This window comes from Marinilabilia salmonicolor JCM 21150 (assembly GCF_000259075.1).
Lineage (GTDB): Bacteria > Bacteroidota > Bacteroidia > Bacteroidales > Marinilabiliaceae > Marinilabilia > Marinilabilia salmonicolor.
The window spans coordinates 1-57,671 of sequence record NZ_AJKI01000001.1 but is presented as its reverse complement, the minus strand read 5'-3'; the positions used below and the strand labels follow the sequence as shown (position 1 = coordinate 57,671).

36 protein-coding genes are annotated in these 57,671 nt (G+C 43.3%); 19 read left to right on the top strand and 17 right to left on the bottom strand.

The annotated features are described in order from the left end of the window. The first annotated feature begins 369 nt into the window (after positions 1-369). Positions 370-1,728 (top strand): NADP-specific glutamate dehydrogenase, encoded by a 1,359-nt coding sequence (gene gdhA / locus W7W_RS0100205; RefSeq protein WP_010661867.1) that lies wholly within the window; start codon positions 370-372, stop codon positions 1,726-1,728. A 425-nt stretch (positions 1,729-2,153) separates the two neighbouring features. On the opposite strand, the gene W7W_RS0100200 is transcribed toward gdhA, so the two are convergent. Continuing rightward, positions 2,154-2,858 (bottom strand): head GIN domain-containing protein, encoded by a 705-nt coding sequence (locus tag W7W_RS0100200; protein ID WP_010661866.1) that lies wholly within the window; start codon positions 2,856-2,858, stop codon positions 2,154-2,156. Positions 2,859-3,014: 156 nt separating this feature from the next. On the opposite strand from W7W_RS0100200, the gene W7W_RS0100195 reads away from it, so the two are divergent. The 3 genes from W7W_RS0100195 to W7W_RS0100180 all read left to right on the top strand — a co-directional run bounded on the left by W7W_RS0100195 (position 3,015) and on the right by W7W_RS0100180 (position 7,952). Further along, a complete protein-coding gene (locus tag W7W_RS0100195; protein WP_010661865.1) occupies positions 3,015-4,223 on the top strand; it encodes a uracil-xanthine permease family protein in 1,209 nt (402 codons plus the stop codon). A 101-nt stretch (positions 4,224-4,324) separates the two neighbouring features. Next, positions 4,325-6,784 (top strand): AMP-binding protein, encoded by a 2,460-nt coding sequence (locus W7W_RS0100190; RefSeq protein WP_234408894.1) that lies wholly within the window; start codon positions 4,325-4,327, stop codon positions 6,782-6,784. A gap of 604 nt (positions 6,785-7,388) precedes the next feature. Then, positions 7,389-7,952: a DJ-1 family glyoxalase III gene (locus tag W7W_RS0100180; RefSeq protein WP_010661863.1), complete on the top strand. Its 564-nt coding sequence runs from the start codon at positions 7,389-7,391 to the stop codon at positions 7,950-7,952. Here the strand turns inward: W7W_RS0100180 and W7W_RS0100175 are convergent. Beyond that, entirely contained in the window at positions 7,949-9,355 is a 1,407-nt protein-coding gene (locus W7W_RS0100175; RefSeq protein WP_010661862.1) for a radical SAM protein, read from the bottom strand. The genes W7W_RS0100180 and W7W_RS0100175 overlap by 4 nt on opposite strands. A gap of 134 nt (positions 9,356-9,489) precedes the next feature. Between W7W_RS0100175 and W7W_RS0100170 the strand changes: the two genes are divergently transcribed. Then, positions 9,490-10,770 (top strand): DASH family cryptochrome, encoded by a 1,281-nt coding sequence (locus tag W7W_RS0100170; RefSeq protein ID WP_029510175.1) that lies wholly within the window; start codon positions 9,490-9,492, stop codon positions 10,768-10,770. Between the two features lie 96 nt (positions 10,771-10,866). Further along, on the top strand, positions 10,867-11,061 hold the full coding sequence (locus W7W_RS0100165; protein WP_010661860.1) for a hypothetical protein: 195 nt from the start codon (positions 10,867-10,869) through the stop codon (positions 11,059-11,061). A gap of 208 nt (positions 11,062-11,269) precedes the next feature. Here W7W_RS0100165 and W7W_RS0100160 read toward each other — a convergent pair whose 3' ends face one another. Continuing rightward, positions 11,270-12,088 (bottom strand): GIN domain-containing protein, encoded by an 819-nt coding sequence (locus W7W_RS0100160; RefSeq protein ID WP_010661859.1) that lies wholly within the window; start codon positions 12,086-12,088, stop codon positions 11,270-11,272. After that, positions 12,075-12,836 carry a YdcF family protein gene (locus W7W_RS0100155; RefSeq protein ID WP_010661858.1) on the bottom strand — a complete coding sequence of 254 codons (762 nt, stop codon included), beginning with the start codon at positions 12,834-12,836 and terminating at the stop codon, positions 12,075-12,077. Before W7W_RS0100155 ends, W7W_RS0100160 begins: the two co-directional genes overlap by 14 nt. A 349-nt stretch (positions 12,837-13,185) precedes the next feature. Here W7W_RS0100155 and W7W_RS0100150 point away from each other — a divergent pair, with 349 nt between their 5' ends. Further along, positions 13,186-13,701, top strand: a complete 516-nt coding sequence (locus tag W7W_RS0100150) for a nitroreductase family protein (RefSeq protein ID WP_010661857.1) — start codon at positions 13,186-13,188, stop codon at positions 13,699-13,701. Here W7W_RS0100150 and W7W_RS0100145 read toward each other — a convergent pair. Further along, a complete protein-coding gene (locus W7W_RS0100145) occupies positions 13,688-14,689 on the bottom strand; it encodes a DUF6588 family protein (RefSeq protein WP_025007105.1) in 1,002 nt (333 codons plus the stop codon). The two genes, W7W_RS0100150 and W7W_RS0100145, sit on opposite strands and share 14 nt — an antisense overlap. Before the next feature lie 319 nt (positions 14,690-15,008). Between W7W_RS0100145 and W7W_RS0100140 the strand changes: the two genes are divergently transcribed. The 8 genes from W7W_RS0100140 (at position 15,009) to W7W_RS0100095 (ending at position 27,597) form a co-directional block, all read left to right on the top strand. Then, positions 15,009-17,132: a M3 family metallopeptidase gene (locus W7W_RS0100140; RefSeq protein WP_010661855.1), complete on the top strand. Its 2,124-nt coding sequence runs from the start codon at positions 15,009-15,011 to the stop codon at positions 17,130-17,132. Between the two features lie 131 nt (positions 17,133-17,263). Next, positions 17,264-17,803 (top strand): helix-turn-helix domain-containing protein, encoded by a 540-nt coding sequence (locus W7W_RS0100135; RefSeq protein WP_238532122.1) that lies wholly within the window; start codon positions 17,264-17,266, stop codon positions 17,801-17,803. Positions 17,804-18,789: 986 nt separating this feature from the next. Continuing rightward, positions 18,790-20,958, top strand: a complete 2,169-nt coding sequence (locus tag W7W_RS0100125; RefSeq protein WP_010661853.1) for a starch-binding protein — start codon at positions 18,790-18,792, stop codon at positions 20,956-20,958. 85 nt (positions 20,959-21,043) lie between these two features. Beyond that, positions 21,044-23,620 (top strand): alpha-amylase family glycosyl hydrolase, encoded by a 2,577-nt coding sequence (locus tag W7W_RS21450; RefSeq protein WP_010661852.1) that lies wholly within the window; start codon positions 21,044-21,046, stop codon positions 23,618-23,620. 275 nt (positions 23,621-23,895) lie between these two features. Continuing rightward, entirely contained in the window at positions 23,896-26,331 is a 2,436-nt protein-coding gene (locus W7W_RS0100110) for a heavy metal translocating P-type ATPase (RefSeq protein ID WP_010661851.1), read from the top strand. 77 nt (positions 26,332-26,408) lie between these two features. Continuing rightward, complete coding sequence (locus W7W_RS0100105; protein ID WP_010661850.1) at positions 26,409-26,615, top strand: heavy-metal-associated domain-containing protein; 207 nt, start codon at positions 26,409-26,411, stop codon at positions 26,613-26,615. Between the two features lie 85 nt (positions 26,616-26,700). Continuing rightward, positions 26,701-27,147 (top strand): methionine-R-sulfoxide reductase, encoded by a 447-nt coding sequence (locus W7W_RS0100100; RefSeq protein ID WP_010661849.1) that lies wholly within the window; start codon positions 26,701-26,703, stop codon positions 27,145-27,147. A gap of 30 nt (positions 27,148-27,177) precedes the next feature. After that, positions 27,178-27,597: a Dabb family protein gene (locus W7W_RS0100095; protein ID WP_010661848.1), complete on the top strand. Its 420-nt coding sequence runs from the start codon at positions 27,178-27,180 to the stop codon at positions 27,595-27,597. 299 nt (positions 27,598-27,896) lie between these two features. Here W7W_RS0100095 and W7W_RS0100090 read toward each other — a convergent pair whose 3' ends face one another. From W7W_RS0100090 to purB, 4 genes are all read right to left on the bottom strand, one after another. Further along, complete coding sequence (locus W7W_RS0100090) at positions 27,897-29,408, bottom strand: right-handed parallel beta-helix repeat-containing protein (protein ID WP_010661847.1); 1,512 nt, start codon at positions 29,406-29,408, stop codon at positions 27,897-27,899. Positions 29,409-29,498: 90 nt separating this feature from the next. Continuing rightward, positions 29,499-30,113 (bottom strand): hypothetical protein, encoded by a 615-nt coding sequence (locus W7W_RS0100085; protein WP_010661846.1) that lies wholly within the window; start codon positions 30,111-30,113, stop codon positions 29,499-29,501. A gap of 75 nt (positions 30,114-30,188) precedes the next feature. Further along, positions 30,189-32,009, bottom strand: coding sequence for an ABC transporter ATP-binding protein (locus W7W_RS0100080; protein WP_010661845.1), 1,821 nt, complete (start codon positions 32,007-32,009; stop codon positions 30,189-30,191). Positions 32,010-32,182: 173 nt separating this feature from the next. Beyond that, the gene (gene purB, locus W7W_RS0100075) at positions 32,183-33,538 is read right to left on the bottom strand and encodes an adenylosuccinate lyase (protein ID WP_010661844.1); all 1,356 of its coding nucleotides are present in this window, start codon (positions 33,536-33,538) and stop codon (positions 32,183-32,185) included. Between the two features lie 513 nt (positions 33,539-34,051). Between purB and W7W_RS0100070 the strand changes: the two genes are divergently transcribed. Both W7W_RS0100070 and W7W_RS0100065 read left to right on the top strand, forming a co-directional pair. Next, positions 34,052-34,606 (top strand): helix-turn-helix domain-containing protein, encoded by a 555-nt coding sequence (locus tag W7W_RS0100070; RefSeq protein ID WP_010661843.1) that lies wholly within the window; start codon positions 34,052-34,054, stop codon positions 34,604-34,606. A 423-nt stretch (positions 34,607-35,029) separates the two neighbouring features. Continuing rightward, complete coding sequence (locus W7W_RS0100065; RefSeq protein WP_010661842.1) at positions 35,030-36,685, top strand: AMP-binding protein; 1,656 nt, start codon at positions 35,030-35,032, stop codon at positions 36,683-36,685. 681 nt (positions 36,686-37,366) lie between these two features. Here W7W_RS0100065 and W7W_RS0100055 read toward each other — a convergent pair. From W7W_RS0100055 to W7W_RS0100025, 7 genes are all read right to left on the bottom strand, one after another. After that, positions 37,367-38,092, bottom strand: a complete 726-nt coding sequence (locus W7W_RS0100055; RefSeq protein WP_010661840.1) for a hypothetical protein — start codon at positions 38,090-38,092, stop codon at positions 37,367-37,369. Positions 38,093-38,103: 11 nt separating this feature from the next. Further along, the gene (locus tag W7W_RS0100050) at positions 38,104-42,819 is read right to left on the bottom strand and encodes an efflux RND transporter permease subunit (RefSeq protein ID WP_010661839.1); all 4,716 of its coding nucleotides are present in this window, start codon (positions 42,817-42,819) and stop codon (positions 38,104-38,106) included. Then, positions 42,816-45,890, bottom strand: a complete 3,075-nt coding sequence (locus W7W_RS0100045; RefSeq protein WP_029510165.1) for an efflux RND transporter permease subunit — start codon at positions 45,888-45,890, stop codon at positions 42,816-42,818. The genes W7W_RS0100050 and W7W_RS0100045 overlap by 4 nt, the downstream gene beginning before the upstream one ends. Positions 45,891-45,983: 93 nt before the next feature. Next, entirely contained in the window at positions 45,984-47,042 is a 1,059-nt protein-coding gene (locus W7W_RS0100040; RefSeq protein ID WP_010661837.1) for an efflux RND transporter periplasmic adaptor subunit, read from the bottom strand. Positions 47,043-47,345: 303 nt separating this feature from the next. Further along, positions 47,346-48,833: a TolC family protein gene (locus W7W_RS0100035; protein WP_010661836.1), complete on the bottom strand. Its 1,488-nt coding sequence runs from the start codon at positions 48,831-48,833 to the stop codon at positions 47,346-47,348. Between the two features lie 416 nt (positions 48,834-49,249). Continuing rightward, positions 49,250-52,657, bottom strand: a complete 3,408-nt coding sequence (locus W7W_RS0100030; RefSeq protein ID WP_010661835.1) for a golvesin C-terminal-like domain-containing protein — start codon at positions 52,655-52,657, stop codon at positions 49,250-49,252. A gap of 3 nt (positions 52,658-52,660) precedes the next feature. Further along, entirely contained in the window at positions 52,661-53,536 is an 876-nt protein-coding gene (locus W7W_RS0100025; RefSeq protein WP_010661834.1) for an ABC transporter ATP-binding protein, read from the bottom strand. A gap of 443 nt (positions 53,537-53,979) precedes the next feature. Here W7W_RS0100025 and W7W_RS0100020 point away from each other — a divergent pair, with 443 nt between their 5' ends. Beyond that, on the top strand, positions 53,980-56,205 hold the full coding sequence (locus tag W7W_RS0100020; RefSeq protein WP_238532121.1) for a PAS domain-containing protein: 2,226 nt from the start codon (positions 53,980-53,982) through the stop codon (positions 56,203-56,205). Between the two features lie 5 nt (positions 56,206-56,210). Then, on the top strand, positions 56,211-56,927 hold the full coding sequence (locus W7W_RS0100015) for a 16S rRNA (uracil(1498)-N(3))-methyltransferase (protein WP_010661832.1): 717 nt from the start codon (positions 56,211-56,213) through the stop codon (positions 56,925-56,927). On the opposite strand, the gene W7W_RS0100010 is transcribed toward W7W_RS0100015, so the two are convergent. Beyond that, on the bottom strand, positions 56,918-57,316 hold the full coding sequence (locus W7W_RS0100010; RefSeq protein ID WP_010661831.1) for an RrF2 family transcriptional regulator: 399 nt from the start codon (positions 57,314-57,316) through the stop codon (positions 56,918-56,920). The two genes, W7W_RS0100015 and W7W_RS0100010, sit on opposite strands and share 10 nt — an antisense overlap. Positions 57,317-57,671: the final 355 nt, after the last annotated feature.

The following is a 57,671-nucleotide window of genomic DNA, read 5'->3' as shown; positions in this document are numbered from 1 at the left end:
AAACAATAATTGGAATCTGATTTCAGATTCACCCCCGAAAATCCCGGAACAAAAACACTAACTCTTCTTGAAATCCTCCCTGGCAAGTGTAAGTAACGAAATTTCATCCGGAAAAACTCTACCAAATAAACGACAAAAATATGGTTCATCATAATAATACACCTCACACCACAATTATTTGACCACTTGCCGTTGGTTGTATTAAATTTGACAGAGGGAATTAAAAAAAATGCACTTTTGTCTCATAAAAAGAGCAAAAACTCAACAAATTATCAATAAAAACACATTTTTACTTTATTTTATTAAGTAAAAGCACATTTTTTATTACATTTGCACATCCAAAAAGTCAAAACCTCTAACATATTTTTTATGAATGATTCAAAAGTACTAAAGTACGTTGAGGATTTTATGGCCAATGTCAAAGCCAAAAATCCAAATGAACCCGAATTTCATCAGGCCGTTCAGGAAGTAGTGGAAAGCCTTGCGCCTTTTATTCTTGAAAATCCTGTTTTGATGAAAAACAAGGTTTTGGAAAGAATGACCGAACCTGAAAGAATAATCAGCTTCCGTGTACCCTGGGTAGATGATCAGGGCGAGATCCAGATAAACAAAGGGTACCGTGTTCAAATGAACAGTGCCATCGGACCTTACAAAGGAGGACTCCGTTTTCACGCCTCAGTTAACCAGAGCATATTAAAGTTCCTTGCCTTTGAGCAGGTGCTTAAGAACAGTCTTACTTCACTACCCATGGGCGGTGGAAAAGGAGGATCAGACTTCAATCCTAAAGGAAAATCAGACAATGAAGTGATGCGTTTCTGTCAGTCTTTTGTAACTGAATTAGAGCGCCATATTGGTCCAAACACCGACGTGCCTGCAGGAGATATTGGAGTAGGTGGTCGTGAAATCGGATTCATTTTCGGTCAGTATAAACGTTTGGCAAATGCTTTCCAGGGAACCTTCACAGGGAAAGGTGCTGAATGGGGTGGAAGTCCGCTTCGTCCTGAAGCTACAGGATACGGTGCTGTATATTTTGCGCAGGAGATGATGGCAACCAAAGGTGAGAGTTTCAAAGGAAAAACCGTTGCTGTAAGTGGATCAGGAAACGTTGCCCAGTATGCAGTAGAGAAAGTTCTTGAGCTGGGAGGAAAACCCGTTACCTTATCTGATTCAAGCGGATACATCTATGACCCCAAAGGTATTGATGCAGAGAAACTGGAATACGTAAAACTGCTTAAGAATGCAATTCGCGGACGTATTAAAGAATATGCAGAAAAATATCCAGAAGCTGAATATCATGAAGGTGAAAGACCCTGGAGTGTTAAGTGTGACGTGGCCATTCCTTCTGCAACTCAAAACGAACTGAACGGAGACGATGCTCATACCCTCATCGAAAACGGATGCATCTGCGTGTCAGAGGGAGCCAACATGCCTTCGACTCCGGAAGCAGTTGATCTTTTCCATGAGAAAAAGATTCTTTTCGGTCCCGGAAAAGCGGCTAATGCAGGTGGAGTATCCGTATCAGGACTCGAAATGTCTCAAAATTCGATGCGCATTTCCTGGACACCTGAAGAGGTTGATGAAAAACTGAAAACCATCATGAAAAACATTCATGAAGCATGTGTGAAGCATGGTAAGGAAGAAGGTGGATTTGTCAATTATGTAAAAGGAGCTAATGTCAGCGGATTCATCAAAGTTGCTAATGCCATGCTGGCCCAGGGAGTTGTTTAATACAACACCAGTTTCTAAGCCAAGAACAATAAATTGAATACGCACAGGAGCTTTGCTGTGGAACGCGTTCCTTTACCTATACCATACATACCCTTTGTCTTTAGATCGAACGCACCCGGTAAATGCTCTTCTATAAAAAATCCGCAGGATGAATTTCCGGCGGATTTTTTTTGTCATTAGACCAATAAGCACTTACAATAAGATATGGCTTAGTTTATAGTAGCGTGAGGATGTTTAAGGATTGCTTCGGGCTGAGCCCTCGCAATGACAGATCTTTGTAATAAACAAAAAATCAGATAATTAATAGTTGGCCCCCATTCGGGAACCTGATTCATTTGTTATGCCAACCCCGGGATACCCACCCGGGGTTATTCAAATTGGCCCCTTCCAGGGACCTCCCATACATCAAACGGGTCTGAACCGGTTCAATGTTTTCTCACATCTCCTCCACCCGATTCGCTTATCTTCACTTCTTTTCCGGAGCCATAATAATCCACATCAGCACCACCGCTGGCAGAAGCTTCAATCTCGTCAGTCACATATACCTCAATATCGGCACCTCCTGAAGCGGAGGCAAAAACTTTTTTCGCTTGCAATTCTTTGGCATTAATATCAGCACCACCACTGGACTCTGCATGGAGTACTTCAGTCTGGCCTTCAATGCTAAGGTCGGCTCCACCACTTGAATGTAAAATCACAGAAACTGCCCTGACACTCACTTCGGCATCAGCACCACCTGAACAATTAATCTCAATACGATCAGCACTCAACTCCCCTACTGATTTTAAATCAGCTCCTCCTGAGGAGGACAATTTTGTTACTTCGGGCATTGTTACATAAACATTTACCTCCCCGTTCCAAAACCAGCTAAAGAAATTCGTCTTTAGATAAACATTGAGACGGTTACCCTTCAGTTCGGTAACAAGATTATCAATAGCATCCTCATCTCCTTCCACAATAATTTCATAATCGTCACCCTGTTTCAGAAACAAGTCCACCCCGGAGGAGACACTCACTTCATCAAAAGCACCAGAGACCCGGCGCTCTTCTCTTTCCTGGCCTGCTACGGTATTAAATCCTCCTGCAAAAACAATGGCAAGCAATGACCAAATCAAAAATATTTTCTTCATAACGGCTATTTTAATGGTTACAGAAATATAAAGTCTGACGCCTCAATTGGCAGATAAGTTACAACCTTTTAAGAAAAGTTTTTAACAATTTATAGAAGTGTTTACATCAAGAGTTTATATTTTCGTGACCGATTTTAAACCATCAAAAAAAATATAATGAATTCAAATCGCCCGCTTTCCTTTCCAAGAAAAACCATTCTTGGCATCCAGTTTTTGTTTGTAGCCTTCGGGGCCACTGTCCTGGTTCCGCTGTTAGTCGGCATTAGCCCATCCATCGCTTTATTTACCGCAGGGATCGGAACCCTCATTTTCCATTTTATTACCAAAGGAAAAGTGCCTGTATTCCTTGGCAGTAGTTTTGCGTTTGTGGCTCCGATAGTAGAAGCTACCAGATTGTTTGGGTTCCCGGGAACACTTTCGGGCATCATCGCCGTTGGATTGGTTTACGGCATCATGTCTGCCATTGTAAAATGGCGGGGACCAGCTCTGATTGACAAAGTGTTCCCTTCAGTAGTGGTAGGGCCTGTAATCGTTGTCATTGGTCTGTCTCTTGCTTCCACCGGAGTAGATATGGCCTCTCAAAACTGGCTGTTGGCACTCATAGCACTGCTTACTGCCATTGTTGTAGTAGTTTTCGCCAATGGCATGATAAAGCTAATTCCTATATTTCTGGGAATCGTCGCCGGATATGTGGCCTCCATATTTACAGGAGACGTAGATTTCACAAAAATCACCGAAGCTGCCTGGATCTCACTACCAGCATTTCAGGCACCCAGCTTCAGCTGGTCAGCCATTATATACATGATTCCTGTAGCCATTGCCCCATTGATTGAACACATTGGAGACATGTACGCCATCGGCGCCGTTTCCGGAAAAAACTACGTTAAAGACCCTGGATTGCAACGCACGATGCTGGGAGATGGGATTGCCACAGCAGTGGCCGGAAGTATGGGAAGTATTCCCAACACTACTTATTCTGAAGTAACCGGTGCCATTTCCCTCACAAAAGTCACTGATCCGGTTGTGTTAAGAATTTCAGCCATCACCGCCATTGTTTTTTCAGTACTGGGAAAAGTCAGCGGGTTTCTGGAATCTATTCCGGGTGCCGTTCTTGGTGGAATTATGCTGCTGTTATTCGGTATGATTGCCAGTGTGGGTATAAAAACTCTGATAGATTCTAAAACAAATGTCAATAAAACGCGTAATCAGGTCATTATTTCAGTGATTCTGACCGTAGGTATTGGTGGAGCAGTCATTCAGTTTGGCAATTTTTCATTAGCCGGAATCGGACTGGCAGCAGTAACCGGTGTTTTATTGAACCTTATCCTCCCCGACAAGTCCAAACCCGTAAAAATGAAGAAGTAACAAACCGAACCAAATGGCACAATAATTGTTTAATTATAAAGGCATTTGTACAAATAGCCGCAAAATATCTATTTTTGCGGCTTAATTTATTGAATTAAGATATGCTAAAGAATATGGGCGAAAAAACGGCCATCACTTTCGGAAGTGATCAAATTAGTTATGGCCGTTTGATAGGGAACATTGAACAATTTGCAGATAAATACAACATCAGCAAGGGAGCCAGGGTTGCTATTTTCATGGAAAACAGGCCCGAATGGGTTTATGCATTCTATTCTGTCTGGGAAAACGGAGGCATTGCGGTACCTATTGACTACCTGGCCACCCCCGATGAAGTTGCCTTTATTCTAAACGATTGCCGCCCCGAAGTCATTTTCACTTCTACAGGCAGTCTGCCGGTAATCAAGGAAGCTGTTGTTAAAGCCGACATTGAAAATGAAATCATCCTTGCCGATGAAGTCACTCTTCAACCTGATAAGTCATCAGATAATGATGTAGAAATTGTCGATAAAACCCAAACGGCAGTTATCATTTATACTTCAGGAACCACCGGAAGTCCCAAAGGGGTTATGTTATCCTTCGATAATCTGATGGCCAATATCAATGGCGTAGCCCATGATATCAAGATTTTCACTCCCGGTAGCAGAACTCTTATGCTGCTTCCGTTGCATCATATTTTCCCTTTGATGGGAACCATGATTATTCCACTTTATGCCGGAGGGAGCGTTTCTATTAGTCCTTCCATGGCATCCGAAGACATCATAAAAACACTTCAGGACAATAAGATTACCATTCTCATTGGAGTGCCCAGATTATATGCAGCTATCCGTAAAGGCATAAAGGATAAAATCAACGCCAGTGCGGTTGCCAAACTTCTGTTTTCAATTGCAGGAAAGTTAAACAGTCCTTCCTTTTCTAAAACAATTTTCAAGGCAGCTCACCAAAAAATGGGCGGTCACTTGAAATATCTCGTCTCGGGAGGAGCCGCGCTCGATCCGGAGGTTGCCCGCGACTATCAGATACTTGGATTTGAAGTACTGGAAGGATACGGAATGACCGAATCGGCCCCAATGATAACCTTTACCCGTCCCGGACGCGTTCTCATAGGCTCTCCGGGCGAAGCACTTCCGGGAACAATCATTGAGAGCATTGACGGCGAGATTACGATCAAGGGCCGGCAAATTATGCAGGGCTATTACAACAGGCCGGAAGAGACCGGCAAAGTATTAAGGGACGGACGGCTCTATACCGGAGACATTGGATATGTGGACCAGGAAGGTTATTTGTTTATTACAGGCCGGAAAAAGGAGATCATTGTTCTTTCTAACGGAAAAAATGTCAATCCTGCCGAACTGGAAACCAAACTGGAAGATTCTCCATTGGTTCGTGAATGTGGTGTGTTTTTCAAGGACGACATGCTGCAGGCAGTTATTGTTCCTGAAAAAAGTGCAATTGTACAGACAGAAGAACAAAATATTGAAGACATCATCCGCTGGAAGGTGATTGATAATTTCAATCATCAGGTCTCTTCCTACAAAAAGATTATGCGGTTTTACCTCACGGATCAGGATCTCCCCAGAACAAGACTTTCCAAGCTTCAGCGATTTAAGCTGGAAGCGTTCGCATCCGAAGAAGAAAAGAATCAGGATCCCAGGGAATTACCGGATTTTGAAGAGTACAAAATGATTACCGACTATCTATCAAAAGAAAAAGGCAGAGATGTTTTACCACACTACCATTTGGAAATGGATCTGGGATTAGACTCCCTTGACAAAGTCGGATTTGAAACTTATCTCAATCAAACATTCGGTGTTAAGATTGACCCGGTGGAAATGTTGCGTTTCAACAATGTGCTCTTGCTGGCAGAACATGTAAGAGAGGTAAAAACAAAAGTGGATGAACAAAAAATCAACTGGAGAGCCATACTTCGTGAAAAGGTCCCCCTACAACTCCCAAAAACATGGGCCACGGGAAGCATTATGGTTCGTTTGTCAAGATTCTTCTTCCATTCCTATTTCCGCTTTAACGCGCGTGGAATGAAAAATATTCCGGAGGGACCCTGTATCATTGCGCCCAATCATCAGAGTTTTTTCGACGGACTGTTTGTAGCATCATATCTTCGCACAAGACAGATAAAGAAGACCTATTTCTATGCCAAAGAAAAGCATGTAAGAACTCCGTGGTTGAAGTTCCTGGCAAACAGGAACAATATAATCATCATGGATCTCAACAACGATTTAAAAGCGTCCATTCAAAAAATGGCTGAAGTGCTGAAGCGGAACAAGAATCTGATTATTTTCCCTGAAGGAACACGGACCAAAAACGGACAGCTTGGGCAGTTCAAAAAAACCTTTGCCATTTTGAGCAGGGAACTTAACATTCCCGTTGTTCCGGTTTCTATCCGGGGAGCTTATGAAGCTTTGCCAAAGGGTAGTTTCTTCCCAAAACCATTCAAAAAAGTAGATATTGAATTCCTGAAGCCGGTATATCCCGGTGAAGACACCTACGATTCACTGGCCATAAGAGTTAAGGAGCAGATTCAGTACAATTTAAAATCATCCTGAGGGGGGGGAATAGTGAATAGTGAATAGTCAGTAGTTAGTAGTCTGTAGTGGATAAGGTGATGGATGGAACTTATAGAAAATAAAATTGCTCCTGGTGTCCGGTTAAAAAATTAAGATTGCTTCACTACGTTTGCAATGAACGGGACTTTGAAGGAAATCAACCCCTACCACCCCTGCTAAACCCGTTAAGACAGAGTCATTGCGACCGCGAAGAACGAAGCGAAAAACAATCTTCTTTCAAAGTAATAGTTCTTTTTCGGACAAAACCTTTGCGATAATTAGACTCTGTCCATAAACTAAGCAAAATTTGTTTTTTGCTCTGTTTCTGGTCAGAAAGTGCCAATTGCTAGGCTTGCGACCGCGTGCCGCCTAAAGCTTTAGCGCCGTGCCGTCGGCAAGCCTTTGGCGACCGATGGGTGGCGCAAGCCGCCAAAAACGGAGTTTACTAATCGTAAATGAGTATTTTGGCGGCAAGCGTAACGACGCAAGTGGTACTTTATGATCAGAAACTAATTAGGTATTTCAAAAAGGAAAGAATTCCTTTGGCAGGAAGCTATAATATCCTTAACTTTTGAGTGGTCTGGAACTTCAAAAATTCAAGAAAATGACAAAAGCAGCCATATTCATTGCACCGGGATTTGAAGAAATCGAAGCTCTCACTCCTGCTGATGTACTCCACAGAGCCGGAGCAGAAGTGGAATTGATTTCAATTACGGAAGACAAGAGCGTAACGGGCGCCCATGACCTAACCATCGTTTGCGATCGTGTATTCGAAGGCAAACCCATTGAAGCAAAGGACATCATCATCCTGCCGGGCGGAATGCCGGGGGCCCGTAACCTTCAGCATCATGCACGGTTGACTGATTTAATCAAAAAATATTACGAAGAGAAAAAATGGATTGCTGCCATCTGTGCAGCTCCTATGATTCTTGGAGAAATGGGATTGCTTGAAGGACGAAAAGCCACCTGCTTCCCGGGATTTGAGCACCATCTGAAAAAGGCGCACCACTACCCTGCACCGGCCATCACCGACGGTCACATTATTACCGGTCGGGGAATAGGAGCCGCAATGGAATTTTCCATTGAAATAATTGCCAATCTCTTTGGTCCGGAAAAAGCTTCTGAGTTAAGGGATAAAATGGTAGTCCCCCACCTTGGTGGTGATTAATAATATTCGGACAGTCCTTCCTCTATTATCTCAAAATGAGCAATCCGGAAAAGTTGGTCTGAACCATACCACTCTTGCGGACTGGCAGTTGCATGAGCTATTCGTTCCAAAAAATTGCGTAAAGAGGGGGGAATCTCCATATCATTTACTACAAATGCCGTTTCGATCAATATTTTTCGCGTTTCCTGCAGCTTCACCTCTTCGAAATCAGGAATTTCACCGGGCATTTCAGAGATTCTTACGTCGCGATACCCCAGTTCAACCGGTAAGGATCCGGGAATTCGGGATAAATGCTCCAGCTTGAAGTGAAATCGGCCTGATTCATTGTCGAATTTGATGCCCTTATCTACAGAATGAAATTCCTGTTCAAGCACAGCCAACGCCCGGGGATATTTTTTTAAATCAACCGATAAATTACGAATGTGTCCGTTTTCAGTAATATCTTCCCAATCCAAAACCGTTTGGGGAGCAAGTTTGTGTCTGAGCCCCGATTTTTGAAAACGATTTTTATAAACGTAAGAACAATAATTTACGGGCAGCTCCCCCGATTCCTCTCTCAGTTTTTTAAGAACTTTCAAAGCAGCTAATTCACTCTCCGGTAAGGTTGCCCTTGGTCCATGAGCAACTTTATATCCCCGCGACATCAGCTTATCCATATTGTATGGAGTAAGCCTAAGCTGATGTAAATTCAAATAAGATAAACCCTGATCATAAAGTTCTTTAACACTATTAGTGATAAGGTCAACCTCATCAGGAACTGCAGGAATCTCCACTGTAACATTTGGAATGATGCCCAGTGCTTGTTTTACAAACCGCAAATCGTAATGGGTGGCTCCAATGTCGAATCGTAGCTCATTAATCCCCTCATCAGCAAGTGCTTTCAGTTTTCCCTCATCCACCAGAGTGCCATTGGTATATCCCCATATGTATAGTTGATCTCCAAATTCCTTCCTTAGAACCTTCAAAAAGCGAAGCATTTTATCATAAGTCAGAAAAGGCTCCCCTCCACTAAAACTAACACCCTTAAATCCAAACTGTCGCAGATAATCAACATATTGATATGGATCGTCAAAAGTCAGCGTCTGAGTAACAGGGACTCCCAAATCATTTTGAGGAGCCGGGCAATAAAAACATTTACAATTACACTTCCCGTTAATAAACAAACAACTCCACTGTCCTTCAGCACATAATTTACATCCGGGAGAAAGTCGGGAAATATCAGTTTTGGATCCTTTATAGCCAAAAATCATTTGATCTTTCAAGTCATTAAGAAGAACATCACGCTCCATCTCAAGCTCCACAGCATCCAGGTAATTAATCCAGTTGATATCATCGTAAGAAATTCCATATTCCAAACGATTCCGCTCAACCATACGGTTGCGATAACGCAACAGTCCTTCCATTAGCGTATAAGAATTTAAAAAGCCTGCGAATATAGATCTTTTTTTCTTTAGCGTTATTAACGGGTTTCGTTTTTCGTGAACCCTTGCACAACTTTTTTGTTTAAAAAAGCACAATGCATTATAAACAACAAAAAATGTCAAACTCCCCCATAATCTATTGGTTCAGAAATGACCTGAGAATTCACGACAACCCTGCCCTGACTATGGCATTATCTGAAGGAAATCCTGTAATTCCGATATTCATTGCGGACAACATCTGGTTTGAAACATCACATCCGGAGTTGAATTTTCCAAGAACCGGATTATTTAGAAAGCAATTTCTTGCTGAATCACTTGCTGATCTCGATAAAACACTGAAAAAATTTGATCGTACACTTTATATCTTTAAAGGAGATACAGCTAAAATTCTCAAAAAACTTGTAGCGCACACAAAAAGTTCAAAAATTGTTGCACAGCGCGAAATCGCAGACGAAGAGGCAACGATTGAGCAAAGAGTAAGCCGTGACATGCACCTGGAATTACATTGGGGAAGTATGCTTTATCAGCCCGACCAGATTGATTTCCCTGTGGAAAAATCTCCTTTTTATTACACAAGATTTAAGAACAAAGTCCTCAGCCAGGCCTTTACTCCCTCTCCCATGCATTCTCCCGCGAAAAAAGAGCTTCAATTACTATCAAAGATATCCCTGCCTCCGGATTTAACAAAGCTTAATCCGGATGAATGGTTAATATCGAAAAAAGGCACATTTTTTCATGGCGGAGAGACCAATGCGCTTCAAAGAATGGAGGAATATTTCAACTCGGGAGGAGCAGCCCACTATTCAGAGACACGAAATCAGTTTGAAGGAACCAACTTCAGCAGCTTTCTTGCGCCATGGCTGGCCAATGGTTCTTTATCGCCCCGAATATTTTATCAACATTTGCAAAAAGCAAAAAAAGGGCATTCTGAGAACGCAGAAAGCTTCAATACCCTGACAGAACAACTTATCTGGCGGGATAATTTCAGATTTCTCTTTTTACGTTACGGAAATAAATTCTTTTCCACCAACGGACTGAGAAAACCACCTCACAGGATGTACAACGATTATGAAGCCTTTGAGATGTGGAAAACCGGAAAAACAGGTCAACCCATTATCGATGCACTGATGCATGAACTCAATGAAACCGGGTTTATGAGCAACCGGGGCCGAATGTTGGTTAGCTTCTACCTGGCCAAGGAACTGCGAGTCAACTGGCAGTGGGGAGCCGCTTGGTTCGAATCCATGCTCATCGATTATGATGTTTACAGCAATTACGGAAACTGGGCTTATCAAAGTGGAAGGGGAACGGACAGCAGGGTTAACAGGAAATTTAATCTGGAAACACAAACCAAAAAGTTTGATCCACGGGGCTCCTTCATTCAAAAATGGAAATAATCCGGAGTTAATGACATTCTTTTTATATTTGCAAACATTGGTGTCCGGTTGATAGGCAACAGTGATTTGCAAACGTCAAAATAAAAAAATATCTCAATGAGTGGGCAAAAAAATATCATGCAGGAGTGTTTTGTTTGTAAAAAAGATTTGTCACAGAGTCAAAACAAATCTTTCAATACACGTACCAACCTCCCCGTATGTGAAGAATGCAAAGGAACAGAGGAAGAGAAAAAGGCAGAAAAGGAAGCCCTTGATTCACTGGCAGAAGGTTTTATTTGTGGTTGTATATAGTGCTTGCCCGAAAAGTCCAATTTCTGCGTTACGCCCTTTCTGAAAACAGTTATTTACCAAAGCAAACGCCTTGATTTTCAAAAAGACCAAGTCTTGACCTTGAACTTTTCGAATCAAACACTCAGAAAAACCATAGTTTTCTTGCTGGCACTATATAATCTGATTTATGCCCAAATATATCAGGACAGCATGCCAATCAAAAGCCCCTTTAATCACCGGGCAAAACCATTCCGTCGCCTTCAATTTCTTTTTCCAGAAATTCGGGCTGTCCGTAATAATAAATCCTGCCATTGCCCACAATTCTGGTATTTAGCCGTCGGATAACGTTACAAAGAATTAAACCACTACCCAGCAATTCAACTTCAGCATCTGTCATCATCAGTTCCCGTAAGTCTATTTTGCCGGAACCTTCAAGCAATAAATCACCGGAGTCACACAATCCGTAAAATAAAATATTCCCGCTTCCCTGCTGGTGCAAATTTAACTCATTAAAAACTCCGGTTATCTCAATGTTTGTACTTCCATCGGAAAACAACTCAAAGTTGTTACACCTCAGTGTATCGAGCGTGCGCATTTTAGAAACCCCAAAAACAGAAGCACTAAAACGATCCAGCACCAAAGAATCCGTTTTAAGAATTCCCCCTACAGAGACTTCTGCTGTGAGCAAATCTCCAGGATAATAAACCGTTATCAACAATCCCTCTCTGGCCTGAATGGAGAAATTATCGCGCGTACCAATCAAAAGCTGATTGTCAACAACTTCTGTTGTTACATAAGGAATCAAATTGGAATCGGTTTCAACAAGTATTTTATGACGTTCTCCGCTGCGCAGAATCATCTCAAAATCGGAACTTTGAAGGAGCACCTCATTAAAGGGAGAAAGATTTCTTGCTTCGTTTTTCATATTACCATCGCCCACTACATCAATGGTCAACAACTCATCACAAGAAGAATAAAAAATCAGGAGGATGATAAGTCCAATATTGGAAATAACTTGTTTTATCATGGTAACTTCAAATATAACCATTCATTTTATACATAAAAACCCCCGCCCACTCTCTGAAAAGAATCCCCCATAATTCCATTATTCCGGCCGATGGGATCACATAATCTTTCCATTGTAACGGTCGCGTACCTCCAAGAGGATCAGCCGTGAAAGCCTCTACCTGAAACCCCTGCTTCTCAAAACAAGCCCGGGCACGTGGCATATGGAAAGACGAAGTTACCAGAATTATTCTTTTGGATAGCTGCTTCTCTTCAAATAATTTCGCTGAATTCAAGGCATTTTCGTAGGTATTCCTGGATTGGGATTCCGTTAAAATATTTCCGGAAAGCATGCCTGTCTTTTTCAGATATGCTTTCCACATATCGGCTTCAGGCGTTTGTTCATCAAAGAGCGTCCCTAACCCCCCGGAAATAAGCAACGTATCAGCAATTCCGGTCTTAAGCAGATAGAAAGCCTGCCAAAAACGATCAGAACTCTGATTAAACCGTGGCAAACCATTATACTGATTCTCACTCAGCATTCCTCCCAACACCACAACATTCCTGTTGTTTCCTGACAAATGCGATAGAGCAACAGGTTCTGATTCCCATAACCGCACTACTCCCTGAAAAACAGCTCCGTTGGAAAACAACAATAAAATACCAAAGGCCATAATGTGAATAACTCTCCGATTCTCTTTTTTAAAAAAAAGCCCGGCCAACAAAAGAAGTAACACCCAGACGAACGGCGAAAAAAGAACGTTAAGTATTTTGGAAAGAATGAAGAACATGAACACGCTAATTTTAATCAAAAATACAAAAAACAATGAGTGAGAGGGGTATGAAATGTGAAATTCCGTCTAACTGGTGTTTGTCCATAAAGTACCATTTACTGCGTTATGCTTGCCGCCAAAATACTCATTTACCCAAGTAAACTCCGTTTTTGGCGGCTTCGCAAGCCCCCGAAAAAAAATCGGGGCAGGCTTTGCAACTGGCACTTTCTTGACAAACACATGACCAGAAACAAATGTTGCTTAGTCTATGGACGGGCACTAACTTACGTACCCCCGATTAAAACTTACAAAAACTCAACTTTGCCGCCAAAACTTTTGCATATTTGTATAAACAAAAACATCGATCATGGATTTTAAGCCTCTAATGCAAACAAGACATTCCGTTCGAAGTTTCAGGAATGAACTGCTTTCGGAAGAACTGCTCAATGAAGTACTGGAAGCAGGGCGGCTTGCACCAACAGCGGTCAACAAGCAGCCTTTCGTTTTTATTGTGGTCAATGATCCCGAAAAACTTAAAGAGATTCATGAAGCCTATCCACGTGAATGGTTCAGAAAAGCCCCCCAGGTCATTGTCATCTGTGGAGATCATGACGCAGCATGGAAGCGGGGAATCGACGGGAAAGACCATACCGATATCGATGTGGCCATTGCCACTGATCACGTCACGCTGAGGGCAGCAGAACTAGGCCTTGGCACCTGTTGGGTATGCAACTTTGAGCCATCAAAAGTGACAAAAGCACTCAGCCTCCCCGAACACATCGAACCGACAGTCTTGCTGCCGATCGGAAGGCCCGAAGAGGCTGAGATACCTCCAAAAAAGCGAAAACCGCTAACTGATCTGGTCAGATTTAACGGATATTAATACCGACACCGGCTGTCAACACCGAATAGTCGGCAACAGTATAATCAGCATGCAAGGCCAGGAATCCGAGACGTATCCTGAGACCTGCATTAAAATCAATCCCCGAAGTTTTGTATCCCAGTGTGAAGGGATCGGTAAAAGTATCCTGAAGCGATTCCACTGTATATTGACCATTTACAGAAAAATCACTATTGGCAGAGCCATACCCCACACCTGTATAAAGAGCTATCACGGGAAAATTAGCCCCTACCAGGAGACGAGAGGTAAAAGCACCGGAAGAAATATCCAACATACCATCAGTAACCTCTATAGTTGGAGGATTACCAGGTATTTCGGTAGCACTATTAAAACTGGTATAACCGGCCAGCAATGATAATTGCAGAAAGGGGACCCGGTTCACAAAAGGAATGTAGTCTTTTAAACTGTGCTTCACCCCAAACCCGAGAACACTTACTTCACCGGCATCACCAAATTTCATTTTGGGAACCACACGAGCCATCACCTCTGTATTAAATGGCAGTCCAACAGCAGCCTGAAGCATGGGTAACGGCAACTTGTCGTTTCCGGAACCGTTGGGCATTCTAAATGCTGCATATTCTCCTCCCTCGGTATTTGGCTGTAATTCTGGCCTTAATGACTCTTCCATATCACCTGCAACAGTAGGTGCAACACTATTTCCAACAGCTGAAAAATTTTGTAATCCCAGCGCATTCACATCAAATGATTGGGCAGAAGAGGGAGCTACAGAGTTCATCACACTAAATGTGATATCAAAACCACCCAATTTATGCACTTTGGCAGTGTTGTACCATCCGGCATTCAGTGAAGTACCCAGCATTTCGCCATAAGGCTTTAAATATGCTTTGGAAAGAGTACGCGCGTCATCAACGCCCCCCTGAAAGAAATCACGCAAAGGTTCCTGCGCCACAGATGACAGGCTCAAAGAGCCGGCCACCACCAACATAAAAGTTCTCTTCAACATTTTCATAAACATAGATTTTCAAAATTACTTCATATCTGCCAACATTTCCTTTAGTCGGCCCTTTTATGAGTTGCTTCTACGATAATTTCAGGCTTCGGTTTCACGAATACCTGCCTTTCCTTCTTTACTTATCAAAACGACAACCCGTCTAAATTGTTTTTTAAACTGTTACAAAATTTATTTTTAGATTGATAATCTGCTTAAAAAATGACCAACCCCAATCAAACAAGATTTTCGTCATAAATTAGAAACCGCCTAATTATTAAAATTGCGGATTGATAACATGATATCCCACGATTAAGGATTATTACAGAAAATACGCACCATGAAAAGATCAAACATTATTATCTTCGCAGTGTTTACCAGTATTGCGTTTATGAGTATTGCATGTAAAAATAAATCTGATATGACGGATTACAATCCACTATTACAATCATTTAATACACCACATCAAACAGCGCCTTTTGATCAGTTGACGGAAGAGCATTTCATGCCTGCTTTTGAAAAAGCATTAAAGGATGGCAGCGCTGACATTCAGGAAATTATTAATAACCCTGGTGAACCTACCCTTGAAAACACCATTGAAAAGATGGAAAAAGCGGCTGAACTTTTGGGACGCATCAGCAGCATCTTCTTCAATCTCAATTCAGCCGAGACCAACGACAAAATACAAAGCATTGCCCGGGAAGTTTCCCCGATGCTTTCTGATTTCTCCAACGACATCTGGCTCAACGAAAAACTTTTTGAGCGTGTAAAAAAAGTGTATGACACCCATAGTTCTTCATCATCACTGACAGAAGAACAAAAGAAACTTCTGGAAAACACCTTTAAGGGATTTGCCCGCAGAGGTGCCATGCTAAGTGGAAAAGACAAGGAACGTTACCGTGAAATTTCCTCGGAATTATCACGACTCTCCCTCCAGTTTGGAGAAAATGTTCTGGCCGAGACCAATGGTTTTCAGCTTCATATTACTGATGAAAAAGATTTGTCGGGTCTTCCGGATGATGCCATTGAAGCTGCAGGGCACAGGGCAAAAAAGGAGAATAAGGAAGGCTGGGTCTTCACACTTCATATTCCCAGTTATCTTCCATTCATGAAATATGCTGACAACCGTGAACTTCGTGAGAAAATATTCAGAGCTTACACATCCCGTGGAAACAAAAGCAATGAGAACGACAACAACGAAATTATCAAAAAAACGGTAGCATTGAGAATGGAAAGGGCAGCTTTGCTTGGACATAAGAATCATGCCGATTATGTATTAACCGAAAGAATGGCTAAAAATCCGGACAAAGTAGAAAACTTCCTGAATGAATTACTGGAGGCATCTCTTCCTTTTGCCCGGAAAGAGGTAAAAGAAGTTGAAGAATTTGCCAAAAAAGAAGGTTTTGATGATCAACTTCAGCGATGGGATTTTGCATACTACTCTGAAAAACTCAAAACTGCCAGGTTTAATGTGAGTGATGAAATGACCAAGCCATATTTCCAACTGAAAAAAGTCAAACAAGGTATTTTTGACCTCACAAATAAACTCTACGGACTCACCTACAGAGAAAATAAGGAAATTCCTGTTTATCACGAAGAGGTGCAGGCCTATGAAGTCTTTGATGAAGATGGCACATTCCTTTCTGTGCTTTACCTTGATTTTTTTCCCCGCGATGGGAAACAGGGCGGTGCATGGATGACCTCTTACCGTGAACAGTATAAGGAAAACGGAGAAGATGTACGTCCGCACATATCAGTGGTGACGAACTTTACACGCCCCACTTCAACGAAACCATCGTTGTTAACTTACAACGAGGTGACCACATTTCTCCATGAGTTTGGACATGCACTGCATGGAATGTTGAGTGATGTCACCTACGAGAGCATGGCTGGAACATCAGTTTACCGTGATTTTGTGGAACTGCCCTCCCAGATTATGGAAAACTGGGCACAACAAAAAGAGTGGCTTCAGGATGTGGCCAAACACTATGAAACGGGAGAACCAATTCCCGGAGATCTGGTGGATAAAATCATTGCTGCCGGTAATTTCCAGAGTGGCTATGCAACTGTTCGTCAGTTAAGTTTCGGAATGAACGATATGGCCTGGCATACAATTGAAGAGCCTGTCGGGAAAGAAGTAGCCCAATTCGAAAAAGAAGCCATGCAACCCACCGAATTGTTCCCTGAAGTGGAAGGCAGTTGTATGAGCACCGCTTTCGGACATATTTTCGATGGTGGTTATGCCGCAGGATATTACGGATACAAATGGGCTGAAGTACTGGATGCCGATGCCTTTGATTTGTTCCTGCAAAATGGTATATTTGATAAAGCCACAGCTGACAAATTCAGAGAAACAATTCTCTCTAAAGGAGGGACCAAAGATCCGATGGAACTATATATTTCGTTCAGAGGTCATGAACCATCAATCGAACCATTACTGGAACGAAACGGACTAAAACAATGAACAATGAACAATGAACAATTACCAATGAGCAAAAATTGATAACTGATAATTGATCATTGATAATTGATAACTGGTAATTGATAACTGATAACTGATAATTAAATAAGATGACTACCATCCACATCAAAAATATGGTTTGTCCACGCTGTATTATGGCAGTAAGGGATCTACTCACCGAAATGGGACTTACACCCGTTTCTTTAGAACTTGGTGTGGCTGTGATTGAAGAAGATCTTTCAGAAGAAACAATCTCCGCACTCACTGAAAAATTAGAGTCCATTGGCTTTGAGAGAATTGAAGATCGAAATAAACAAATGGTGGATAAGGTGAAAACAATGGTTATTCAGAAAATCCACCACGACAAGCTACATCAGGGATTTAATTGGTCACGGTGGTTTTCAGACAAGGTCCATCACGATTACAAGTTCCTGAGTCACCTATTCTCAGCTCTGGAAGGAATTACCATCGAACAATTCATCATACGCCAGAAAATTGAAAAGGTGAAAGAACTCATTGCCTACAACCAGATGAATTTCTCTGAAATAGCCTATGCTATGGGGTACAGCAGTCCAGCACACATGTCGAATCAGTTCCGAAAAATCACCGGCATGGCTCCCGGCGACTTCAAAAAGCTCAGAAAACCAACCAGAAAGGGAATCGACAACCTGTAAATGGGGAATTTAAGCCGATCAATCGCTTGTTCTAAAGAAATATTCCCCTTTTTACTCTTTGTTACTATTCCTGAAATCATTTTAGAGCATCATATTTTTCCTTTTACCTCCAAATCACTAGCAGTGCATTCGCTAACCCACCCTATTTAGTGCCTGTCCATAAAGTACCACTTGCTGCGTTATACCCGCCGCCAAAATACTCATTTACGCAAGTAAACTGCGCTTTTGGCGGCTTCGAAAGCCTTGCAATTGGCACTTTCTGATCAGACACATGACTAAAAGCAGACTTTACTTAGTTTATGGACAGGCACTATTTAATACAAAAAACAGGTTAGGTACAAACAGACTAAAAGCCTGATAGCAACAACCCCTGGGCAGCCCCCTGGGTTTAAAGTTATCCTCAATCCTCCCTCTCTTTATTAGACGCAATGCTACCAATAAAGAGATGGGGAATTGATTTATTACAATTTCACTGGGGCAATGCCCCTGGCTTCCGCTTCAAGACCTTCGGCCTTTAAAAAACACAACAACATCACTTTATCAAAACAACATTATGGATTCCTTCAAAAGAAAAAGCATCGCTTTTAGGAGGATTGGTTAATTCATAACTTTTAGTAATCGGATGTTTAAATACCAATAAATTCAGGGAACCGAAGAGGAAATTAATTCGACATAGTTAACTATTTTCAAGCGGACATCAATTCCTCCAAACTTAATTCCTTTCCCCCAGCTCCTTTCGTTGACATAGTTTAACTTTTGCAGATTAAAAACCATTTTCCAATGCGCTTTGCGTGGATAAAAAAACTGCAAACGTTCCCGCAAACGTTTGCGGGAACGTTTGCAGTTTTCTAGCCTAGATTTTTGATTATCAATTACTTTTATTTGTTAAAAAGTTTCTATTTTTGTTTTTAAATCCAAGTTTTCAGAACATCGAATTTACCTGATTTCAAAACCTACATTTTTTAACAAAGCAAAAATCTTACATTATGAAGAAATCCTACAACGCAGTTAAATTACTATTAATTTTAATTCTGTTTGCTTTTCTATCCCCCCTTAAATCCCAAGTCCCAACCCAATCGACTGATGTAATGCTACAGGGTTTTGGCTGGGATACCTACTCAGCCAGTAATTGGAGTACCTTAACATCCATGGCTCCGGAAATTGGTCAGAACTTCGACTTGATATGGCTGCCACCAAGTGGCAACGACCTAACCACCAATTCCATGGGATACCTTCCCGTTTTCTATTTCGACCAAAGCAGTTCATTCGGCACCCAGGCTGAACTAAAAACTCTTATCCAGACACTCAACAACAACGGCACCAAAGCCATTGCCGACATCGTTATCAATCACCGAAACGGAGAGACCAACTGGGTGGATTTTCCCGATGAAACCTATGGCGGTACAACTTATTCATGGGGCCTGGAGGCCATTTGTGAAGGAGATGAAGTAAAGGATCAAAACCTGGCTTATGACCACATCCCAACAGGGAACCCGGATACCGGAGAGAATTATGCGGCTGCCCGGGATGTGGACCACACCAATGTTAATGTTCAAAACACCATCAAGGCTTATCTGGATTTTCTGAAAAATGAAATCGGCTACGACGGATGGCGATATGATCTGGTAAAAGGTTATGAAGGCAGCTACACAGAAATGTACAACAATTCAGCTAATGCATATCTTTCGGTAGGTGAATTCTGGGATGGGAACTATGATCTGGTTACCGGTTGGATTGATGCCACCAACGCCACATCAACAGCCTTTGATTTTCCGGCAAAATATGCCATCAACAATGCGTTTAACAACGGTTACAACCTGACCGAGTTAACCTGGTTAAGTGGAACAGAGAACCAGCCGGCAGGACTTATCCACAACGATTACTATAAAAAATATGCAATCACCTTTGTGGACAATCATGACACAGGGCGCACCGACAATGCGTCCAGATTCACCGGGAATGTTTTAGCCGCTTATGCATTTATTCTGTCAAGTCCCGGTATACCTTGTGTATGGATGAATCACTGGAATGACGCCAACTACACTACAAAAATCAATGAACTCATCGAAGCCCGAAAACTGGCAGGAATTCACAGCGAAAGTAACGTAACCGTCAACCAAAGTGCACAGGACATTTATGTGGCCACAGCAACCGGAAACAACGGTTCACTCATTGTTAAAATTGGAACAGCTTCATACGATGCTCCCACAGATTATACACTTCAAACCTCGGGAACGGACTATGCCGTCTGGACAAAAACCGGTACTGAACCTACGCCTGATCCCGAACCGACCCCTACAACAACCATTACTGTTAAATTCTACAACAACAATACAGCATGGAGCAATGTAAATGTACATGCATGGGACGATAACGGTGCGCTCACCGCCTGGCCCGGAGAAAGCATGACTAACGAAGGAAATAGCTGGTACGCATACACCTTCTCCAGTGTAACAGGATACCTGAATGTCATTTTCAACAATGGCACAAAGCAAACCATCGACATTACCAATATTGTTGCAGATGCATGTTTCAGCACATTAACAACCACAGACGGTGATGGAAAACTTCATCATATTGAAGTTAATTGTACAGACGGAACCACCACAGCTCCCATATCTGTTGCTTATCAAGACACTGAATCATGGAATGAAATTTACATCTACAGCTGGGATAACACCGGAGCAGAGTTAACCGGCACCTGGCCCGGAACTGCCATCTCTGAATTCCAGGACAATTGGTATCGTTATGATTTTGATGCTTTGGTAAACCATGTCAATGTCATTTTCAACAATGGAGCCGGCGGCAATCAAACAGGGAACATCGAAGATGTTACATCCACCAGTTGTTACGCCGGGACAACACCGGATTATGTGGAATGTCCCGCTGTCGTAACCTCCGTAACAAAAGCAGAAAAAGCCGGCAACCAACTGGAAATATTTCCCAATCCGGTAAAAAACTTCATTCAGATACTTTCATCTCAGGAAATTGACAAAGTATCAGTTGCTTCGATCAACGGAAATATCACGGATCTATTTGAAGCTGTCAACCAAAACACCAGACTTGATGTCTCCCATCTGTCACCAGGACTCTATTTCATCATCATTCAGGATGTCACAGGAAAAGAGACCATCGGCCGCTTCATCAAACAATAACCTGCTTTTCTCATAACCAATCCGGACAGTCTGCTTTGGCAAACTGTCCGGTGTTTTCACGCATCTTTTAACCAAAACCAACCAAATGAACTCCTTATCTAAGACTTTTATCTTAACCCTTATCCTGACACTTTTTATTCAATCGACATCACTCCTTAGTCAGGATTTCTCCCGCACAGATTTTCGTGATGAAACCATCTACTTTGTCATGACCACACGCTTTTATGACGGAGACCCGGAAAACAATGTACAATGCTGGGATGGCAAAAGCCTGAACCAGGTAGACCCTGCATGGAGGGGGGATTTTAAAGGGCTCATCGACAAACTCGATTACATAAAAGCGTTGGGTTTTACCTCCATCTGGATTACTCCGGTGGTGGAGAATGCCAGCGGCTATGATTATCACGGCTATCATGCTATGAATTTCGACAAAGTGGATCCCCGCTATGAGTCAGACGATGTACTCTTTCAGGATCTCATTGATGAAGTACACAACCGGGACATGAAAATCATCCTGGATGTGGTATTCAACCATACCGGAAATTTCGGTGAGGCATTTCTCTCCCCCATGTTTGAGAAGGATTATACAGCTGATCTGGCCGACCCGGATGCCTGCATGATAAAAATACCGGAAAAACTACCCGAAAACTATGATAGCCTGCCCCCGGGAGAACAATACCAGGCACGTCTGGCACTAATGAAAAACACCGATGGTCAGAATCATGATTCAGACAATCACTATCACCATTTCGGCAATTTCAACTGGGATGACATCACCTCCCAATGGGCACAAATTGCAGGGGACTGCGTAGATTTAAACACCGAAAACCCTATTGTTTACAACTACATAGTCCAGGCGTACTCAAGGTTTATTGAGATGGGTGTGGACGGTTTCCGCATTGATACAGGCCGACATATTTCAAGACTGGTTTTCAATAAGGTATTTAACCCGGCTTTTAAAGCTGCAGCCGAAGCTGTTGGCAACAACAACTTCTTCATGTTTGCCGAAATCTGTACCCGCGACCGCAATTACTGGTATCGTGGCACACCTCCTATGTCAACACCTTTTTATACATGGAAAGACTCAAAAACATACACATGGAGTGATGACCCTTCAGAATACAAAGACGTGCATGTATCCGGCGGAGAATTCCCGTTTACCAATCAGCAATCATGCATTGCCAATTACAATGACAACACCAACACAGGTACACAACCCACCTCAAACAATGCTTTTCTGATCGGGAATGACTATCACAGCCCCGATTACACTATGCACTCCGGACTCAATGTTATTGATTTTCCCATGCACTGGAATTTTGAGAATGCTTACAATGCATTTGGAGTGGCAACGGGAGGAGATCACACCTATAACGATCCTACATTCAACGTGGTCTATGTAGATTCGCACGATTATGCCCCCGATCAGGCACCCGAAAGTGAACGATTTGCCAAACCTCAAGGTGTTTGGGCCGAGAACTTGTCACTCATGTACACTTTTCGCGGAATCCCCTGTCTTTACTACGGTAGCGAAATAGAATTTAAAAAAGGATATCCCATAGACAAAGGCCCTACGATTCCGTTAAAAGAGTCCGGCCGCGCCTATTATGGTGGATATATTTCGGGCAACCTCAATGTAAATGATTTTGCGGATTACACCAACGCTTCAGGCAACGTAGCAGTCACTCTTCAACATCCTCTGGCAAAACACATTCAACGATTGAGCAAAATCAGGATGGCCATTCCAGCCCTGCGAAAAGGGCAGTATTCAACGGCAAACATCAGCAGTTCCGGCATCGCATTTAAAAGAAGATATACAGATGCTTCAACCGACAGTTATGTCCTGGTAGCCATATCGGGCAATGCCACATTCTCTCATATTCTCAACGGAACATATACAGATGTGGTCACAGGAGATGTAAAAAGAGTTTCAAACAACACTTTATCAGTTTTCTTTTCAGGACAGGGAAATATTAGAGCATACGTCTTAGACACCCCACAAACCCAGGCTCCCGGAAAGGTGGGAGAAGATGAAAAGTACCTTTATTCAAGCAGTCCTGTTGAAACCATCCCTGGAACTTATCCAGATGAAACAGAACCTTTACTGGCTTCAACGGAAGATCCAGTGGAACCCACAAAACCGGTTCTTTACGATAATGAACAAGCCATCTTTTTTGAAGCTCCCGACCATTGGGGAAATGATATTAACGCATATATCTATTACGATGATAATGGCAGCGTAGTGATGGTCACCTCTGCATGGCCGGGAGATGAAATAACGCCCCTTGGAAACAACATATACAAATACTCCGTTGAAGGAGCCATCGAAAACTGGAAAGTGCTCTTCAATGACGGAAGTAACCAGGCCCCCTCGAGTGTTGGTTTTGAAGTGGTAAATGGGGGGTATTACACTTCAGCAGGATTAAGTCATACCCTCAGTTCAGTCCCCACAGGTATCCATGATATATCATTAAATGAACTGGTCTTCTTCTCCAACAACGGAATTTTATTTGCAAAAAGTACCATTGAAACAGAACTACCCGTTTATTCTGTTTCCGGGAAAATAATCAGAACCATTCTCATCCGGCCGGGACAAAACGCCTTTTATGGGATTCCCAAAGGAATATACATTGTTAATCACGAGAAGGTATTGATTTACTAAAAAAGAAGTTATTTGAAACATATAAATAACAAGCACAGCAAAGCAATCCATAAGATGAGAATAGCACCCTGCTTTAGCGGGGTGACTCTTGTGCAAAACAAAAAGGTCTATTAGCAGGCTTCATCCGGCTTCCCTGCGTCTATCCCGAGCCAAACCTGTGGTATAATGCCATCAAACACCTTTGAGCTCCTCCTCCCTCCCCCTGTAAGTTTTTTCGAAAATACTGTAAAACCCATACCCCCATCGGACATTACCTTTGTATAAAAAAGAAAAACATGTCCGATAAAAACAAACAATGGATACTCCCCATCACAACTTCAAGCAGTGATGTTCAGGAGACCAATATTGCAAAAGCTTTTAAAGATATTACCACCATCGAAGAGTGGAGTTGGGAGCCCAACAATCAACGGATCGTATTACAGTCCGGAGATGAGAAATCTCCGAAAACCGCCGTGGAGCAATTGGGAAATTTTGGTGTTGACGTACTCATCCAAGAGAAGTCCATACCTGTAGAGGGAATGTCGTGTGCTGCTTGTTCTGCCAGTGTGGAGAGTATGCTCAATGCACAACAGGGGATCCTGGAGGCCAACGTTAATCTTGCACAAAATACGGTAAAAGTCAAATGGATTCCTGAAAACATCGGACTTCCGCAGATGAAAAAAACCATTCAATCTGTTGGTTATGACCTTATCATCGACGAGAAAGAAAGCAGCGAGGAAGCGTTGGAAGAGTCACGCCGCAAGAAGAGTGCTCAGACCCGGAAGCGACTTTTGTGGGCGGGAATTCTGGCCTTTCCGGTTTTTCTGATTGGAATGTTTTTCATGAACATCCCTTACGCCAACTACATTATGTGGGCATTGACAACACCGGTACTTTTTGTTTTTGGTCGTCATTTCTTTGTTAACGCATTCAAGCAGGCCCGCCACGGAGCTGCAAACATGGATACCCTGGTGGCGCTCAGTACCGGAATGGCTTATCTGTTCAGCAGCTTCAACACGCTTTTTCCTGAAGTATGGACTTCACAAGGATTGGCAGCTCACGTCTATTTCGAAGCCGCTGCAGTCATTATTGTATTTATTATGTTAGGCAAGTGGTTGGAAGAACGCGCCAAGGAAGGCACTTCTTCTGCCATACGAAAACTTATGGGACTCCAACCTAAAAAGGTAATCAAACTGTTGGAGGATGGCAGCTGGCAGGAAACAGACATTCATCTGGTTGAAAAGGGTGATATTTTGAGGGTAAAACCCGGAAACAAGATTCCTGTGGATGGAGAAGTATCGGACGGCTCTTCCTTTGTAGATGAAAGTACAGTTACAGGAGAATCTAAGCCGGCAGAGAAAAAAACAGGAGCAAAAGTTTACACCGGCACCATCAATCAGGCAGGGAGCTTCAGCCTGAAAGCAGAAAAAGTAGGTAGTGATACGGTACTGGCTCAAATCATCAAAACCGTACAAGACGCTCAGGCAACTAAAGCACCCGTGCAAAGAATGGTAGATAAAGTAGCCTCTGTTTTCGTGCCGGCAGTTATGGCAACCGCACTACTCACATTTGTTGTATGGATGTTTTTCGGGGGAACAGAATACCTGACCCAGGCTCTACTGGCAATGGTTTCAGTACTGGTTATTGCCTGTCCGTGTGCCCTGGGTCTGGCAACCCCAACAGCAATTATGGTGGGCGTGGGCAAAGGCGCCAACAGAGGCATTCTGATAAAAGATGCTTCAAGTTTGGAAAAAGCACACAAGGCCAACGCAGTGGTCCTCGATAAAACAGGTACCATCACAATTGGAAAACCGGAAGTTACCAATATGGAGATGGTCGATTTAAAAACTGCTAAAAACGAAGTCTATGGAATGATTCATGCCGTTGAGAGTCACTCCGAACATCCACTGGCCGCCGCAGTGATCAAATTCATTGTGCAGGAAGGAGATTTTGCCAAATTCGAGGCAGAAAACTTCCAAAACCACTCAGGTAATGGCGTCAGTGCCGACATAAACGGGAGAAAAGTATTGATTGGCAATGAAGAGCTAATCAATAAAAACAAGGTGGAAGTACCATCTGAGATCTCTGAACAAATCAAAGCATGGCAAAGTGAAGCAAAGACCGTCATTCTTTTAGCGGTGGAAGACAAGGTGGCAGCAATCTTGGCCATTGCGGATAAAATCAAAGATTCTTCCAAAGAGGCCATTCATCGTCTCCAAAAACAAAACATTGAAATTTACATGCTTACCGGAGATAATCAGGAAACTGCCAAAGCAGTGGCAAAAGCGACGGGAATCACAAACTACAAAGCGCAAGTGATGCCCAACGAAAAAGCGGAATTTGTGAAAGAACTTCAGCAAAAAGGCAAAACAGTAGCCATGGTGGGCGATGGAATCAACGATTCGGAAGCGCTGGCTTTAGCAGACCTGTCAATAGCCATGGGCAAAGGGGCTGATGTGGCAATGGATGTGGCAGCTATGACCATCACTTCATCAGATCTGATGAAAATTCCGGAAGCCATGAAGCTGTCTGATAAAACGGTAAAAACCATCAGACAAAACCTGTTCTGGGCATTTTTCTATAATGTGATAGCAATTCCGGTAGCAGCAGGAATTTTATTTCCTGTATCTGGATTTCTGCTAAACCCCATGGTTGCAGGAGCGGCAATGGCATTCAGTTCTGTTTCTGTTGTCAGTAATAGTCTGAGATTGAAGAGAGCCAGGATTGATTGAGGTTGAGACTTAACCTTAACCTTAGCCTCAGCCTTTTTAATAATCTAAATTATATTGAACCATAAAAAACAATCGCTATGCAAACATTAAAATTCAAAACAACCATCAAATGCAACGGCTGCATCAATGCCGTAACCCCTTTTCTGGAAAAATCAAACAATATCAGCAACTGGAGTGTTGATTTAGAAAACCCCGAACGCGTTTTAACAGTGGAGACTGACGGAGATTCTAACGAAGTTAAAAATCTCCTTGATGAAGCAGGATATAACGCGGAGGAAATTTGAGTTTTATGAGTTTTGGGTCTTGTATTCCGCATTCAGGGAATAATTCAGGACCCGGAACTCAGAACCCGAAACCAACAAGCACCACATGAAAACACTGATAACCATACTATTCACCCTACTAACAGGCATTGTTATGGCACAAAACGACAGCACCCGCTTTAATTTTAAGCAACTTACTCCCGAGGAGGAGTATGTCATCATCAATAAAGGAACAGAAAGGCCCTTTACAGGTAAATACTATGAGCATGAGAAAAAAGGAATCTATACCTGCAAAAGATGTGGAGCCCACCTTTACCACAGCAGTTCCAAATTTGATGCCCAATGCGGATGGCCCAGCTTTGACGATGAGATTGAGGGAGCTGTAAAGCGACAGACGGACGCCGACGGAAGAAGAACCGAAATCGTATGCGCACGCTGCGACGCTCACCTGGGCCATGTGTTTTTGGGAGAAGGTTTTACCGCAAAAAACACACGGCATTGCGTCAATAGTATTTCGATGGTGTTTATCCCCGACTCTGCGCTTCAGAAATAGATTTTATCAGTCTCAATATTTACAATTACTATGGTTAACCGACGAACATTTCTGAAAAAGGCAGCCGTCACCATTGGACTGGCCGCCCTTGCATCACATTCACTTAAAGCACAACCATCCATGAAGCCACTCTCCAACATTCTGATTCACCATGTTTATTTCTGGCTGAAAAATCCTGAGGATAAGGAAGTTCGTGAGCAGTTCGAAAAAGCATTGAAGAAACTGGTTACCATTGATGAAATCAGAAATTACCACATTGGAGTTCCTGCCTCCACCGAAGAACGTGAGGTGGTGGACCACAGCTATTCCTACTCATTAATGGTAATTTTTGAAAACAAACGGGCTCAGGACATTTATCAAAAACATCCGACTCACCTTGAGTTTGTTGAGCAAAACGAAAACCTCTGGGCAAAGGTAAAAGTCTATGATTCTGCAGACATCAGCAATTAGTACCTGTCCATAAAGTACCACTTGCTGCGGTATACCTGCCGCCAAAATACTCATTTACGTAAGTATGCTTCGCTTTTGGCGGCTTCGCAAGCCCCCGAAGAAAAATCGGGGAAGGCTTTGCAATTGGCACTTTAATACCGGACACATGACTAAAAACAAACTAAGCGTTTTTCACGTGTTTGAGATAGAAAGTTCAAATTCAAGGCGTATGAAAAATATAAACCGCAAAATACTAATGTATTTGAGGATTTAGATTTTGAGCAACAACGAAGAAGTTGGACTTTATAGACAAACACTAATTAATCAACGACCACTTTGGCAACCTTAAGGGCTTTGCCATCGGGGCGAAAAAGTGTGACCACATAAATACCTCTGTTTAACCCGGCAGCGGAGAATATCATCTGATTCTGAAAAGAAGCCGGTCGTTTATCATCAACCAAAGCACCGGTAATATTGTACAATGCACCGGTAAAATATTGATTGTCGTCGGTCCGAACCACAATTTGTCCTGCATCACGACGATACCAGAGCTTGAAATCCACGTTATCCAGCCGATTCACAATAGAGGTGGGAACAAAAGAACTCTCAAAAGCCCCCATATCAATTCGCCCCTGCTGAACACGAGCGTTTCCGGCAAGATCATAAGCCGGTAACCCCAATCCGGAAACATCTGCCAGTCCTGCATTGATGCAAGGCGACTGATCGGATAGTTGCCAGTCTGCCAGGCTCCCATCAGCCGCAAGTCCCACATCTGATGATGTTGAAACAAAAGAAGGATCACTGTCCACCATTTCTGTCCAGGTATAAGAAGCAGGAAGCCCTGAAACAGAGGACTGGCCGCCTTCAATGAGGCAGTTTTGGAAGACCGGAGTATAGGGTTCATTGTCAAAAACTATTGCCATGGCTTCACCGGAACCATTTTCATTTCCGAAAACAATATTACTTACGAATGACAGACGCTCTGTATAAGCAGAAACACGAATAGCACAACCGGAGGTATTATTTGCAAGGTTATTTACAATAGTATTAGCAACAAAGGAAATATCATTAGATGAACTCTGACTTATCGTTACTGCACTACCAAAATACGATTCATTATTGGCAAAAACAGAACCAGACACAATGAGGCCCCCAGCAAAATCCGCTTGGATTGCGCCACCGGTAGAAGCAGAATTATTGTAAAACTCACAGTTCTCAATGCGAAGTTCATGCCCGTCAGAATTCACTATATGAATGGCACCACCACCATCAAACCCTACTGCCTGATTCGATTTAAACGTACAGTTCTCAAGAATCAGTTGGGAGTAAGCTGAATTAATGGCACCGCCATAAGTAGCTGCCTGATTATTTTCAAAGTGACAATTCACAAACGAAATATCAGAGTGATAAGAAATAGAGACAGCACCTCCCGAATTTGTTGATGCTGTTGATCCATCTGCATTCCCATATTCAAACGTAGTATATTCAAAAGATGAGGAAGGATTATCATCGGTCCCACCATTAAAATAAATCCCTCTCCACCCGGTGTTTGGATTGTCCGCAGTAAAAACAATCTCACTGCCGGAAACTCCATTTGCCTGAATACTGCCGGCTGAAGTAACTGTAATCATGGTCTGATCGGCCACAACAATCCTTGTGCCTGCAGCAATGGTCACTGAAGCGGAAATGGTAACATCGTCGGTCACATTCACCTGTTCCGGTCCCCAGATAGTATTGGTAGTAACAGATCCTGACACATCAAGTGCATACAACTCTTGTGTTAGAAACAGGATAAACAACAAAGAAATTAAGGAGTAGTAGAGTTTTCTCATGGGTCACATCTTTGGACCCTAAATTATATTATTTTTCATTCATAAGCAACTCTCAACCAGAAGAATGTCAAAAACATTCTTAAACCCAGCTTACATTACTTCCAACTCGCCCAGCTTATTCAATTCCGTAAGAATAGTTTTTGGTTTCATATAAACCCGTCGCTTAAACTCACGGTAATTTTCGTCCACGTCTGATTCTTCAAGTACATAAGCACTCCAGTAGTAAAGAAAAAATCCAAAGCCTGCATCTATGACCATCTGGTCGATCTCGTGTTCAAATTTGTGTTTGCCCCGCTTGGAGAGATATTGCCATCCACGTTCTGCAAGGCCTCCAAAACCTCTTGACTGATAATCCCGAACGTGCATCAACTCATGTGCCAGCAGGCCGACGCGTGCTTCATGCGGGACATCCCGGAAGAGTACTCCATGAAAATCATCTCTGTTATTGATACACAAGACATAAGTACGTTTCTCCGGCTTTCTAAAAAAAGAAAAAAAGGACGGACGCATGGCCATGGTAGTTCCAATGCGTTTTTCCTTCACCTTAATATTCACATCCAGTATATCATCCAGACTGTCGGCCAGAAAAACAACCAGCGAATCATACTTTTCGGGAAAATCCCAGCTTTCGGGAGTTTGTCCTTTAACAGGACTATTGGAAAACCAGGCAATCAATAAAAACAATAAAATAATAATTCGTCTCATCTCCTCAAATCAAAATATTCTCTTGATGATACGAAGCAAAAACCCAGGGGTTTCACAAACTCATCTCAAGCAACATCACCTCATCTGCAGATCATTGAGCTTCTGATAAATACCCTTCATGGAAATCAGTTCATCATGGGTCCCTGTCTCCACTATTTCCCCTTCATGAAACACGTAAATACAATCGGCATTACGCACAGTGGAAAGACGGTGAGCAATCACAATCGAGGTACGATTGGCCATCAGGTTTTCCAGGGCCTCCTGCACCAGCTTTTCTGATTCGGTATCAAGGGCAGAGGTAGCCTCATCCAGAATCAGGACCGGCGGATTCTTCAGTACAGCACGGGCAATGCTGATGCGTTGGCGTTGACCTCCGGAGAGACGTCCACCCCGATCACCAACAATGGTCTGATAACCATTGTCAAAAGAAGTAATAAATTCATGAGCATTGGCCACCCGGGCAGCCTCCTCCACCTTTTCGGGTGTGGCATCTTCCACCCCAAAAGCAATATTATTATAGATGGTGTCGTTAAACAGAATAGCATCCTGATTCACATTGCCCATCAGATTGCGCAAATCATGAATTTTCAGGTCACGAATATCCTGACCATCAATCAAGATACTTCCCTCAAGTACATCGTAGAAACGAGGTAACAAATCCACAAAAGTGGACTTCCCACTCCCCGACTGCCCCACCAATGCGATGGTCTTTCCCTTGGGAATGGAAACATTGATATTTTTAAGGACGGGCGCCTCATTGTATGCAAAAGTAACATTGCGGTATTCAATGCCCTGCTTCAACTCACGAATCCCTTTGGCACCACTTTTTTCCCTGATCGCAACATTGGCTCCCATAATTTCATCAATCCTGTCGTAGGCGGCCATCCCCTTCTGAATGCTATACATAGCTTTGGAAAAGTCCTTTGCCGGGTTGATAATCTGATAAAAGATACCCAGATAAGCCAGAAATTCTGCAGCATTAAGGGCATCGGCATCAGTAAGAATGAGTGTTCCACCGAACCATACCACAATAACCACCACAATAGTGCCTAAAAATTCACTCATCGGATGTGCCAAATCCCGGCGACGCATCAGGCGATTCATGATATTCCGGTATTCATCCACCTCACCATCAAAGCGCTGATCCATGCGTTTTTCCGCATTAAACGCCTTAACAATACGAAGTCCGGAAAGGGTTTCTTCGATAATGCCCAGCAACTCACCCATTTTGTTCTGACCTTCTCGAGAAGTCTTTTTAAGACTTTTACCCACACGACCGATAATAAAACCGGCAATTGGTAACACCACAAATACAAAAAGCGTAAGTTTAAGACTGAACAGTAACATTGCGACGAGAAACACCACAATGAGCACCGGATTCTTCAGAAACATATTCAGCGATGACATAATGGAAGCCTCGACCTCCTGCACATCTCCGGTAGAACGGGCTATAATATCCCCCTTTTTCTCTTCGCTGAAGAAAGCCATTGGAAGCTGAAGAATCTTATGATAGATATTGTGTCGCAAATCACGAACTACCCCGTTGCGAATTCCGATACTGGTATAAGCCGCCAGATAGGCAAATCCGGTCTTCAGGAAAGTTCCGGCTACCAAAAACACCCCCACAAAAAGCAACGACCACCCCGGACCGTAAGCGGATTTCAGACTGGTAATGTAGTAGTACAAATTGTGCTTCAGATCATTGAAACTCATCTTCCATTCAACCAAAGCATATACCTCATTGTCCTGCGAAAGAATAATCTCAAGCATTGGTACCATTAATGCCACAGAAAACACCGCAAAGGTGGCTGACAAAATATTAAACAGAAAATTCAGCCCCAAAAGATGCTTGTACGGTGGCAAATACCGTTTCATTACCTCGATAAAATCTCTCATTCCGGGATGTTCTTTTTTTATTTAAAAAGGAGTTGTCTAAAATGCAACTATACTTTTTGCACAGTGTATTTTCGAGCCTTGCTGGTTTTGAATAATGAGATTCATCACTTCGTTCAGAATAACAAAATCAAGAAACCCATGACATTTGGGACGGCTCCCCTTCTGTAAACCAATTAATATAAATCAACTCCGGTGTAATTCTTCGGAGTAAAATGTTTCAACTCTTCTTTTACCTCATCACGCACATCCAACGTATCAATAAATCTGGCAATAGACTCACCATTGATCACATCATTTGTGCGGGTAAGATCTTTAAGTGTTTCATAAGGATTGGCAAACCCTTCTCTGCGCAAGATGGTTTGCATAGCCTCAGCCACAACTGCCCAGTTGTTATCCAGATCTTTATCGATGGCACCCTGGTTGATTAGCAATTTCCCAAGACCTTTTTGCAACGACTGAATGGACAACACAGAATGTGCAAGAGGTACACCAATATTCCGTAATACGGTGCTATCGGTCAGATCGCGCTGCAAACGCGACACAGGCAGTTTGGCCGACAAATGTTCAAACAGAGCATTGGCAATTCCCAGGTTACCTTCCGCATTCTCGAAATCAATAGGATTCACTTTGTGTGGCATCGCACTGGAACCTACTTCTCCCTTTTTGATCTTCTGCTTAAAGTATTCCATCATGATGTAAGTCCAGAAATCACGGGCCAGATCAATCAGAATAACATTGATGCGCTTCAGATTGTCAAATATTGCGGAGAGATTATCGTAGTTGGAAATCTGAGTGGTAAGCTGCTCTCTTTCCAGCTTCAACTTATCACCTACAAACCGGTTTCCAAAGGATACCCAGTCAATTTCAGGGTAGGCTGCTTTATGCGCGTTAAAGTTTCCTGTGGCTCCTCCGAATTTGGCAGGACAAGGAATATCTTTCAACAACTGAAGCTGAATTTTCAGTCGCTCCACAAAGACCCGGATCTCTTTCCCAAGGCGAGTCGGCGATGCCGGTTGCCCGTGCGTTCTGGCCAACATGGTAATCTCCTTCCACTCGTTAGACATTTTTTCCAACTGAGCAATCAACTCCTCCAAAAACGGGTAATAAACTTCGTTTACCGCATCACGCAATGAAGCAGGAACAGCAGTGTTGTTAATATCCTGAGAAGTCAGTCCGAAATGAATAAACTCCTTGGATTTTTCCAGTCCCAAACCATCAAACTGCTCTTTCAGGTAATATTCCACTGCCTTGACATCGTGATTGGTAACCGATTCAATGTCTTTGATCCGCTCAGCATCCTCCAGCTGAAAATTGCGGTAGATATCCCGTAAAGCATCGAATTTACTTTGATCAAAATTCTTTAACTGCTCAATGGGTTCTTCACAAAGCGCAATAAAATATTCCACTTCCACCATCACCCGGTAACGGATAAGGGCATATTCTGAAAAATAAAGGGCAAGTCCGTCCACTTTGGTACGGTAGCGCCCGTCGATGGGCGAAATAGCTGTCAACAGGTGCAGATCTGTCATGGTTCTTCAGGTTTTGATTTTGCAGCCACAAAGGTAGTAGTTTTCGAGGAACAATGGCCATAAGTAATTGCTCAAATGTCTTAAAGAATAAATGAAGTTAAGAATTTTAATCCGGGACGTATTGTTTCAATACCTAAAAAACCAACCATTTTTTGTCATTCCTCCCATGGATTCCTTATTTTTGACTTTTCAGTTAGCCTGATCTATTTAGAGCCTATCCATAAACTAAGTAAAGTTTATTTTTAGTCATGTGTCTGGTCATAAAATGTCTGTTGCAAGGCTTGCGACCGCGTGCCGCCTAAAGCTTTAGCGCCGTGCCGTCGGCAAGCCTTTGGCGACCGATGGGTGGCGCAAGCCGCCAAAAGCGGAGTTTACTTTGGTAAATGAGTATCTTGGCGGCAAGCGTAACGACGCAAATGGTACTTTATGGAAAGACTCTATTGATGAATTTTCGTTCTGAATTAAACAGAACAAAGTTGTCCCGATAAAAAATCAGACATAAAACACAATAAGATGGAAGAACAAATAAAGCAGGTAGCAACCCGCATTAAAGATCTACGGGAAATTCTGAACATCTCAAAAGAGGAAGCAGCTGATAGCTGCGGAATAACTACCGCAGAGTATTCCGAAATTGAATCAGGAAAAGTTGACATCCCTGTTGGAATTATGCATTTGCTGGCCAAAAAATTCAGGGTGGATGTTACCTCATTTCTGAGCGGCTCTGAACCTCGAATGCACTATTACACGCTTACCCGTAAAGGGAAAGGGGTCTCGGTGGAGCGTAGAAAAGTATACAACTACCAGGCGCTGGCTGCAAATTTCATCAACCGGAAAGCCGATCCCTTCATTGTCACCGTAGATCCTAAATCAGACGATGCAGCAATCGAGTTCAACAGTCATCCGGGGCAGGAATTCAATTTAATTCTGAAAGGCAGTCTGAAACTGAACCTGAACAATAAGGAGATGTTGCTCAACGAAGGGGACAGCATTTATTTTGATGCCAGGCTGCCCCACGGCATGAAAGCGACAAACAACGAGCCTTGCGAATTTCTGGCAATCATTTTGTAAATAGTGCCTGTCCATAAAGTACCGTTTACTGCGTTATACCATTCACGGAAACTACTCATTTACTAAGGTAAACTTCGCATTTCCGTGAATGGCAAGCCTTGTAAACGGAACCTTCTGAACAGACACAGTACTTGAAAAATATTTTCCCGAATTTTTTTAGACAGGCTAAATAGAGTCTGTCCATAAACTAAGCGTTTTTCACGTGTTTGAGATAGAACGTTCAAATTGCAAAGCCTGCCCCGATTTTTCTTCGGGGGCGTGTGAAAAACCTAAACCACAGTCCCGAAGTAGCTTTTGTTAGGTTTTTTGAACAAAAAACCAACAAAAAACACAATCGGGATGAGGATTTAGATTTTGAGCAACAACGCAGAAGTTGGACTTTATAGACAAACACTAATTACCGATATTTCATAAAAAACAATCATGCAGTTATTTAAAAAATACCTAGAACAACCTGAATTTAAGTCACTTGCTGACTTTCAAAACAATTTTAAGATAAAGATCCCCGACAATTTCAACTTTGCCTACGATGTGGTGGACGAATACGCGCGACTGGAGCCTGATAAAGTTGCATTGGTTTGGGTAAACGACGAAGGTGCTCATCGCAACTTCACCTATCGTGAGCTGAAAGAAAGATCGGACGAAACAGCCTCCTGGTTTCGGGCTTCCGGAATAGGCCGTGGTGACAAAGTAATGCTGATTCTGAAACGACGCTACGAGTTCTGGTTTGCCACCCTGGCTTTGCACAAAATTGGTGCTACGGCCATACCAGCCACGCACCTGCTCACCGAAAAAGACATTATTTACCGTTGTAATGCAGCAGACATTAAAGCACTGGTGTGCGTAGGAGAAGAAAATGTCATCAATCATGTGGAAAAAGCGCTGCCTGATTGCCCCACGGTTGATAAATTAATCTCGGTGGGTCCTGATTACCCTGAAAACTGGGAAAACTTTCAAAAAGAAGTAGCCACTGCGGCTCCTTTCCAGAAGCCGGATATTCCGTCGCAGAATGACGATCTGTTGTTTCTCTATTTCACATCGGGAACCACCGGCAACCCCAAAATGGTGGCCCACGATTACACTTATCCTCTGGCACACATCATCACAGCCTCTTTCTGGCACAATGTGAAGGAGGACGGACGTCACCTCACTGTGGCAGACACCGGCTGGGCCAAAGCTGTATGGGGAAAACTCTACGGACAGATGATGGCAGGATGCAGCGTTTTTGTTTATGATCACCAAAAATTTACTCCTGCTGATATGCTGGAAGTAATATCCAAATATAAAGTTACCTCCTTTTGTGCACCTCCAACCATCTTCCGTTTCCTGATCAGGGAAGACTTTTCGAATTATGACCTGTCAGCCCTGGAATACTGCACCACAGCAGGAGAAGCACTAAACCCAAAGGTTTTTGACACTTTCCGAGAACTGACTGGCATCAAACTGATGGAGGCTTTTGGCCAGACAGAGACAGCTGTTCAGCTGGCTACTTTCCCCTGGATGGAGCCCAAACCTGGCTCCATGGGCATTCCCACGCCCCAATACAACATCGACCTGCTGAAGCCCGATGGTACATCATGCGAGGACGGAGAGGAAGGGCAGATTGTGATCCGCATCGGGGAGGAGTATCCTATCGGTCTCTTTAAAGGCTATTATCGTGATGAGGAACGCACCCGCGAAGTTTTGCAGGACGGAATTTATTACACCGGAGATATTGCCTGGCGCGATGAAGACGGTTTTTACTGGTTTGTGGGACGAGCCGACGATGTTATCAAAAGTTCAGGTTACCGTATAGGGCCTTTTGAGGTGGAGAGTGTGCTGATGACGCATCCCGCTGTAGTGGAGTGTGCAGTGACCGGGGCTCCCGACGAGATCCGTGGTCAGGTAGTAAAGGCTACCATTGTTCTGGCAAATGGATTTGCTGCCTCCGACGAACTTGCAAAAGATATTCAGGAACATGTGAAGAAAACCACTGCCCCCTATAAATATCCCCGCATCGTTGAATTTGTGAAAGAGCTGCCTAAAACCATCAGTGGCAAAATTCGCAGAGTGGAAATTCGCGGAGAAGAGAAACAATAAATAGTGCCTGTCTATAAAGTCGGGAAAGTTTGTAAAAGGTCATGTGTTTGGTCCGAAAGTGCCAGTTGCAAAGCCTGCCCCAATTTTTTTTTCGGGGGCGTGTGAAAAACCTAAACCACAGTCCCGAAGTAGCTTTTGTAAGGTTTTTTGAACAAAAAACCAACAAAAAGCACAATCGGGATGAGTATTTTGGGGGCAAGCGTAATGCAGCAAGTGGTACTTTATGGACAGACACTAAATAAACCTGAATAGATTTATTTGATTACCTCAACCAGAGAACTATAAAAAAAAGGGATGATTTTCGCCAAAGGTAAAAATCATCCCTTTTTTAATTCAAAATTGCTCTTTCAAAAACGGCTTAAATAACCTGCCATATACATAAGACAGGTAAAATGTAAACAGGCTGAAACCCTGAGAGCAATAGCCCAGGGCAACGCTCTGGGTTTTGAGGTATCCCTCATACCCCCAGTCTCCTAAATACCCCGGATTAGAGTCATTGCTATCAAACTGTCGCCCCGCCGGGGCTGGTCCACCACGAAAAGGAAAAATCGAACAATAACATGTCAACCTCAATCCTTTAGCTCTTGGCTCTTAGTCAAAACTAACTCCTCAACACTTCTGCCTTCTGCCTTCTGCCTTCTGCCTTCTAACTTCTATTCTCTATTCTCTATTCTCTAACATCTATCTCATAAATTTCTCACGTTGCTGAAGGTTCAACAAGCCCCAAAGTACAGAAACCGCCGAAACCACCAATAAAAAGGTACGATTGCGAACGACAGCCAGCTCCCATACCACAGAGCTGGTATCTGAAGGCATATCAAAGGGATTAAAAAATACACTCCAGGTAGTTATTGACAATTCACCAGATATTATTTCCAAAAACCAGGCAATAATCGCAAGAATAATAACCACTACAGCAGCACCATGCCCGTTGCGAATAATTGTAGAGAAAAGAAAGCCAACAGTCCCGAAAAAAGTCACGGGTACCATCAATTGTAGAGACAGCAGCAATATATTGTGACGAAGCAAAATAAAATTGTCCAGAAACGATAGAAACAGAATCACTGACCATACCATCATTAGAATAATTAAAATCCTAACCATCCAAACCTTGAAGCGATAGTTGGGAATACTGAACAATATTTCCAGAATTCTTGCATCTTCATCATTCTGAATGCCGTAAACTGTTGGGAAAAAGATAAGCAACAACGCCGGGAACAACAATTGATGGTAGATTGAAGCGACATCCGGGATGGAAGGTGAAAACAAGCTGATACCGGTAATCAAAAGAAAAAATATAAAACTTCCACCCAGAAAATAGACAAATTTATTCCCGAAAATCACCTTAATATTATACCGGATCAATTCAGTTATGATTGACAGTTGAACTGATTTTTGTTTTTCCATGCTTTTCCTTTTTAGTTCCCTTTATTCAACAACCACAAATAGGAATCCTCTAAAACAGCAGTTACTTCCACTGCCCGCTCATCAGGTTTTTCGGAAGCAAGGCAACGTAACCGTACATTCGTCCCCTGATTCATATGATGAATTACCGTAAATCTACGAGTCATTTCTTCCACTTCATGGGGGGCCACTTCCACCTGCCAGACTTTACCATTAGCTATGGTCACCATATCGCGTGGTTCTCCCCAGTAGCGTAATGCCCCTTTCGACATAACAGCCACCATATTACATGAACTGGAGATGTCTTCGATGATATGAGTAGAAAAAACCACAACCCTTTCACGGCTCAGCTCTACCAGCAGATTACGGAAACGGATGCGCTCACGCGGGTCAAGTCCGGCGGTGGGTTCATCAACCACCAGAATCCTGGGTAAATGCAACAATATCATAGCAATCCCAATTCGCTGTTTCATCCCTCCCGAATAGGCTCCAATTTTACTTTTACGACGCTCCCACATATGCACCGATTCCAAAACATAGCGAACCCTTTCATCGCGAACTTTTTTGTCCACAATATTTTTCAAAATTGCCTGATAGTTCAGAAACTCCAGGGCGGTCATATTCTCATACGTCCCAAATTCCTGAGGAAGATAACCAATGAGGCCTTGTAGTTCTTCTCTGTATTCCGCAGTATCAAAACCATTGATAAATATTTTCCCATAACTCTGATCCAGGATTCCGCAAAGCGTGCGCATAATGGTTGTTTTTCCGGCACCGTTAGGGCCCAAGAGTCCAATCATTCCACTTGACAACTCCAGAGAAACACCTTTTACAGCCTTAAACGGCTCTTTGGATTCTTTTGCAAACGGAAGCAATGTCACCCATTTCACAAAGCGACGCCTGATTCCCTTAAACCACCCGTGAATCATTTCAGGTTTCAATCTTCCTGCTCGGGTTTTTTTACTTACCAGGAGTACGGACCCCACAATTACCCAAAGCACGATGATGGTTACTGCACCTCCTTTATTCTTCCAGTTCTGCAACATCAGAAACAATAAAACCAATGGATAACCAATCCGCCATGTCCACCGGATCATCTTCAAAAACCTGCGCCGATTGATAATATTCGTAGCAGAAAGACCAAGCTTGAACCATCGCTGATGCAAAACTTCAAAATACCCTGCAATCACAAAGTAGTTGATAATCCAGAAAAACAACTGCCAGAAACCATTGTCAAGATAGATTAGCGAAAACCAACTGAGAAAAACCAGTAACGGAATCTGCCAGATAAGTCCGGCGCGCAAATCTGAGGCATCAAGGGGAAACTCCTGCAACCTTTCTCTAAGACTGGCCCGTTGACTCCACTCCCGGCGAAAACGGTTTGGCCGCCCGTAAACCTTCACAATATTTCTGACATTTATGCGGATGGTGGCATCATCTTCAATCAATTTGCTGTTGGCGCGTTTCAGACTATTCTGAGCAAACCAAATAATCCACGGAACTCCGGCTATTGTCAGTACGGTGGTCACCATCTGCCAGAGCACTGACATGTCGCTCCCCCACCAAATCCATACAAACAACATAACCCAAACCACAATTAATGCAACTCTTATAGACTTTTTAAGTGACCGAATCCAGCCTAGAGCCTTTTCAAGACCCAATCCAAATGCAGGAACAAAAACCAGAGTAAGTATTGAACTGAAAACCAAGCCTCCGATTACTGTTATGGCAAAAGGTGCTCCCAATGCACCAACATATTCACCTTCCCCCAAACTCAAAGGCAGCATGGCCACAATAGTCGTTGTAGCGGTAATCAGAATGGGACGTAAACGGGCCATACCCGCCTCCATGTATGACCGGACAACAGACGCCCCAGAACGACGAAGCTGCATCGCATAATCAATGAGTATTATGCCATTGTTGACCACCACTCCCAATAAAATTAAAAACCCGATAAACGTATTAAAATTGAGTAATGAATTGCCTGTAAACAGTAGTGCCAACATAGATCCTACTGCCGCCAGAGGAATGGTAAACAACATCACCACAGGTGCTGAAAAAGACTCAAACACCGAAGCCAGAATCATAAATATCAGCAAAATAGCCATCCCAGCCAGGAAATAATATTCTTTGGTAGATTCATCACGCTGCAGGGTAGCGGTAACCCCCTCCGGAAGTCCTGATGCCAGTAACAACTCCTCAATCTCTTTTAAAGCAGTCTCCTCCAGTTCGCGGGATCCTTCCACCTCCTTTTTGAGATTAAACCGAACCACAATCTGTTTTTCCTGATTTACCCGGTGATACTGCGACTCACTGTTTTGCAGCGCAATACCTGCAAACGACTTCAATTTGGCCTGCTCCCCACCTGACGTCCTTATTTGAGTATCCCCCAGCGTTTTCATATCAGCAGCTTTACTTACTGCCAACGAATCTTCCTGTGCCTGATCAAACGCCAACATGATGTCATACTCCTGATTATCGGCCTTAAAAGTACCTCCTGATTCTGTTTGAGGAGACAAAGTGGTTAGCTGGGCAACCACCTGGGCAGGCTGTACCCCATTAATGCCCATCCAGTAAGGATCCAGATCGAGCATTACTTCCGGACGTTGCCAACTTCCCTCTACCCATACACCATCCAAACTGGTCAGGTTTTCTTTCATCAGATCCACCAGGTCATTGGCTGCAAGCACCATATCATTAAAACTCTCACCCCGGACCATCACCTGTCGTTGTTCATCTGCAAGACCAAGCATAGACAGGGCTCCGCCTCCCATTCCGGCACCACCGCCACCACTTTCTCGTCCGGTATCGAAACTCACCGAAGCTCCGGGCCACTCCCGCCACAACTCATTCTCTACTTTTGATTTGATTTCCTGAAAAGAAAGATTTTGGTATTCCATGGAATCCTTATCCACTTCGACAGTGATCACCGCCCTGTCGGTATATATTTTACTGATAACATTGGCAGGCAGATCCAATAGAACAAGACGTTCTTCCATGGTACGTATCAGTTCATCAGACTTTTCCAAAGTTGAACCTTCATTCATGTTAACATTGACTTCAACGCTGCTCTTTTCTACAGGTTTATTTCCTGCAATACTGTAAGCAAAACTCAGAAAAGCGACCAGAAAGAACACCCCCAGGCCTCCCATTACCAAGAGGGCAGGGTGACGTAACCCCCCTTTCAGGAGCTGAATGTAAATTTGAACAAAATGATTGTGCAACGGCAGCCGGGAGAGTCGCCACGACTGCCCCCCCTGACGTTTCAGAATGGCATTGACAATGGTTGGGATAAGCACAAGGGCCACCAGCAGAGATACCAACAGCGTGGAAACAATAGATACACTTACATGACGGGCCACCTCGCTAAGCACCTGATTGGTTGCAAAAACAAAAGGAAGAAATACCACAATGGTAGTTAAAGTGGCCGCTGTAACCGAACGCCAAATCTGAGTGGTGCCCCTTACTACCATATCCTCAGTTTTTCCTCCACGGGAGGTCATCCGGTAAATATTCTCCATCACCACCACGCCGTTGTCAATCAGCATTCCCATTGCAAGCGCCAGACCTATAAGTGTCAACATATTAATGGTGATATCCGCAGCATAGAAAAAATTAAAGGCTCCGAATACCGACACTGGCATAGCAACCATTACCACCATCACCAGTGGCAAATTTTCAAGGAATATCCATAATATGAATATGGCCAGTAATCCCCCGATAATAGCCAGTTGAATGATTTGGTCGATGTTTTTCTCAATTTCTTCGGCTGAATTTGACTGAATTTCCATGGTTAACCCGCGGGGAGAAAAATCTTCATTGATGGAGGCCAATTCATCTTTCACTTTATCGGACAATTCAATAAGGTTAACCTGTGACTCTCTGACAAGCGAGATGGTTACCACATCCTTTCCGTTTATCCGACTGAAAGAATCAGGTTCACGCAATCCGTAACTGATAACAGCAATATCAGAAAGCAACAGAGGACCTTCCTCACTGATGACTATTTGTCCGATATCGGAAGCGGACAAATATTCTGCACCCGCATTAACAAAAAAACGGGTTCCATGTTGATGCACCTCTCCCACAAATGTTTTGGATTGCTGACCGGACCTTATTTGCTGCCGGATATCACTCATCGTCAATCCGTAACTTTCCAGTTCATCACGATTTACTGTCACAGTGACTGTTTTCTCCCGACCCCCAAATACCTGCACCGAAGCAATTCCGTCCACGGCCATAAACCGATCGTTTACTTCCTGTTCCAGCAAAGTACGAATACGGTCAGAGCCACCCTCTCCCATCACCTGAATCTGCATAAATTCAGTATTAATCTGCTCCATATCCACCCTGACCACTTCGGCCATAAAACCTTCAGGTAAGCGACTTCTCACTGCATCCACCTGTTCCGTAAGCTTCAGATAAGCATAACGCATATCGGCCTGCTGTGCAAAGTAAACAGAGACCATGCCTCCATCTGGCATAACCCGTGATTCAATCTTCTCCACTTTATCCAAACGTCCTGCAGCTCCCTCCAATGGAATAACAGCTTCGCGCTCCACATACTGAAGATCGCGCTCCACAGGTGCCATCACACGAATAAAAAGAACCGGAAGCTCCATGGCCGGAATTAATTCCACCGACAAAGACCGGTAACTAATGACTCCCAGCATGGTAAGCGCCACAAAGAACATGCTTACAAGAACTTTCCTATTGATCAGTTGCTTCATAAGGCACTCTTTTGTTTGCGTCCGCTTCTGTCGAACAGTTCATAAACACAGGGAATAACCACCAAAGTCAGCAAGGTGGAGGTAAATAATCCAGCAATAACAGCAATGGCCAGTGGTGAACGCAAAGAAGCACTGCGTCCTATCGACAATGCCAACGGGAAAAGAGCAAGCATCGTGGTAAGCGAAGTCATCAGAATGGGACGTAAACGATCACGCGCCGCTTTCAACACAGCTTCCCGCAACTGGCCACCCTGACTTTTGTATTGATTAATGGCATCCACCAGAATAATGGAATCGTTGACCGCAATTCCCCCCAGCATCACAACGCCAATAAAAGCCATGATGTTAAAGGTGATTCCAAGCAACCAGAAAGTCAGAATTGTTCCCACCCCGGCCAGTGGAATAGTTAGTAGGATCGTAAACGGATGAATCAATGATTCGAACTGAGCAGCCATCACCATATAAACCAACACCACAGAGAGCATGAGGGCAAACAGGAGCTGTGAAAAAGACTCTTTTCTCCGTTGCTCATCCCCGGTAACCAGCACACGATATCCCGGAGGTATCGCCATATCTGCTACCTGTGTTTCTACCTTTTCAACCACCTTATCGAAAGGTTTCCCCGGAACCACTCCTGCGTAAACTTTTCCAACACGGCTCTGATTGTCACGGAGAATTTCACCCGGCTCATGTCCAACTTCTATCCGGGCAAGTTCATTCAGGTGGTAGGCCTCTTCTCCGTTCACAATTTCCAGGGTGGCCAGATCGTTGATGCTTAGCTCCTTTCCCGACACTTTTATTTCAGTGCGGTTGCCACTTTCTTCCAATGACCCGGCATCCTGCTTTTGCAAAGATGCCTGCACCTGCGATATAATGCTCTGAATATTCAAACCAAGCATTCCGGCTTTCATACGATCAATACGAATATCTATTTCAGGGGCCTCCTCTTCAAATGAAGTGAAAACATTGATTAAATCCGGCGAATTTCTCAGCTTCCCGGCAATACCGGATGTCGTTGCTTTTAAAACATCGGTATCCGGCCCGCGAACCTCAAGCACAAAAGGCGATTCATCGTCACCGGCAAGTGACTGCAAAGCCGGCTCTGTCTGACCGTAGTGCAACTCCAACCCGTTGACGCCGGCAAACAAACTGTCCAATGCAGAAGCCAAATTTCCGGAAGCTGATTTGGAAACTTTGGAAAAGGCAACTTTCAGAAAACCTTCGTTTTCTCCTCTTGAAAACGATTGTCCCGATTCAGTTACGGCGGGACCGGAATGAGCATAAATCCATTTAAGCGAACCTTCCGGCATTATCTGACGAATTGATCGGGAAACTGATGAAAGAGTGGCTCCTGTTGATTCCAGACGAGTTCCGGCCGGAAGGGTTACTTCAATCTCCAGCTCATCAGAAGAAGCATCGGGCAGAAAAGAAGAACCCACAAAAGGCAGCAAAGCATAACTACCGGCCATCAGCAAAAGCGCAGCAATCAACACAAGTCCCTTATGATCCAACGCTTTTCCCAATATTTTATGATAAAACCCCGACTTTAAAGGTTTTGAGGTCGCCACAGAGCGATTCCGCCCAATTAGTTTGGTGCTTAGCAAGGGAACGACCATCAGGGCCACACCCAGTGAGCAAAAAAGGCTAAAGGCCACTGTCCAGGCCTGATCCTTGAAGAATTCGCCCGACACACCCTGAAGATATACAATAGGAAGAAACACAACCACCGTCGTAAGCGTGGAAGCCACAATAGCGCCTCCCACACTTCCTGCTCCTTCAATGGCTGCATCTTTCAACGACTTTCCTTTTTCATGTAATCGATAAATATTCTCCAGCACGATAATCGCATTATCAACCAACATGCCGGCTCCCAGCGCCAACCCTCCAAGGGTCATAAGATTAAGCGTTAAATCGTTGAAATACATCAACCCGAATGTGGCCACCACCGATAACGGAATGGCAATACTCACAACCAATGTTGCCCCCCAGTTTCGGAGAAACAGAAACAATACCACCACGGCAAACAAAATTCCCAGCAAGGCACTTTCACTCACTTCCGCTACGGAAGCCTCAATAAAACGCCCCTGATTTTCGATTACCTCCATCTTGATCCCCAAATGATTGGCAGAAAACTCATCCAGTGTTTCAAAAACTGCACCGGTCATTTCAACGGTATTGTAGCGGTTTTCTTTGTAGATGTATAAACCCAGACAATCCCGCCCATTGATGTTTACCATGCTTGTAGGGCGATCCTCCAGTAATCTGATATCAGCAATATCTTTAAGCAAAACCGGCGAACCGGCATCTCCTGACTCCCGGTTGTTCCCAGCCATTTTAATAACCAGCGTTTCAATATCAGCAGCTGTGGAAATGGCACTACTTCCCCTAACCACATAGCGCTGGCCTTTCTCTTCAATGTAACCACCGCTTACATTTTGATTAAAATTATTGATCTGTTCGGCAATCTGCTCAAGTGTAATTCCAAAAGCACTCAGGGCATTGCTGTTTGCCTGAACCTCCACTACATATTCACGCTCGCCCGCAATGGCCACATCAGCCACACCTTCAAGGCGCACCAATTCGGGACGCAAAACATTCTCCACCAACAATCGCAACTGATTGAGATTACGCCCCAGCGAATCATACAGAGCAATCTGAACCACCGGATCGGCGTTGGGATTGAAGCGGGAGATGTTCAGTTCTTCCACATCTTCCCTGTTAGAATAGGGCGACAATACCTTTTGCAATTCAAGAAAAGCCTGATCCATATCGTTGTCCCAGGAATAAGAAATAGTCAATCGTGCCCGCCCGGACATAATTGCGGACTCCACATTGGCAACCCCTTTTTGGCGCACCACGAGAGCCTCGATGGGAACCACCAATTGCTTTTCAATTTCTGCAGGTGGACGTTCCCCGGCATCAATCTCCACAAACAAACGCGGATTATCAATCTCCGGCATCAAATTGGTTCCCAGTCGGGAGTAGGAGATAAATCCCAGCAACAACACCGCTAAAACAATCATCGATACCGTGACAGGGTTCTTTATGGAAAATCTAGGTAAGCTTCTCATTATATTTTAATTAGAAATATCAAATTAACACCCCTTCCCATTGGGACCTATAAGCTATGAGGGATGAGCTGTGAGCTACGAACCAATAACCATTCACTTAACCTCATCTTCAATCTTCACCTTAGATCCGTCACGCAAGGTTTCAAAACCTTTCACCACTACCTGTTCACCAGCTTCAAGTCCATCCACTATTTCAATACGATCTTTGTTTTCCAACCCGGTTTGCACAATGCGCTTCCGGGCAGTTTCACCATCCACCACATATACAAATTTTCCACCCATCTGCGATAAAACCACATTGGGCGGCACGGCCAAAGTACTGTCGCTCTGCTCCACCACAATACCTGCATTCACAAACATTCCCGGCCGCAGGAGATCTTCACGGTTTTGAACCGCAATCCGCCCCTTAAAAGAGCGGGTAGCAATATCCAACGCAGGAGAAAGCTGAGAAATGTTTCCCGTTACTGTATCTTCAACAGATGAATAACTGGTTATAAACGCCGTCTGCCCGGCTTTAACCTTCCCGAAAGAAGCGGCAGGCAGGGTAACATTCAAAATCATACGATCGTAATTCATTATACTGACCATCTCGCCCCCCTGTTGAACTCTGACACCCTGTGAATAATAAGGCAAAGACGTTATTACCCCGTCAATAGGCGATTCTATACTCATCTTGTCCAGGTTAATTTGGGCATTCTCATAAGTTTTCCGGGCACTCACAAGATTCCGCTCTGCATTTACCAATTCCCGTTGAGTAACCCCCCCTTTTTCAAACAAGGCTTTTTGCTTCTCATATTCCTGTTCTGATATTTCCAGGTTAAGCCGTTCTCCTTCAATATCAGTACTATTTCGATAGGCTTTATCCTCCAGTCTGATAATAACACTTCCCTTCTTAACCCGGTCGCCCATTTTGAAAAGAGCACCTGTAGCCGGATTTTTTTGCAGATAATACTCGCCTGCCATTTCATTGGTCAATGTAACGGAACCGGCAGGTAACAAATCACCTGTGACGGTTACCACTTCACGGACCGTACCGGGAGTAAGATTCTGAACTGTAACATCGACAGCCACATCCATATTGAATCGTTGATTCTGATTGCCACAGCCGGCAAGAAATCCAACAAAAATTAAAGCAGCAATTATATTTTTCATCCGTATAAAATTTAATTGTTAAGGTCAGATGGAACTCGCATACAAGAACTTATACATGTTCGCTTTATTCGTTTAAAATTTGGTAATTAAATGGCAATAAGCCAATTAGCCTGAATTATTCATGAATAAACCAGGCTAGAGTCCGTCTATAAACTAAGCATAGTCTGTTTTTAGTCATGTGTCTGGTCAGAAAGTGCCAATTGCAAGGCTTGCGAAGCCGCCAAAAGCGCAATTTACTTGCGTAAATGAGTATTTTGGCGGCAAGTACAACGCCGCAAGTGGTACTTTATGGACAGATACCAATCAATACTTCGATAAATCAGGCACAATCCCCTCTCCACGTTCAAAATCATAGAGTGTCTGAATTTTCATATTCAACAATTCCAGCAAATAACTAATCCTGGCACTTGTCAAATCTGTTTTTTTCTGAGTCAGCTGATTCTGATAGAGGTTCAGATCCATACTGGTAAGGTCACCATTTTTATATTTCTCCAGATTAATTTCATAGGTCAGTTTGGCATTTTCCAGATTTTTCTGAGCAATATCAATCTGTGTCAACAAATTTTTCAAACTCCGATGCACTTGCCTGATGGTTAATGAGATATTGATTTTCTCATCATTCATATTTATTTCTCTGATTTGTTGTGCCGCCTGCGCTGCCCTCATCCGGGCCTTCTTTTCTCCCCAGTCCCACAAAGGGATTTCCAGCGAGAACCCGATGTTCTGGTTGTCCGTGGGACGATCAAACACACCTGTCAGTTCTTCATTTTCACCAAAAAGTCCTACAGAAACGCCAATATTTCCTTTAAATTCATTCTGTGCATTGGTGCGAATAATGTCGAACTGGCCCGTTTCTATATCAATTTTTCGTTGTCTGATTTCCAACCTGTTTTCAACAGCCCGTTTCATGGCATTTTCCAGATTCACATCCACTGCCATCACATTCACTTCGGCCAAAACAAGCACTTCCTCGTCCAGTGGCATTCCCAGCATCTGCTTGAACTGATCTTTAATATTCTCCAGCTCCACCTGCCTGTTTTGATATCCTGAGCTACTGGTCATCAAATCCAGTTCGGCCTGTAGAAGTTCTTCCCGTGCTACCAGTCCGGCATCCACTTTATTTCGGATAATTTCCACACTCTGAGTCCTGTTTTCAAACTCTTCACGAGCTGTATTGACAGACACCTGAGCTTCATAGACCTGATAAAATGCCTGTGAAACGGTCCGTTCCATATTCAGCTCCTGCAAAGCATAATTGATTTGGGAGTTCTCAAGGGCATATTCCAACTCTTTAAGCTCCATTTTGGTGCGATTGTAGGTAAATAAAGGCTGATCCAGATGCAGTGACAGATTGTTACTGAATCCACGGAAAGGATCCCCGCTAAATGAACTGTTGCTTTGGGAATCCTGCCAGCGTAAACTGTTGCTCAATGTGAGTACTCCATCTGTGAGCGTAATCGGTTGCTGCACACTGAAAGTTCCGTAGCTGCTCAGATTTTCGGTGGTGTACCACTCTGACAGCGGATCGTTGTATTGCCGGTTGTGACTGTACTCAAGGGGCGTCAGGTTTAACCGGAAACTTGACTTCAGGGATGCCCGGCGTGCAATGAGATTCTCTCTGCTTTGTTCCAGATTTAGCCGGGCCCGTTTAATATCCGGGCTCTCCTGTCGGGCGTAACTCAAAGCTTTTTCAAGCGTCAATACCTGCTGAGCCTGCATTCCGTTACCTGTAGAAACAGATAAAATGAGAAAAAGCAGCGTTACCTTCAAAATCCTTAGTATTAAGTTCATTCGTATATAATTTATCATTGATGTTCGGTTAAGAATTGAGATTGCTTCACTACGTTCGCAATGACAGATTTTTATAACAAAAAATCAGACAATTAACAGTTGGCCTCCTTTCGGGGACCTGGCTCATTTTGCCCAACCTACCCCGGGTCGATAACCCGGGGTTATTCAAGTTTGCCCCCTACGGGGACGAGCCAAGTCTGTCATAGACCCATTATTCCTCATTTTTTTTTGAGGTAGGTACGCGCAATAACGGGTCTTTTCAACCTCTACTCTTGCCTTGCTCGTTTAATCAAGATATCTATTACTAAAATCCCCACCACTGACCACTCACCACTCACCACTAATCATCCACTACTCACTACTTGACTATAAACTAACTTCCTGCCTTCTGCCTCTCATATATTTTATCTTAAAATCTAACCGTCTGTTCTTATCCATTTTACCGCATCAGCCACCACATAAGGAAAATCAGATTCATCCGACAACTCCACGACTGCCTCTTCCCGGTTAAAAAAGAACCTCCCCAGAGAAATCCACCCACTACGGTCACGGACCGGTGGAGTCTCCACTTTTTCCTCCCCATTGGCATGATGAATCACATAATAAAAACGACCTCTCGAATTCCTGCTCCTCCATCCGGTATTCATTCCTTCGGGAATATAAACCTGAACTTCGTACCGTCCTGCCTCCGGTAATTTCAGTTTCCAGCGTGCTTTATCATTACCATTGCCCGAAGCTTTCAGAACAGCGGAACGTAAATAATCGCCATAATAATTCTGAGCCAGAGTATTGGTCCATACAGCCTGTGGCCGCCAGTAATAAAACATTTCATAATTATCAGCCTTTTTGAGTTCACGTGAAAGCCACCAGTCCTTCAGAGTTCTGATCTCATTGCGACTGCTGATTTCAAATCCGGGATCCTCATTATCCACCACTAAAGTTTGGCTTCCACCCGGAACATTGCCATTAAGTTCAACCACTTCCACTCCTTCCTGCGGCTGAAGTTCATATAAATCCTCACCAATATTGACAAAAGGAAAAACGAAAACCGGAGGGATATTCCGGGAAACACCTGTAAAAATTTTCAGTTCACGGGGCTGATTATCATATACCATTTTTATGCGCAACTGATCGCCAGCCTTCACCACATAAGAGTCTTTATCGTTGTTTTCCTCCTCTTTCATACTTTGATACCTCCATTGTGAAAAGGAATGATTCCGACTTTCTGAGAGGTCAAGAAAGGCTGTTTCGGTATTCAAAATACCATCCGCACTCCCTGTATTGGAGACTTCAAAGGAAACCAGAAACTGTTTTTTCCCCTGGTTCCGGAAAGTAGCTGCTTTTACATCACCAAAACGAAAGGCAGGAAGGTCATCACCGGAAACCACAGTTTGGTATTTCTTCTTTAAAAAGCCCTCTTCTCCGGCCATTTCAAACCATTGGTCAGGACTTTCGGCCCGAAATCTAAAATGCGCCAGGGCAGGTCGAAATACTTTCACAAAATTGTCCTGTTTGCTTTGTGCAGATATCTCAGAAAAAAAATGAATCCCCTTCAAATTCAATATTCTGGCCACTGTATCACCTGCATCCTCATGTGCCATCCATTCAGAAACGCTTCTTTCTCTCAATGCCAGCAGTCCTTTATACTGGTCCCGCTCTGCACGCCATCCTTCGTTTTTCTCTTTTTGTCCCTTCTCACGGAGAGCTTCATCCATCATTATCTGAAACACCGGCCACCCCTTCTCTCGAATCTGATAAGAATGATAGAAATAAAGTGGAAAAATCTGTAAGCGGTTCCACTCAGTCATCAAACGCCCTCCATCCTCAGAACCCGAAAAAACCCTCCATTGAGGATACAAAAACAGGTTTCCGGCCATTGTCATCATGGTCTTTGTCTGGACTTCCTGCTCATCAACCTCTTCTCCCTGTGACTCCGCTTCCTCTTTAAAATCATTCAGGGTATTTTCCACATCAAGGAACCAACGTCCCCCACCATTTTCAGGCATCAAAACCATCTCCGGCTGAATATGATCAGTTCCTGTTCGCCACGATTGCAAATAGGTGTAAAAATGTACCGGGACTTCAATCAACTTCAATCGCTGAAATGGATATTCAAGACCTAAACTTCTTTCATATTGACCTTTCATGTCTCTGATAATCGCAGGTATTGTATCTCTCAACTCCCCGAAAGCTTTTTCAAACAAATCATTGTCGCGGTGAACAGACAGCGAATATTCCACTCCATCCACCAACAAAGTATCTGTTTTATAATAACCCGCAATCAATGTCAAAGCATTGAGTGGCTTACCTGCTGAATAACGAACTATTTTCCCGGAATCGACTCCTGCCCCCTGCGAAATAACCTCCAAATTATAACCGGAGGAGAACTCAAGAACATAGTTCGTAAAATCAGGTTGTTGTCGAAAATTGCGCCAGGCAACTTTTGGATACCAACCTGACTCTTGTGTCAGCAGAACATAATCAGGCCGGATAAAATAATGTTCTTTACCGCCAATCAGGGGTTCAAAGCGACTCAAAGACTCTCTCTCTTTTTCAAATTCCGGGTAAATGGCCTCCTGATCAGGATGTCCTGTATAGAAAACGCTACAACTGAATCCGGAAACATCTTTCTCATACATCAAGGACGTAGCTACAGATATAATCCCTTCTGAAAAAGTAAAAGGGACCTGCTGATTGTTCAGAGTAACAGAACTTATATCAAAGCCGGGATTGAGATGCAGAAACAAGGTATCGGATGTGCTCTTTTCTTTGATAAACAGATGGGCTTCGCTCACAAGGTTATTTCCGTTGTGATGAACACGCAAATAACAGGAATCAACAGAATATGCAGGTAAAGCCGGGAGTAATTTGTCTGTACGTCTGATTCTTTCCCTGAGTTGCTGTCCGTCAATTCCTTTTGAAACAATGTTGAAGAATAAAAAAGCTGCCCCACTCAGTAAAATCACACAAAATAAAAGGAGAGTTCCTGAACGACGTCTGGTACCGGGCAATCGTGGCAGACAAAATGCAGTAAGTAAAATCCCCATTAGGCCTAAAAGAAAATATCCGCCACGCTGAAACAATAAATATTCAGTATTGGAAAGTCCGGAAAAGCCGGAATAATAACCGGGAATGAAAAACCCGATAAAATCCCATACTCCCCAATGCATATTTCCCAGATAAAAAAGCACCATCCCTCCGAACCCCAAAACCAGCACAAATGTAACCGCCTGATTTCGAACCAACACCATCAAGACAAAAGAAAAACCAAGGATAAAAACAAGCGATGGCAAGGAGAAAATGAAAGGATAAATAAATATTGCCTGCCACACAAAGACGGCATCCGGTGAAATGAGTGTTACCACCATTGCCAGCAGCGCCACCACCATATTCAAACCCATAAAAACCATCAGCGCACCCCAGGTCTTTCCCAATACATATTGAACATTTGACATGGGGCGTGTATAAAAAACTTCGGTGGTATCCATTTTACGCTCACGCCCCAGAAAATCGGCAGATAAAAAGGCGGCAATCACCACCTGGGCCACTGTAAAGAGATAAAAATCCATGTAAAACACACCGCCCCGCATGTATCGGCCACTCCAGGCTTCCGATTCTGCAATACCCAATACCCCAAACACATCGAAAAGTACGAGAATAGCCAAAATCAGCAGCGAGAAAATGCGAAACAACCAGCTCCTCCACAAAATCCGGGCTTCATACTGCCCCACTTTTGAAATGTAGTAAAAGAAGGATGAAAATCTGGAAAGGAGCGATTCATCAGAGAAAGCAGGATTAGAGTTATTTTTTAGGTCGGAATTCATAGTCTAAACATTATTCTCCATAAAACAAACATAAGCATGTTCCAGTCCGGGATCTATATTTTCGGCATTTTGCAGCGGTTTCTGCCGGGCAATCAACTCGACCTCATACCCCTCAACAGACGGTATGGTAGTAATTACGGGAAATTGCTCTTTTAATGATTTGAGTTCATCAAAACCGACAGCGGCACGCCATACCAATCCCCTGGACTGTGCAATAAAATCATCGGGACGGCCCTGATATTTCACCATACCATTATCCAAAAGTGCCATGGAGCGACAAGTACTTGATATATCAGCTACTATATGTGTGGAAAGAATAATTATTACTCCCTGCTGACTCAGGTTACTCAGAATATTCCTGAACCTGATGCGTTCCTCGGGATCCAGGCCGGTGGTGGGCTCATCTACAATCAGAAGTCGTGGATTGCCAATAAGTGCCTGTGCTATTCCAAGACGCCTTTTCATTCCTCCCGACAGTTTATTGGCATACCGATCATGTGCATCAAGCAAACCCACTTGTTCCAACAAGCGATCCACCTCCATACGCCGATCTTTTTTAGATCTGATACCGGCCAGTGAGGCAGCATAATCCAGAAATTCCCGCGCTTTCAACTTTGGAAAAAAACGAAAATCCTGTGGCAGATAGCCTATCATCTGTCTGATTTCCCTGCGATGCTGCGAAAGAGAATATCCATCAATGGTCACATCTCCTGCACCCGGTTCCTGAAGAGTCACTAAAATACGCATAAGCGTAGATTTGCCGGCACCATTGGGACCAAGAAGGCCAAACATTCCTTCCTGAATAATCAGATTTACGTCTTTCAGGGCCTGATGCCCGTTATCGTAAATCTTGTTAAGGTTTTTTATTTGTAGTTCCAAAGCTCAGGTTTTCGTATCTGGTTTGCTTAATCAATAAACGAACCAGAAAGAGCAAATTAAACAAAATCAAATTATTAAAGCAAAACTATTTGACATAAAAGTGTTCGATATGATACAAACAGGTGTCCTATACCGAACACATCCCCCCTGTTTTATTGACTTCGCATAACCTCAAAATCTTAACCCATTAAAAATACAGGAGAAAAATCACTAATTCAACACACATCGCTCTAATATTTTTCAGACATACAGCTTTAAGTTGACAACTTAAATTTATAGCAGCGGACTATACTAATCCGTTAAACAGAGTAAATTATGGAGTTCAATATAAGGTAGAGTATATTAATCAAATACATTTTCAGGTTCTTGCAAGCTAATAATAATTTATATACTTTTAGTTCAGGTTCAAAAAACACAAATCCGGTATGTTCCCAAAAAGAGCCATGAAAAATATCATTCTCACAATACTGCTATGGTTGGCTTCCATGGGAATACCGTCGGCACAAAATGAATTTAAGGACATTGTACTCCTAAATTCCTATCATGCGACCTTTAAATGGACTGCTGACATCACCAGAGGCGTATTGGAAGAGTTGCCACCGGAAGAAAACTACCGGGTTTTTGTAGAATACATGGATTCCAAAAGATTCCAAAGCGATGAATACCTGCAAGGGTTAAATAACCTTTTCACCAAAAAATACGATTCCATCCGAATTGACGGGGTTATCATCAGTGACAATAATGCACTTGATTTTTTTCTAAAATACGGAAATGAGATTTGGGGTGATGTCCCTGTTTCATTTTGCGGGATTAACAACATACACAAATATAGTCCTGATACAACACGTTTTAGAGGAATAGATGAAAAAATAAACATCGACAGCACCCTAAGCATCATCAAGGTACTGCAACCAGATTTGGAAGAATTGATTGTGGTTTCTGACTCCACCCACTCCGGACAAATCTTCTCCAATCAATTTGCCGAAGCCGCCAAACGCCACCCCTGGCTGAAATACCAAATTCTTCATGCTGACACTCCCTGGCAACTTAGTACAGAGCTTCGAACCATTTGCACACCCAACAAAGCCATTTACCTGTTAAGTCTGTATATCAACCGGGGCGGATTTCCCCGCGAAATGCTGGAAGAAGCCCCTTTGATTATCGACAACTGCAAAGTACCGGTTTACAGCAACTGGGATTTTCTATTCAATGACTTTATTGTTGGCGGAGTGGTGATCAGAGGTGTAAATCAGGGTCGCAAAGCTGCGACCATCATGAAAGAGACACTGAAGGGGACCTACTGCACACCCTGGTTAGCAGATCCTCAGGAAATTCTTGCGCTGGATTATCGACAAGCCAATCGCAACGGTTTAAACTTAATGAAGCTCGTACCTCCGGGCATATTGCTCAACAAACCGGAAAACCCTTTCCAACGATTTAAACAGGAAATCATCATAATTCTCTCCATCCTAAGTTTTCTGGTCATCGTCATTATCGTATTACTGCGTGTTATTAATCAAAAAAGAAAGGCCGAAGCTAACCTGGCCTTTAGCGAAAGTCGATTGGAACTGGCACTGGATGGTGCCAATGAAGGACTCTGGGATGTTGATTTTGTAAATGGAGAGGTTTTTCTTAGTCACAGATTTGCCCGGTTGTTAAAATATAATAACCCCAACGAACTGGATTTTAATACCACCAATTACAGAAACCTTTTTCATCCGGACGACCATCAGCAGGTATCGGAAGCCTTTCAAATGCATAAGGAAGGCCTGACAACCGTTTTTCGTTGCGAAGCACGGCTGCTCAACAACTATGAACAATATGTGTGGTTTTCCATTCACGGAAAAATAACTGAAAGAGATATTACCAGGGAACCAGTTCGGATGGTAGGTACCATCAACGAAATTCAGTCGCAAAAAGAATTTGAAAACCAACTTAGAGAAGCCAAAGAAAAAGCTGAAGAAAGTGATCGGTTAAAATCGGCCTTCCTGGCAAATATGTCGCACGAGATTCGTACCCCGATGAATGCCATCCTTGGATTTACGGACCTTATCCTTAACGACCTGCTCGAAAGGAATGAACGAAATAAATACCTGAGGGTCATAAAAAATAGTGGCGAGAACCTGCTGAATATTATAAATGATATCATAGATATTTCCAAAATTGAATCCGGACAACTAAAGATCAAGGAAGAAAAATTTGATCTTCATACGGTCTTGCAAAACATTCAAAACATAGCAGAAAGTTTAATAAATCAGGAAGAAAAAGACATCCGGTTCCTGTTAACTACCGATTCCTCGAAAGAGGTATTCCAGATCCGTGCCGACCAGTATCGCCTTCATCAACTCTTACTCAACCTGATTACCAACGCAATTAAATTTACGGATGAAGGAACCATAGAGGCAGGATATTTCATCAGGGACAAAGAGACACTGGTTTTCTTTGTAAAAGATACCGGTCGGGGCATTGCCTCCAGATTCAAAAACATTATTTTTGAGCGTTTCAGGCAGATTGATGAAAGCCCGGTACGCAAATTCGGTGGCACAGGTCTGGGTCTTGCCATCACAAAAAGCCTGATAACCATTATGAAAGGAGATATTTGGTTTGATTCAGAACCCGGAAAAGGTTCTGAGTTCTACTTCTCATTACCGTGTGAATTCAATCAATAAAGAATATGCAAATTTTTTACGAACCCGAAATATTAACCAATGGCGGTGTTTTAAACGAAGAGGAATCCAAACACTGTATAAAAGTACTGAGACACAAGGCCGGAGATCAGATTTATGTAATTGACGGCAGGGGAACAAGAGTTTTGTGCAGTATAACCGAAGCATCGCCCAAGGCCTGCCGGGTAAAGATTGAACAAAAAGAAACGGGGCAACCGGATGCTCCGGCCTGTCACATTGCCATAGCCCCTACCAAGAGCATTGATCGTTTTGAGTGGTTTCTGGAAAAATCAACCGAACTGGGTATTGACAGGATCACCCCCCTGCTTTGCCATCAATCAGAGCGCCGACAAATAAAACTTCCCCGGCTGGACAGGGTAATCACTGCTGCCACCAAGCAATGTCTACGCCTGTGGCGACCATCAATCGCCGAATTAACAGAGATTAAAAAATTTCTGGATGCCCCTCATCCTGAGAAATACAAATTCATTGCCCATTGCATGGAAGATGAACGTAAGGAATTAATCACAGAATTGAAGAAAAACAAAGCAAAGGAAGACATCCTGATATTGATTGGCCCTGAAGGAGATTTCGCTCCGGAAGAGGTAAAAATGGCCATAAAAAACGGATTCATTCCGGTAGTAATGGGAAAAAACCGGCTACGCACAGAAACAGCAGGGATTGCAGCCTGTATGTTGGCAAAAATACCAGAACTCTATAAATAATCCTGAAGTGTTCTCCCAGCCAGATACTCCCTGATTTCGCCTGAAACACGCAAAGACAAGTCCCCCAAAAGACATTCCCCAAAAGGACAAACAGGACGATCCATGGGACAGGTCTGTACGGACAACGGCCCTTCAATGGCTTCGAAAATATTGAGTAACGTAATTTCTGCGGGCAAACGCTTTAATACAAATCCTCCGGAGGGCCCCCTGTTCGACGAAACAAAGCCTGCCTTCGACAAGCGCTGCATGATTTTGGCAACGTGATGTTTAGAACTTCCGATAAATTCTGAAATCTTCAAAACATTCAATACCTCATCGGAACGGGCAATTAAAACCATGCTATGTAGTCCTATGGAGGCTGCTTCGGTTAAGGCAACAATATTTGACATCCTGCATCTTATTATAGGGCCCACTCTGGAAAGTCCGGTTTCGCCAACGTCATCATTGCCTGAAATGTTGAAGTTAACAAAAATCTTACTTTTCCGATTAGACTCATTATTTAGTATTATACAATTATCCGGGAGAAAAATGAACCATTGTTCGAACAAAAATAACAATAAAAACGAAAACAACCCGTTTCAGAACGATAAGTCTGTAAACGGGTTGTATATTATTTAGTGTTTGTCTATAAAGTACCATTTGCGTCGTTACGCTTGCCACCAAAATACTCATTTACCCAGGTAAACTCCGTTTTTGGCGGCTTGCGCCACCCATCGGTCGCCAAAGGCTTGCCGACGGCACGGC

Excerpts from the sequence above, each read along its gene's own strand:
- gdhA (WP_010661867.1), top strand. The coding sequence starts at position 370 with ATGAATGATTCAAAAGTACTAAAGTACGTTGAGGATTTTATGGCCAAT.
- W7W_RS0100200 (WP_010661866.1), bottom strand. The coding sequence starts at position 2,858 with ATGAAGAAAATATTTTTGATTTGGTCATTGCTTGCCATTGTTTTTGCA.
- W7W_RS0100195 (WP_010661865.1), top strand. The coding sequence starts at position 3,015 with ATGAATTCAAATCGCCCGCTTTCCTTTCCAAGAAAAACCATTCTTGGC.
- W7W_RS0100190 (WP_234408894.1), top strand. The coding sequence starts at position 4,325 with ATGCTAAAGAATATGGGCGAAAAAACGGCCATCACTTTCGGAAGTGAT.
- W7W_RS0100180 (WP_010661863.1), top strand. The coding sequence starts at position 7,389 with ATGACAAAAGCAGCCATATTCATTGCACCGGGATTTGAAGAAATCGAA.
- W7W_RS0100175 (WP_010661862.1), bottom strand. The coding sequence starts at position 9,355 with ATGGAAGGACTGTTGCGTTATCGCAACCGTATGGTTGAGCGGAATCGT.
- W7W_RS0100170 (WP_029510175.1), top strand. The coding sequence starts at position 9,490 with ATGTCAAACTCCCCCATAATCTATTGGTTCAGAAATGACCTGAGAATT.
- W7W_RS0100165 (WP_010661860.1), top strand. The coding sequence starts at position 10,867 with ATGAGTGGGCAAAAAAATATCATGCAGGAGTGTTTTGTTTGTAAAAAA.
- W7W_RS0100160 (WP_010661859.1), bottom strand. The coding sequence starts at position 12,088 with ATGGTTATATTTGAAGTTACCATGATAAAACAAGTTATTTCCAATATT.
- W7W_RS0100155 (WP_010661858.1), bottom strand. The coding sequence starts at position 12,836 with ATGTTCTTCATTCTTTCCAAAATACTTAACGTTCTTTTTTCGCCGTTC.
- W7W_RS0100150 (WP_010661857.1), top strand. The coding sequence starts at position 13,186 with ATGGATTTTAAGCCTCTAATGCAAACAAGACATTCCGTTCGAAGTTTC.
- W7W_RS0100145 (WP_025007105.1), bottom strand. The coding sequence starts at position 14,689 with ATGAAAATGTTGAAGAGAACTTTTATGTTGGTGGTGGCCGGCTCTTTG.
- W7W_RS0100140 (WP_010661855.1), top strand. The coding sequence starts at position 15,009 with ATGAAAAGATCAAACATTATTATCTTCGCAGTGTTTACCAGTATTGCG.
- W7W_RS0100135 (WP_238532122.1), top strand. The coding sequence starts at position 17,264 with ATGGTTTGTCCACGCTGTATTATGGCAGTAAGGGATCTACTCACCGAA.
- W7W_RS0100125 (WP_010661853.1), top strand. The coding sequence starts at position 18,790 with ATGAAGAAATCCTACAACGCAGTTAAATTACTATTAATTTTAATTCTG.
- W7W_RS21450 (WP_010661852.1), top strand. The coding sequence starts at position 21,044 with ATGAACTCCTTATCTAAGACTTTTATCTTAACCCTTATCCTGACACTT.
- W7W_RS0100110 (WP_010661851.1), top strand. The coding sequence starts at position 23,896 with ATGTCCGATAAAAACAAACAATGGATACTCCCCATCACAACTTCAAGC.
- W7W_RS0100105 (WP_010661850.1), top strand. The coding sequence starts at position 26,409 with ATGCAAACATTAAAATTCAAAACAACCATCAAATGCAACGGCTGCATC.
- W7W_RS0100100 (WP_010661849.1), top strand. The coding sequence starts at position 26,701 with ATGAAAACACTGATAACCATACTATTCACCCTACTAACAGGCATTGTT.
- W7W_RS0100095 (WP_010661848.1), top strand. The coding sequence starts at position 27,178 with ATGGTTAACCGACGAACATTTCTGAAAAAGGCAGCCGTCACCATTGGA.
- W7W_RS0100090 (WP_010661847.1), bottom strand. The coding sequence starts at position 29,408 with ATGAGAAAACTCTACTACTCCTTAATTTCTTTGTTGTTTATCCTGTTT.
- W7W_RS0100085 (WP_010661846.1), bottom strand. The coding sequence starts at position 30,113 with ATGAGACGAATTATTATTTTATTGTTTTTATTGATTGCCTGGTTTTCC.
- W7W_RS0100080 (WP_010661845.1), bottom strand. The coding sequence starts at position 32,009 with ATGAGAGATTTTATCGAGGTAATGAAACGGTATTTGCCACCGTACAAG.
- purB (WP_010661844.1), bottom strand. The coding sequence starts at position 33,538 with ATGACAGATCTGCACCTGTTGACAGCTATTTCGCCCATCGACGGGCGC.
- W7W_RS0100070 (WP_010661843.1), top strand. The coding sequence starts at position 34,052 with ATGGAAGAACAAATAAAGCAGGTAGCAACCCGCATTAAAGATCTACGG.
- W7W_RS0100065 (WP_010661842.1), top strand. The coding sequence starts at position 35,030 with ATGCAGTTATTTAAAAAATACCTAGAACAACCTGAATTTAAGTCACTT.
- W7W_RS0100055 (WP_010661840.1), bottom strand. The coding sequence starts at position 38,092 with ATGGAAAAACAAAAATCAGTTCAACTGTCAATCATAACTGAATTGATC.
- W7W_RS0100050 (WP_010661839.1), bottom strand. The coding sequence starts at position 42,819 with ATGAAGCAACTGATCAATAGGAAAGTTCTTGTAAGCATGTTCTTTGTG.
- W7W_RS0100045 (WP_029510165.1), bottom strand. The coding sequence starts at position 45,890 with ATGAGAAGCTTACCTAGATTTTCCATAAAGAACCCTGTCACGGTATCG.
- W7W_RS0100040 (WP_010661837.1), bottom strand. The coding sequence starts at position 47,042 with ATGAAAAATATAATTGCTGCTTTAATTTTTGTTGGATTTCTTGCCGGC.
- W7W_RS0100035 (WP_010661836.1), bottom strand. The coding sequence starts at position 48,833 with ATGAACTTAATACTAAGGATTTTGAAGGTAACGCTGCTTTTTCTCATT.
- W7W_RS0100030 (WP_010661835.1), bottom strand. The coding sequence starts at position 52,657 with ATGAATTCCGACCTAAAAAATAACTCTAATCCTGCTTTCTCTGATGAA.
- W7W_RS0100020 (WP_238532121.1), top strand. The coding sequence starts at position 53,980 with ATGAAAAATATCATTCTCACAATACTGCTATGGTTGGCTTCCATGGGA.
- W7W_RS0100015 (WP_010661832.1), top strand. The coding sequence starts at position 56,211 with ATGCAAATTTTTTACGAACCCGAAATATTAACCAATGGCGGTGTTTTA.
- W7W_RS0100010 (WP_010661831.1), bottom strand. The coding sequence starts at position 57,316 with ATGTCAAATATTGTTGCCTTAACCGAAGCAGCCTCCATAGGACTACAT.